The following is a 54,650-nucleotide window of genomic DNA, read 5'->3' on the forward strand; positions in this document are numbered from 1 at the left end:
CAGACCGCTGTCGGCGCCAAGTGGCGTGCCGCACCGGGCCTGCGCCTGAGCACCGAGCTGGCCCGCACCAAGTCGAAATACGACTGGCGCAACCCGATCATGGACACGATCGTTACCGTGCCTGACGTCTTCCTGAAGACCAATGTCAACGGCGGCGCCTTCATGCGCTACGGCGGCATCGACATGACCGATCCGAAAAACGTGTACCTGTTCCAGTTGTTCGACCGTTACGGCGACGACAAGGGTGCATCCACCGATTGGCGCGCCGACGCGACCTATACGCCTGACGGCAACGGCATCTTCCAGGAGTTCAGTGCCGGCGTACGCTTCAACAAGCGTAGCGCCGAATCGATCAAGTCGATCGAAGGCAGCATGGGTGCGCCGGATGCTTTCAATGCCGCGACGCGCGTTTCGGCTGCGACCCTGCCTGGCATGAGCTGCACCAACCGCGAGCTGTCGGAAGATTACGGCACGCCATACTGGTACACACCATGCGCCAGCTTCCTGCTGAATAACACCAGCGAGGTTCGCAAGGCAGTTACCGGCTCCACCGCCGCCAAGGCGCTGGACCAGGGTTCCTTCTTCTCCGTCAACGAGAAGAACTACGCCTTCTACGGCAAGGCGCGCCTGGGTTGGGAGTGGGGCAGCGTGCCGGTCGACGGCGTGGTTGGCGTGCGTGTCTCCAAGACCGATTCGGACCTGCTGGGCTACAGCATGGTGAATGGCGTTCCAGTCGCTACGCCGAAGGAAAGTTCGGGCACCGATACCCTGCCTAGCGCCAGTTTCAAGGCGACGCTGCGCAAGGACCTGATCGCGCGCCTGGCATACGCCAAGACGCTCAGCCGTCCTGACTTCGCCCAGTTGAACCCGGGGACAGCCTATGTGAACTCGAACGGCAACACCGTGCAGGCTTCTGCGTCGGGCGGCAATCCGGACCTGAAGCCGGTCACCGGCCAGAACGTCGATGCGGCGCTGGAGTGGTATTTCGCGCCGGCGGCAATGGTCAGCGGCACCGTGTTCCGCCATAACTTTGACGGCTATATCGTCAGCCGCGCCCAGCCCGAGGTGTACCAGGGTGTGACCTACCAGACGAGCCGTCCTTTCAATACCGACAAGGGACACCTGCAGGGCGTGGAGCTGTCCTACCAGCAGTTCTACGACAAACTGCCTGGCTGGCTGAGTGGTTTCGGCACCCAGTTGAACTACACTTATATGGAAGGCGGCGTGACGTCGTCGTCCATCGGGCCGGGCGACCTGCCTTTCCCCGGCATGTCCAAGAACTCGTATAACATTGTTCTGCTGTATGAGAAGAATGGCATCTCCGGCCGCCTGGCCTATAACTGGCGCTCGAAGTTCACGCAGATTTATGGCGACGGGTCGGCAATCCAGGGGGCTGCGCCGAGCCGCAACCTGGTCGCAGGTGCCACCAGCAGCCTGGATGGTTCCCTCAGCTACAAGTTCACCCCGAACCTGTCTGTGACGCTGACCGGCACCAACCTGCTGAACTTCAAATACAAGGACTACTGGACCGACGCGAACGTGTATCCACGCGATATCCGCCGCTACGACCGTACCGTTGGCCTGATGTTGAACTGGAAGAACTGATTTACCATGCAAAACCAAAAGATGTCGGTGCTCGAAAAGGCGGGCTTCGGGGCAGGGGATGCGGCACTCAATGTCGTGATCTCGTCCATGATGCTGATTATTACTTTCTTCTACACCGACATCTACGGCTTGCGAACGCAAGACCTGGCGCTGTTGTTCGTGCTGGTGAAGATTGTCGGCGCGGTGGCCGACCTGACGATGGGGCAGATCACCGACCGTTTCACCAGCCGCTTCGGCCGCTATCGCCCCTACCTGCTGTGGCTTGCGGTTCCTTACGGCGTAAGTATTCTCTTCGTGTTCTCCACGCCGGACTGGAGCTACGACGCCAAGCTGGTGTGGGCTTACTCCACCTACATCATCATGACCGTGATGACGGCGGGTGTTGGCATTCCGTATATTTCCCTGCCAAGTGCGCTGACCAGCGATCCGAAGGAAAGCCTGTCGGCCAACGGCTACCGCCTGTTCTTTGCCAAGATTGGCGCTTTCCTGGTGACCATCGTGGTGCCGCTGCTGTCGGAGCGCTGGGGCGAGGGTAATGCCGCCCACGGCTACCAGATGGCGATGGCGGTGATGGCGGTGCTGGGCGTGGCGCTGTTCCTGTTCTGCTTCTTCACCACCACCGAGCGCGTGCACCATGTGGTGGTGCGACAGTCGCTGGGCGAGCAGTTGAAGGTGCTGATGAAGAACGACCAGTGGCTGATCCTGTGCGGCGTGTGCGTGACCGGCACCATCGGCTATGTGGTGCGAGGTTCGGTGGCGATCTATTACGCCAAGTACTATCTGGGCCTCAATACGGCGCAGGTATCGGCCTTCCTGTCCACCGGCGTGGTGGCCGCCATCCTGTCGATGATCGCATCGACTTGGATCACGAAGGTCTACTGCAAGGTCAAGCTGTTCCGCTGGACGCAGTTGATCGTGGCGGGCATCAGCCTGGCGATTTACCTCCTCGTCAAGCCGGGCGATGTGATGCTGGCCTTCATACTGTTCTTCGCACTGTCGTTCATCGTCGACCTGCATGCGCCGGTATTCTGGTCCGCTATCGGCGAGACGATCGACTACGGCCAGGTCAAGACCGGCAAGCGCGTTTCCGGGTTTGCTTTCGGCGGCATTTCGGTCTGCCAGAAGGCGGGCATGGCGATCGCCGGCGGCCTGGTTGGCATCCTGCTCACCTATTTCCATTACGTGCCTAATCAGGCGCAATCCGAATTCGCACTGAACGGCATCGCCCTGATGCTTTCGGTGATTCCTGGCTTCTTCCACCTGCTCATGGGGCTGTTGATGTTCGCCTATCGCATCAGCGATGAGTATTACGGCACCGTGAAAGAGAGCATGAAGTCCAACGGCTATGTAAGCGCTTGAACATGCAAAAACTGTCTCCCTTGATCGAGCAACGCGCCGATCCCTATATCGTTCGCCACAGCGACGGCTATTACTACTTCACCGCCTCGGTGCCGCAATACGACCGCATCGAACTGCGTCGCGCCGCCACCATAGAAGGCTTGCGCGATGCGCAGACCGTGGACGTATGGCACAAGCCGGACACCGGCGCCTACAGTGAATTGATCTGGGCGCCGGAACTGCACTACAACCAGGGCGCCTGGTACGTCTATTTTGCCGCCGCACCGAGCCGCGAGATCAAGTACAAGCTGTTCCAGCACCGCATGTACGCGATCCGCAACCAGAACGCCAATCCGCTGGAAGGGGAGTGGGAGTTCATGGGGCAGGTCGATTCCGGCATCGACACCTTCTGCCTGGATGCGACCACCTTCACCCACAAGGGCAAGCTATATTACCTGTGGGCGCAGAAGGACAATGAAATTGAAGGCAATTCCAATCTCTACATCGCAGAGATGGAAACGCCGTGGCAGATCAAGGGCAAGCCGGTGATGCTGACCAAGCCGGAGTTCGACTGGGAGATCCGCGGCTTCTGGGTCAACGAAGGCCCGTCCGTCCTGCAGCGCAACGGCAAGGTGTTCATCAGCTATTCCGCCAGCGCCACCGACGAGAATTACGCCATGGGCCTGCTGTGGGCCGATGCCGATGCGGACCTGCTGGACCCTGCCGCCTGGACCAAGTCGAAGGAGCCGGTACTGCAGACCTGCTTCGAGCACGGCATCTACGGCCCTGGCCATAACAGTTTTACGGTGGACGCGGACGGAAATGTGTTGCTGGTGTACCATGCCCGCACGTACACGGAAATCGTCGGCGACCCGTTGTGGAACCCGGACCGCCATACTTTCGTCAAACCGCTGCGCTGGGATGCGCAGGGCATGCCCGTCTTCGGACGGCCCTCAGTTATCGAGTAAGCACACATGATCCAGAGCGCGCCATTCGGCCACGCACCGGACGGCACGCCGCTGTCCCTGTTCACCCTGACCAATGCCCAAGGCATGGAGGTCAGGATCACCAATTACGGCGGGATCGTCACCCATATCCGGGCCCCGGATCGTGACGGCCGCTTGGCCAATGTCACGCTGGGCTTCGACACGGCGGTTGAGTATTTCGGCCGTTCGCCTTATTTCGGCGCGCTGATCGGACGCTGCGGCAATCGCATCGCGCAAGGCCGCTTCACGCTGGACGGCGCCGAGCACCAGTTGGCCGTCAACGATGGCGCCAACCACCTGCATGGCGGCGCGCAAGGTTTCGACAAGGTGGTCTGGGATGCCGCCGTGGAAGGCGAGGCCCTGGTGCTGCGCTACCGCAGCCCGGACGGGGAGCAGGGCTATCCCGGCAATCTTGACGTGCAGGCAAGCTACACGCTCAGCGACGATGGCGCGCTGACTGTGGACTTCCGCGCCACCACGGACCGCGCAACGCCGGTCAACCTGACCCACCACGCCTACTTCAACCTGGCCGGCAGCGGCACCATCAACGATCACGAAATGTGGATCGATGCACCGCATTACACGCCGGTCGACGACGGTTTGATACCGACCGGCGAACTGGCCGCCGTGGCGGGAACACCGTTCGATTTCCGCGAGCCGCGCGCCATCGGCGATGCGGTCTACGACCATAACTTTGCGCTGGCGCCGGCCGACGGCATGCGCTGCGCGGTACGGGTGCGCGAACCGCGCTCCGGGCGGCAGTTGGAAGTGCTCACTCACGAGCCGGGCATCCAGTTCTACAGCGGGAATTTCCTAGACGGCTCGCTGGGTTTCCCGCATCGCGGCGGCTTTTGCCTGGAGCCGCAACACTTCCCGGACGCGCCCAATAAACCGCATTTCCCCAGCGTGATCCTGCGCCCGGGAGAGGTCTATCGGAACACCCTGGCCTTCCGTTTTTCTCGATACTGATTTTGATATTGATAGGAACAAATAAGTCATTAGAAATATATTGCTCTGAGCCGTAACATTTCCTCCATCAATAAGCGGAGGAATCCATGTCAGAGACAAAGAAAACGATAAAACTGCGCTCGGCCGAATGGTTCGGGACGCAGGACAAAAACGGCTTCATGTACCGGAGCTGGATGAAGAACCAGGGTATTCCTGATCACGAATTCCGCGGCAAGCCAATCATCGGCATCTGCAATACCTGGTCCGAACTGACCCCGTGCAACGCACACTTCCGCCAGCTCGCGGAACACGTCAAGAAGGGCATCCTGGAAGCGGGCGGCTACCCGGTCGAATTCCCTGTGTTCTCCAACGGCGAATCCAACCTGCGCCCAACCGCCATGCTGACCCGTAACCTGGCCAGCATGGACGTGGAAGAATCCATCCGCGGTAATCCGATGGATGCTGTGGTACTGCTGGTGGGCTGCGACAAGACCACCCCGGCGCTGCTGATGGGCGCCGCCTCGGTCGACCTGCCGACCATCGTCGTGACCGGCGGCCCGATGCTGAACGGTAAACTGAACGGCAAGGACATCGGTTCTGGCACCGCCGTCTGGCAACTGCACGAGCAGGTCAAGGCCGGCGAAATCACCATGCACCAGTTCATGTCGGCCGAAGCGGGCATGTCCCGTTCCGCCGGCACCTGCAACACCATGGGTACCGCATCCACCATGGCCTGCATGGCCGAATCGCTCGGCACCTCGCTGCCGCACAACGCTGCGATTCCTGCCGTCGACGCGCGCCGCTACGTGCTGGCGCATATGTCCGGCATCCGCATCGTGGAAATGGTGTGGGAAGACCTGCGCCTGTCCAAGATCCTCAAGCGCGAAAACTTCGAGAACGCGATCCGCGTCAACGCCGCTATCGGCGGTTCGACCAACGCCGTGATCCACCTGAAAGCCATCGCCGGCCGCATCGGCGTGCCGCTGGAGCTGGAAGACTGGACCAAGGTTGGCAAAGGCATGCCGACCATCGTCGACCTGATGCCTTCCGGCCGCTACCTGATGGAAGAGTTCTACTACGCCGGCGGCCTGCCGGGCGTGATCCGCCGCATGGGAGAAGCAAACCTGCTGCCGCATCCGGATGCGCTGACCGTCAACGGCAAGACCATCGGCGAGAACTGCTCCGAAGCGCCGATCTACAACGATGAAGTGATTCGCAAGATCGACAACCCGCTAATCGCCGATGGCGGCATCTGCATCCTGCGCGGCAACCTGGCTCCGCGGGGAGCAGTGCTGAAGCCTTCCGCCGCCTCGCCGCACCTGATGCAGCATCGCGGCAAGGCCGTGGTGTTCGAGAACTTCGACCACTACAAGGAGCGCATCATCGATCCGGACCTGGACGTCGACGAGAACTCGATCCTGGTGATGAAGAACTGCGGCCCGAAAGGCTATCCGGGCATGGCGGAAGTCGGCAATATGGGCCTGCCGCCAAAGCTGCTGGCCAAGGGCATCAAGGACATGGTCCGCATTTCCGACGCACGCATGAGTGGTACCGCCTACGGCACTGTGGTGCTGCACGTGGCGCCGGAAGCAATGGCTGGCGGTCCGCTCGGCGCCGTGAAGGATGGTGACTGGATCGAGCTTGATTGCGCCAACAACAAGCTGCAGCTCGAGATCAGCGACGAGGAAATGAAGGCACGCCTCGCCGAGCGCGCCGCGCAGCAGGAGCCGCCGAAGTCCGGCTACCAGCAGTTGTATATCGACCACGTGTTGCAAGCCGACGAAGGCTGCGACTTCGACTTCCTGGTTGGCTGCCGCGGTTCGGCCGTGCCGCGCCATTCGCACTAAGGAGAACCCATGCTGCTCGTACAATTCACCAATGAAGCCGGCTCGCGCCGCGTAGCCGCGCTGGATGGCGACGTGCTGCGCGTGCTGGACGGCGTGTCCACCACCTATGAACTGGCGCAGCGCGCCATCTGCAGCGGCAAAGGCCTGGCCGCCGTTGCGCAAGCTGCCATCGGCACCAGTACCGAAAGCTACGAAGCCGTGGCGTCCGCCGGCCGCATCCTCCCGCCGCTGGACCACGCCGACCCGGCGCATTGTTATGTGACCGGTACCGGCCTGACCCACCTGGGCAGCGCCGATGCGCGCGACGCCATGCACCGCAAGATCGGCGGCGACGTCGAGTCGCTGAGCGATTCCATGAAGATGTTCCGCCTCGGCGTGGAAGGCGGCAAGCCAGCCGAAGGCCAGTGCGGCGTGCAGCCTGAATGGTTCTACAAGGGAGACGGTTCGATCGTTGCCGCCACCGGCCAGGCGCTGACCATGCCCGAGTTCTCGCTGGACGGCGGCGAAGAGCCTGAAATCGCCGGCCTGTACGTGATCGGCGAAGACGGCCAGCCTTACCGCCTCGGTTTCGCCATCGGCAACGAGTTCTCGGACCACGTGACCGAGCGCCAGAACTACCTCTACCTGGCACACTCCAAGCTTCGCAACTGCGGCCTGGGCCCGGCCCTGCGCGTGGGCGATCTGCCGCAGCATATCGACGGCGCCTCGCGCATTGTCGGCAAGGACGGCGCGGTGCGCTGGCAGAAAGCCTTCGTCAGCGGCGAACAGAATATGTCGCACACGATTGCCAACCTGGAATACCACCACTTCAAGTATGGCCTGTTCTGCCGCCCTGGCGACGTGCATATCCACTTCTTCGGCACCGCAACCCTGAGTTTTGCCGACGGCGTCTCCGTGCAGCCTGGTGAGACCTTTGAAGTCGAAGCGCCCGCCTTTGGCCCGGCCCTGCGCAATCCGCTGCGCGTCCAGGAATCCCGCTACAAGAAAGTGAACCAACTATGACCATCACCGGTGAAGCACTCATTGGCGGCGTTGCCGTGCGCGGGGAGGGCGCCGCACAGCGCGCCTTCAACCCTGGCCTGGAGCAGCAGTTCGGCGAAGAGTTCAACGCAGTCAGCGTGGAGCAGGTGAATGACGCCTGCCGCCTGGCCGGCGCTGCTTTCGATACCTTCCGCGCCACCAGCGATGCCGCGCGCGCGGAACTGCTGGACGCGATTGCCCGCAACATCCTCGACCTCGGCGCAGAGCTGATCGAGCGCGCCATGGCCGAAACCGGCCTGCCGCAAGCCCGCCTGGAAGGCGAGCGCGCCCGCACCTGCAACCAGCTCAAGATGTTCGCCGCGCTGTTGCGCGAAGGCTCGTGGTGCGATCCGCGCATCGACGTGGCCCTGCCGACCCGTACGCCGCCGCGCGCCGACCTGCGCTACCGCCTGATCGGCGTCGGCCCGGTTGCCGTCTTCGGCGCTTCCAACTTCCCGCTGGCGTTCTCTGTCGCCGGCGGCGATACCGCTTCCGCGCTGGCCGCGGGCTGCCCGGTAGTGGTGAAAGCGCACTCCGCCCACCCTGGCACTTCCGAACTGGTGGCGCGCGCCGTGGTGGCCGCCGTGGCCCAATGCGGCCTGCCGGCGGGCGTGTTCGCCCTGCTGACCGGCAGCGGCAGCCACATCGGCCAGACGCTGGTAGCGCATCCTGCGATCCAGGCGGTCGGTTTCACCGGCTCCCGCAGCGGCGGCACCGCACTGATGGCCACTGCCGCAGCGCGCAAGCAGCCGATCCCCGTGTACGCCGAAATGAGCAGCATCAACCCGGTCTTCCTGTTGCCGGAAGCACTGGCGGGCCGCCCGGACAGCATCGCTGCCGGCTTTGCGGCATCGCTGACGCTGGGCGTCGGCCAGTTCTGCACCAATCCCGGCCTGGTGCTGGGCATTGAAGGCCCGGGCCTGGAGCGCTTCTGCGCCAGCGCCGCGCAGGCACTGGGCGGCGTTGCACCTGCGACCATGCTGAGCGCAGGCATTGCCGGCGCCTACCAGCGTGGCGTACAGGCCTTGGCCTCGCATGCCGACGTGGCAACCGTTACCGCTACCCCCCACGGCGGCTGCAAGGGCGGCGCTGCGCTGTTCCGCACCACCGCGCAAGCCTTCCTGTCGCAGCACGCGCTGTCGGACGAAGTGTTCGGCCCGGCTTCGCTGGTGATCGCCTGCCGCGACATCGACGAGATGATCGCCGTGGCGGAACACCTGGAAGGCCAACTGACCGCTACCCTGCAAATGGCGGACGGCGACGCCGCAACTGCGCGCAAGCTGCTGCCGGTGCTGGAGCGCAAGGCCGGCCGTATCCTGGCCAATGGCTATCCGACCGGAGTCGAAGTCACCAGCGCCATGGTGCACGGCGGCCCATTCCCATCCACCTCGGATGGCCGCAGCACCTCGGTCGGCACGGCGGCAATCTACCGCTTCCTGCGCGCCGTGTGCTACCAGGACTTGCCGGCCTCGCTGCTGCCGCCGGTGCTGCAGGATAAAAATCCGGGCAATACCTGGCGGCGCCGCGACGGCGTCCTCGGCCAGCACTAAAAAAACAGCAATAAAAATATGGAGACACCATGACACAAGCAGCAAACTACCCGAGCCTCCAGGGCAAGCGGGTATTTGTCACCGGCGGCGGCACCGGCATCGGCGCCAGCATCGTCGCGGCCTTTGCAAAACAGGGCGCCCGCGTGGCGTTCGTCGATATTGCGAAAGAGGCCAGCGAAGCATTGTGCGGCGCTGTTGCCGCCAGCGGCGCCGAGCGCCCTCAGTTCCGCGCCTGCGACATCACCGACATCGCGGTGCTGCAGCGCACGATGAAAGAGTTTGCGGCGGAACTGGGCGATTTCGACGTGCTGGTGAACAATGCGGCGAACGACCAGCGTCATAGTGTCGAAGATGTGACCCCGGAATACTGGGACCAGCGCATCGCCATCAACCAGCGCCCGCTGTTCTTCACCTGCCAGGCAGTCCTGCCGGGCATGAAGGCCAAGGGCGGCGGCTCCATCATCAACATCGGTTCGATCTCCTGGATCGCCAAGGGCGCCGGTTATCCCGTGTACGCGACCGCCAAGGCCGCAACCCACGGGCTGACCCGCGGCATGGCGCGCGACCTGGGCAAGCACAATGTGCGCGTCAACACGGTCACGCCAGGCTGGGTCATGACCCAGCGCCAGGTGGACCTGTGGGTCGACGCTGCGGCGGAAGAAGAGATCGCCCGCAGCCAGTGCCTGCCGGGCAAGCTGCTGCCGGAACACATCGCTGCCATGTGCCTGTTCCTGGGCGCCGATGACAGCGCCATGTGCACGGCGCAGGATTTTATCGTTGACGCAGGCTGGGTTTAAAAGGAGATTGCCATGATCAAGCTCGCCCTTCCGGCGTTGCTGGTGGCAGTCCAGTCGTGGTCCTTCGCGCACGACATCGCCAGCCCTGACAAGCAGGTCAAGGTGCAGTTCGAACTATCGCCGCGCGGCGAGCCGACCTATGCGGTCGCCCGCGCCGGCCAGCCGGTGCTGCTGACTTCCCGCCTTGGCCTCCAGTTGCAATCGGCCGACCTGACACGCAGCCTGCGCCTGGCTTCCGCCGGCGCAGCGCAGCGCATTTCCGAAGATTACACGCTCGCCACCGGCAAGCGCCGCAGCAACCATTACGAAGCCAACGAGCGCCGCTTCTCCCTGCGCGACAAGCAGGGACGCAAGCTCGACATCGTGTTCCGCGTTTCCAACGACGGCGTGGCCTTCCGCTACGAGACTGCCGGCGGCACTGTGCGCCGCGAGGCCACCAGCTTTGCCTTCGCGCCCGCAGCCCGCGCCTGGCTGCAACCGATGTCGGTCGCGCAGACCGGCTGGGCCAACACCAATCCTTCCTACGAAGAGTACTACCAGGCCGACATCCCGGTCGGCACCGCGTCGCCGCTGCCGTCGGGCTGGGTCTTCCCGGCGCTGTTCCGCAGCGGCGACAACTGGGTCGCGCTGACCGAGGCCGGCATGGACGGCAGCTGGCACGCCTCGCGCCTGCAGGACAAGGCGCCCGGCGGCGAATACCGCATTGGCGGCCCGAGCGCTCCGGAAGTGTTTCCCGGTGGCGCCCTGATGGGCAGCGGCGCGGCCTCGCCATGGCGCGTGCTGGCCCTGGGACCATTGGCTACGGTCATGCAGTCGACGCTGGGCACCGACCTGGCTGCGCCTGCGATCCCGTTCGATGCCGCGCTGGTGCAGCCGGGCCACGCCTCGTGGAGCTGGGCCATCCTGAAAGACGACGCCACCGTGTTTGATGTGCAGAAAAAGTTCATCGACTATGCGGTGCAGATGAAGTGGGATTACACCCTGGTCGACGCCGACTGGGACCGCAAGATCGGCTACGACAGGATGCGCGAGCTGGCCCAGTACGCGGCAGGGAAGGGTGTCGGCCTGCTGGCCTGGTACAACTCTTCGGGCAGCTGGAACAAGACCGAGTATTCGCCCAAGGGCAAGCTGCTGACCCGCGAAGCGCGCCGCGCCGAATTCGCGCGCTTGCGCGAAATGGGCATCAAGGGCGTGAAGATTGACTTCTTCGGCGGCGATGGCCAGTCCTTCATCGCCTACTATGTCGACATCCTGAAGGACGCGGCGGAAGCCGGCCTGCTGGTGAACTTCCACGGCGCCACGCTGCCGCGCGGCTGGAGCCGTACCTACCCCAACCTGATGACGGCGGAAGCGGTGCGCGGTTTCGAGTTCTCCACCTTTGAGCAGGACGGCCAGGACAAGGTGGTCAAGCACGCAGCCATGCTGCCTTTCGCGCGCAACCTGTTCGACCCGATGGACTTCACTCCCATGGCTTTCGGCGACATCCCCAAGATCAAGCGCGCCACGCGCAACGGTTTCGAGCTGGCGGAAGCGGTGTTGTTCACGTCCGGCATCCAGCATTTCGCCGAAACCCCGGACGGCATGGCAACAGCGCCGGCCTATATACAGGACCTGCTGCGCGAGTTGCCGCGCAGCTGGGACGACGTGCGCTTCGTCGACGGCGTGCCGGCGCGCTATGTGGTGCTGGCGCGGCGCGCCGGCGACACCTGGTATGTGGCGGGTTTCAATGCGCAGGACAGCGCGCAGGAAGTTTCGGTGGAACTCGGCGCGCAAGGCACGCTGATCACCGATGGCGCCGGCGAGCGCGAATTCAGCCAGCGGGCGGTTGCCGCCGGCAAGCAGAAGATCACGATGCAGCCACACGGCGGCTTCGTTGCGGTATTCAAACAATAAACTAGGAGATGCTATGAAGAAGACGATGATCGCGTTGGCCTTGCTCACCGCAGGCCTGGCGCAAGCTGCCACCACCGTAAAGATCGACACCGCCAAACCCGGTCCGGTCATCAACAAGGACGTCTACGGCCAGTTCGCCGAACACCTTGGCACCGGCATCTACGGCGGAATGTGGGTCGGCCCGCAATCGAAGATCCCGAATACGCGCGGCTGGCGCAACGACGTGATCGGTGCGCTGAAGAAGCTGCACGTGCCGCTGGTGCGCTGGCCAGGCGGCTGCTTCGCCGATGAATACCACTGGCGCGAAGGCATTGGCCCGCGTAACAAGCGTCCGGTCAAGATCAACACCACCTGGGGCGGCGTGGACGAGAACAACGCGGTCGGCACTCATGAATTCTTCGACTTGGTCGAGCAGCTGGGCGCGGATGCCTACGTGAACGGCAACCTGGGCACCGGCTCGCCGCAGGAAATGGCGGAATGGCTGGAGTACATGACCTCCGATAACAAGTCGACCCTGCCGGAATTGCGCCGCAAGAATGGCCGCGACAAGCCGTTCAAGGTAGCCTACTTCGCCGTTGGTAACGAAGCCTGGGGCTGCGGCGGCAATATGAAGCCGGAGTACTACACCAACCTGTATCGCCAGAGCGTCACCTTCCTCAAGACCCCGGCCGGCGCGCGTCCGAAAATGGTCGCCAGCGGCGGCAACGACAACGACACCAGCTGGACCGAAGAACTGAGCAAGTCCGCCAAGAATATGACGGACGGCATCAGCTTCCACTACTACACCATCCCGACCGGCAAGTGGGAAGTGAAGGGCGCGGCCACCGGTTTCCCGGACAATGAATGGTTCTCGACCCTGCATGCCACCTTGCGCATGGAAGACCACATCCGCAACAACGTGAAGGTGCTGGACAAGAACGATCCGGAGAAGAAGCTGGGCTTCTATGTCGACGAATGGGGTACCTGGTATGACGTGGAGAAGGGCACCAACGCCGGCTTCCTGTACCAGCAGAACACCCTGCGTGATGCAGTGGTGGCCGCGCTGAACTTCAACATCTTCCACGACCATGCCGACCGCGTGCGCATGACCAATATCGCGCAGATGGTCAACGTGCTGCAGGCCATGGTACTGACCGACAACGAGAAAATGCTGCTGACGCCGACTTACCACGCGTACGAAATGTACGTGCCGTTCCAGGGCGCGACCACCCTGCCGCTGTCGCTGGAAGGCAACCGCAAGTACAGCTCCGGCGACAAGAGCATCCCGCAGGTCAGCGCTTCCGCCGCACGCGGCAAGGATGGCAAGATCTACGTGGCGCTGGTGAACACCAATCCCGGCGAGGCTGAAGAAGTGAACATCGATGGCGTGGGTGCAGGCAAGGCCAGCGCTCGCGTGCTGACCGCCAACGCCATGGATGCGCACAACACCTTCGCCAAGCCGGACGCCGTGAAGCCGGCGCCGATCGCCGTGCAGTCCAGCGGCGGCAAGCTGACCGTGAAGATGCCGGCCAAGTCGGTCGTCGTTGTGGCCGTCGGAGACTAAGATGGAAAACATCTCCGTGCAACGCCGGGCGTTTCTGCGCTCGGCGGCGGCCGGTGTCGCCCTGGCGGGCCTGGGCGGCTGCGGTGGCGGCGGCGGTGGCTCGTCCACCGCCGTGGCCCCGGCGTCGGCGCCACCCGCGGCGTCGCCAGTGCCGCCAACTACGCCATCGGTGACGACGGTCGCCTTCGCCAACGTATCGGTGCATGACCCTTCGGTGATCAAGTCGGGCGACGCCTATTACGTATTCGGTTCCCACCTGGCGGCGGCAAAAACCACCGACTGGATGAACTGGACGAAGATTGCCGATGGCGTCAACGCCGGCAATCCGCTGTTCAACAACGTTACCGTGGCGCTGACGGAAGCGCTGACCTGGGCTCAGTCCGACACGCTGTGGGCGCCGGACGTGGCCAAACTGGATGACGGCAAGTTCTACATGTACTACTGCGCCTGCAAGGGCGACTCTCCGCGCTCCGCACTCGGCGTGGCGGTGGCGGACAAGGTGGACGGTCCTTACGTCAACAAGCAACTGCTGCTGAAGTCCGGCATGTGGGGCGAGGTCAGTCCCGACGGCACCATCTACGACGCCACGAAGCATCCCAACGTGGTGGACCCCAACGTCTTCCGCGACAGCAGCGGCAAGCTGTGGATGGTGTACGGCTCCTACTCCGGCGGCATCTTCATCATGGAGATGGACCCGGCGACCGGGCTGCAGAAGCCCGGCCAGGGCTACGGCAAGCACCTGATGGGCGGCAATCACGCGCGCATCGAGGGCGCGTACATCCTGTACAGCCCGGACAGCAAGTACTACTACCTGTTCGTATCGTTTGGCGGGCTGGATGCAAATGGCGGCTACAACATCCGCGTTGCCCGTTCGCTGAACCCGGATGGCCCGTATGTGGATGCAGCGGGCACCGACATGGCGACCGTCAAGGCCAACCCGGCGTTGCCGCTGTTTGACGACGCCAGCATCGCACCGCACGGGCAGAAGCTGATGGGCAGCCACCAGTTTGCGCTGGCGGCGGGCGAGAGCGGCACGGCGCTCGGCTACGTATCGCCGGGCCACAACTCGGCGTACTACGATGCGGCGGCCGGCAAGTACTTCCTGGTGTTCCATACCCGCTTCCCGGGTCAGGGCGAGGTGCATGAGGTACGCGTGCACGAAATGTTCATCAACGCCGACGGCTGGCCGGTGGTGGCGCCATTCCGCTATGTTCCGCTGTCGAAGAATGCCACCACGCTGTCGGCAGACGTTACTGCGGCCGATGCGGCAGGCACGTACAAGGTGATCAACCATGGCAAGGACATTTCGGCAACCATCAAGCCATCGCAGGTCGTGACCCTGGCCGCCGGCGGCGCCGTCAGCGGCGCGCTGGCAGGCACCTGGACGCACCAGGGCGCAAACAAGGTCGACATCGTGCTGGCCGACGGTACAGTCTACAATGGGATCTTGTCGCGGCAGTGGAATATCAACGCCGGCGCCTTTGAGGTGACCTTTACGGTGCAGTCGAAGGCAGGCGTATCGCTGTGGGGCGCGAGAACGGGAACTTGAGATGACGATGAAATGGATGTTTGGCGCGGCCCTCGTGCTGGCGCAGGCGGCGATGGCTGCGCAGGTGAGCGTGCATGATCCGGTGATGGCGAAGCAGGGCGATACCTATTACCTGTACTCGACCGGGCCTGGAATTACCTTCTACAGCTCGAAGGACATGCTGAACTGGCAGCCGGAAGGCCGCATCTTCGCGAGCCATCCACCAGCCGCCGCCAAGGCAGCGCCGGGCTTCGACGACCACGTCTGGGCGCCGGACATCCAGCATCACAATGGCAAATACCTGCTGTACTACTCCGTTTCGGCATTCGGCAAGAACACCTCCGCCATCGGCGTGACGGTGAACAAGACGCTCGACCCGCGCTCCCCAGACTACAAGTGGGAGGACCAGGGCATCGTCGTGCAATCGGTGCCGGGGCGCGACATCTGGAACGCGATCGATTCCAATGTCATCGAAGACGACAAGGGGACAGGCTGGATGGCCTTCGGCTCGTTCTGGGGCGGCATCAAGCTGGTCAAGCTGAATGAAGCCTGGACGCGCCCGGCCGAACCGCAGGTCTGGAGCACCATCGCCGCCCGCGAGCGTCCGGCTTTCGTGAAGGATGACAGCGGCGGCCCGGCGGAGATCGAGGCGCCCTTCATCTTCCGCAAGAACGGCTGGTACTACCTGTTCGTCTCCTGGGGACTGTGCTGCCAGAAAGAGAAGAGCACTTACCACGTTGTCGTCGGCCGTTCGCGCACGGTCACCGGCCCTTATCTCGACAAGGATGGCAAGGACATGCTGCTTGGCGGCGGATCGCTGGTCGTGCAGGGTAACGCGGACTGGAAGGCCCTCGGCCATAACAGCGCCTACACTTTCGACGGCATGGATGTGATGGTGCTTCACGCCTACGAAACGAAAGACAAATACCTGCAAAAGCTGAAGGTGATGGAAATGCGCTGGGATCGCGCAGGCTGGCCTGTGGTCGACACCGCAGACCTGGACCATTACCAGAGCGTCCAGAAATGATCGCGCCAAAGTTGGCCCGGGCATTGCAGCGCGGCTTTGCTGTGCTGCTCGCGGCTGGCGCAAGTGCAGCGGCATTGGTGCCGGGTGCTGCGAGCGCCGCCGAACTATTCCCCCTGCAGCACGTCCGCCTCCTGCCAAGCCCCTTCCTGCAGGCCCAGGAAACCAACCGGCGCTACCTGCTGGCGCTCGACGCAGACCGGCTGCTGGCGCCGTTCCGCCGCGAGGCCGGCCTGCCGCTGCCAAAACCATCCTACGGCAACTGGGAATCCAGCGGCCTCGATGGCCACATGGGCGGGCATTACCTCTCTGCGCTGTCCCTGATGTGGGCTGCCACCGGCGACGGCACCGTGCGCGAACGCCTCGACTACTTCGTGCAGGAGCTGAAGAAAGCACAAGCGCCGGACGGCTACCTGGGCGGCATTCCCGGCGGCCGCGCGGCCTGGAACGATATCGCCAACGGAAAGCTCCATGCCGACAACTTTTCGGTCAACGGCAAATGGGTGCCCTGGTATAACCTGCACAAGATCGCCGCCGGCCTGCGCGACGCCTGGCGTTATGCCGGCAACGAAGATGCGCGGCGGATGCTGGTCAGGTTTGCCGACTGGACGGTCGCGATGACCAGCTCCCTGAGCGACGAGCAGATGCAGTCGATGCTGCGCGCGGAGCATGGCGGCATGAACGAGGTGCTGGCGGACGTCTACCAGTTGACCGGCGACCAGCGCTATCTCGCTGCCGCCAGGCGCTTCTCGCACCAGGCCATCCTGCAGCCGCTGGCGGAGGGCCGCGATGAGCTGACCGGCCTGCATGCCAATACGCAGATCCCGAAAGTGATCGGCTTCGAACGCATTGCCGAACTGACCGGCGAGCAGCAATGGCACAACGCCGCCAGCTTCTTCTGGCGGACCGTGCACGACCACCGTACCGTCGCCATCGGCGGCAACAGCGTCAAGGAGCACTTCCACGACGATAAGGACTTTTCCTCGATGAGCAGCGAGGTGGAAGGGCCGGAAACCTGCAACACCTACAATATGCTCAAGCTCACCGAGCTGCTGTACCAGCGAGACCCGAGCGCGGCGTATGGCGACTATTACGAGCGTGCGCTGTACAACCATATCCTGTCCTCCCAGCGCCCGGAGAGCGGCGGCTTTGTGTACTTCACGCCGATGCGCCCCAACCACTACCGCGTCTATTCGGAAGTGGACAAAGGCATGTGGTGCTGCGTCGGCTCCGGCATCGAGAGCCACGCCAAGTACGGTGAATTCATCTACGCCCGCGACGGTGATGCCTTGCTGGTCAACCTGTTCATCCCCTCACGGCTCGAATGGCGCGAGAAAGGCGTCGTGCTGACACAGTCCAACAGTTTCCCGGACCAGGCCAGCACCCGGCTGTCCGTCGACAGCGGCGGCAAGTTCACCATGAAGATCCGCTATCCAGGATGGGTGGCGAGAGGGGCGCTGGCCGTGCGCGTCAACGGCAAGGCGGTGACGGTGCATGGCGCACCTGGCGGCTACGTGGAACTGGCCCGAGTGTGGCGAAAAGGCGACACTGTCGACGTGCGGCTACCGATGCGCACAACGCTTGAGCAGATGCCCGACAAGTCGAACTATTACGCCGTGCTGCATGGCCCGATCGTGCTGGCGGCGAAAACCTCGCCGTTCCCCGGCGAGCAATTGAATTTCATAGCCGACGACTCGCGCATGGGCCATATTGCGCAAGGCCAGGTCTGCCCGCAGGAGGCGGCGCCGGTATTCGTCAGCGACCGCAAGGATTTCCTCGACAAGTTCAAGCCGGTGCCGGGTCAGCCCCTGACTTTCACTGCGCCGAGGTTGGTGCAAGGGCAGGGGGCGAGTGCGCTGCGCTTCATTCCGTTCTTCCGCCTGCACGATTCGCGCTACATGATCTATTGGCAGGAAACCACGCCGGCCGGCCTGGCGGCGATGCGCACGAAAGCAGCGGCCGCCGAGGCTGAGCGGCTAGCGCTCGACGCACGGACTGTCGACCAGGTGGCGCCCGGCGAACAGCAACCGGAATCGGATCACTCCTTCAAAGGCGAAGGGGCGGACGCGGGCCTGAATGGCACGCGGCATTGGCGCCATGCCAGCGGGTGGTTCAGCTACGAGCTGAAAGACCTTGAAGGCACGGGCCGTGTGCTGCGCCTGACCTTTGCATCCGGCGACGCTGGCCGCAAGTTCGACGTGCTGCTGAACGGCCGGCTGCTGCAGCAGGTCATCATCGAGCGTAAGGGCGATGCATTCTATTCCCTTGACCTGCCGGTTCCGGCCGGCGCCGCGCGCGATGGAAAGCTGGAAGTGAAGTTTGCCGCCCATCCCGGCTCGATGGCTGGCGGCCTGTATGGCCTGCGCCTGCTGAGATAATAAAATTGATATGGATCCTGCGAAAAAATGAATTAGATCGGCATGACGGATTCTCCTAATATTGATCTACTATAATTTTGGAGACCGGCATGAAAGTCACCCGCAGGACTATCCTTGGCGGCGCGTTCGCCCTCGCCTTTGCTGCTTCGGGCAGCGTGTTCGCAGCCAAGCCTCTGGTAATGGGCTTTTCCCAGGTTGGCGCCGAAAGTGAATGGCGCACGGCCAATACAGCCTCCATCAAGGATGCCGCCAAACAGGCCGGCATCACCCTCAAGTTCGCCGACGCCCAGCAGAAGCAGGAAAACCAGGTCAAGGCGATCCGGTCCTTCATCGCCCAGCGCGTGGACGTGATCGCGTTCTCACCGGTCGTGGAAACCGGCTGGGAAACCGTTTTGCGTGAAGCCAAGGCTGCCAAGATCCCGGTCATCCTGACCGACCGCGCGGTAAAAGTGGCGGACAAGTCGCTGTACGTCACCCTGATCGGCTCCGACTTCGTGGAAGAAGGCCGCCGCGCCGGCAAATGGCTGGTGGACTATGCGGCCAAGCAGAGCAAGCCGGTGCTGAATGTGGTGGAGCTGCAGGGCACCGTGGGTTCGGCGCCGGCGCTGGACCGCAAGGCCGGCTTTGAAGAAGCCATCAAGGGCAACGCCAAGCTGAAGGTGATCCGCACCCAGACCGGCGAATTCACCCGCGCCAAGGGCAAGGAGGTGATGGAAGCCTTCCTGAAAGCCCACGGCAAGGACATCAACGTGCTGTACGCGCACAACGACGATATGGCGATCGGCGCCATCCAGGCCATTGAAGAAGCGGGCCTGAAACCGGGCAAGGACATCATCATCGTTTCCATCGACGGTGTGAAGGGCGCTTTCCAGGCCATGATCGCCGGTAAGCTGAACGTGTCGGTCGAATGCAGCCCGCTGCTTGGCCCGCAACTGATGAAGGCGGCGCAGGATGTGGTCGCCGGCAAGCCTGTGGCGCCGCGCATCGTGACCGAGGAACGCGTGTTCCCGGCGGAAGTGGCAGCAAAAGAACTCCCTAACCGGAAATACTGAGATGGCTACCGCAGCGGCGACGCCGGTGCTGGAGCTGTCCGGCATCCATAAGGCGTTCCCGGGCGTGAAGGCGCTGAGCGAGGCGGGGCTGCGGCTCTACCCTGGCGAAGTGCACACGCTGATGGGGCAGAACGGGGCGGGCAAGTCGACCCTGATCAAGGTGCTCACCGGCGTGCATGCACCGGACCAGGGCAGCATCACGCTTGAAGGCCGTGCGATCCATCCGCGCTCGACGCTGGAGGCGCAGGAGCTGGGCATTTCCACGGTGTACCAAGAGGTGAACCTGTGTCCGAACCTGTCGGTGGCCGAGAACATCTTCATCGGCCGTTATCCGCGCAAGTGGGGCACGGTGGACTGGAAGGGAATGCGGACGCGCGCGGCTACCTTGCTGCGTGAGCTGGAGATCGATATCGATGTGACGGCGCCTTTGTCGCGCTATCCCTTGGCGATCCAGCAGATGGTGGCGATCTCGCGTGCCTTGAACATTTCCTCGCGCGTGCTGGTGCTGGACGAGCCTACTTCCAGCCTCGACGAGGCGGAGGTGCAGTTGCTGTTCCGCGTGCTGCGCCGGCTGCGCGAGCAGGGCATGGCGATCCTGTTCGTGACCCACTTCCTGGACCAGACTTACGCGATTTCCGACCGCATCACCGTGATGCGCAATGGCGAACGCGAAGGAGAGTATGCCGCGGCCGACCTGTCGCGGCTGGCCCTGGTGAACAAGATGATCGGCAAACCGGCCGACGCCGCCGATCCGGCTGCCAGCGCCGGCCCGGTGGCGGAACGTGGTGACGTAGTGCAGCAACCTGCTGCGGCGCGCGTTGTCCTCGAGACGCGCGGCCTGGGCCGCAAAGGCGTGCTGCAGCCGATGGACATGCAGGTGCGCGAAGGCGAAGTGCTTGGCCTGGCAGGCTTGCTGGGCGCCGGGCGTACCGAGCTGGCGCGCCTGCTGTTCGGCGCCGACCGCGCCGACAAAGGCGATATCGCCATCGGCGACAAGGTCTACGGCACCTTCGCCAACCCGCGCCAGGCGATTGCCGCCGGCATTGGCTTCTGCTCGGAAGACCGCAAGCTGGAAGGCGCGATCCTGTCGCTCTCCGTGCGCGAAAACCTGGTGCTTGCGATGCAGGCCCGCCAGGGCATGCTGCGCGCCATCCCGATGCAACGCCAGCGCGAACTGGCGGAAGAATATGTCAAGGCGCTCGGCATCAAGACTGCCAGCATCGAAACGCCGATCGGCGCACTATCCGGCGGAAACCAGCAGAAGGTGCTGCTGGCGCGCTGGCTGGCCACCGATCCGCGCTTGATGATCCTGGACGAACCAACGCGCGGCATCGATGTGCGCGCCAAGCAGGAAATCATGGATTACGTAACAACGCTGTGCAAGCGCGGCATGTCGCTGCTGTTTATCTCGTCCGAGCTGCCGGAAGTACTGCGCTGCAGCGACCGCATGATTGTCATGCGCGACCGCGCAGCATGCGGCGAATACCAGCGCGGCGAGCTCGATGAAACCACCGTGCTGCATGCCATTGCAGGGGAGGCAGCATGACGCAGAATACCGCCCACCTGGCTGCTGCGCCGGCCTCGCGCGCAGCGAACGCCGGCCCGGGCATGGCTGCGCGCCTGTTGGCCCACCCGCTGGCACGTCCGCTCGGCGCATTGGCCGTGCTGCTGCTGATTAACCTGTTCGCCGTGCCCGGCTTCTTCCACCTGGAAGTGAAGGATGGCCACCTGTACGGCGCCATGGTTGACATCCTGAACCGCGCCGCGCCATTGATGCTGGCGGCTACCGGCATGACCATTGTGATCGCCATGCGCGGCATCGACATTTCGGTCGGCGCCGTGGTAGCGCTGGCCGCTGCCGTCGCCTGCACCGTGGCCGCCGCCGAGCAGCCGCTGTGGCTGGCCTTTGCCGCAGCACTGGGCGCCGCGCTGTTATGCGGCGTCTGGAACGGCCTGCTGGTAGCCAGCCTTGGCCTGCAGCCGATCGTCGCCACCCTGGTGCTGATGGTCGCCGGACGCGGCCTCGCGCAGCTGGTTACCGACGGCCAGATCATCACCGTCTACCGCGAAGATTTCTTCGTGCTGGGCAGCGGCTACCTGCTTGGCCTGCCGGTGGCGCTGTATCTTGCGCTGGCAGTGGTCGCAGCCGTCGCGCTGGCGATGCGCAAGACCGCGCTCGGCCTGTTCACGCAAGCGGTCGGCGTCAACCCGGTTGCGGCGCGGCTGGCCGGCATCCGCGCCGGGGCGCTGATTTTCGCCAGCTACGCCTTCTGCGCGGTATGCGCCGGACTGGCGGGGCTGATCATCAGCTCCAACATCAAGAGCGCCGACGCCAATAATGCCGGCTTGCTGCTGGAACTGGACGCCATCCTGGCCGTCACCCTGGGCGGCACCTCGCTGGCCGGCGGCAAGTTCAACCTGGTCGGCAGCGTGATCGGCGCCCTGATCATCCAGACCCTTACCTACACCGTGTATTCGCTCGGCGTGCCGCCGGAAGTCAACCTCGTCGTCAAGTCGCTGGTGGTGTTCGCGGTATGCCTGTCGCAAAGGAGCAAGGCATGACCCGCGCCCCGTACTTTACTTCCCTCGTTACTGTCGGCCTGTTGCTTGCATTGCTGGTGGCAGGGGGCATCGCCTATCCCGGCTTCCTGTCGCTGCAGGTGATGCTCAACCTCCTGATCGACAATGCCTTCCTGCTGGTGATCGCCGTCGGCATGAGCTTTGTCATTCTGTCCGGCGGCATCGACCTGTCGGTAGGCTCGGTGCTGGCGCTCAGTACCATGGTCGCCGCATGGCTGCTGCATGCGGCGCACTGGCCGCCCGCGGCCGTGATGGTTGCCGTGCTGCTGATGGGCGTCGTGTTCGGCGCCGGCATGGGCGCCCTGATCCACTTTTTCCGCCTGCAGCCTTTCATTGTCACCTTGGGCGGCATGTTCCTGGCACGCGGCCTGTGCTACCTGATCAGCGTGAATTCGATCCCGATCGAGGACCCGGCCTTCGTCGCCATCTCGCAGGCGCAGGTCGGGGTCTTTGACGGCTTTATCTCGCCGGGCGTGGTGATTGCGCTGGTCCTGTTGGCGGTGGCCATGGTGGTGGCGCATATGACGCCGTTCGGCCGCGCCGTGTATGCAGTCGGCGGCAACGAGCAATCGGCCCACATGATGGGACTCCCGGTGGGCGCCACCAAGGTCGCCGTGTACGCCATCAGTGGCGGCTGCGCGGCGCTGGCCGGCCTGCTATTCGCCTTCTACATGCTGTCGGGCTACGGCCTGCACGCGCAGGGCACCGAACTCGATGCGATCGCCGCCGTGGTGATCGGCGGCACGCTGCTGACTGGCGGCTACGGTTACGTGGCCGGCGCCCTGACCGGCGTGCTGGTGCTGGGCGCCATCCAGACCCTGATCGTGTTCGACGGCACGCTCAGCTCGTGGTGGACCAAGATCGTCATCGGCGTGCTGTTGTTCGCGTTCTGCGCGCTGCAACGCCTGCTGGCCTGGAAACAGAAAAACTAAAAGGAGACTTCATGTTCAAGAAATCGGCCGTCGCATCGGCATTGGCGACGATGTGTACCCTGGCGCAGGCAGCCAATCCGCTTGTATCGAATATCTTCACTGCCGACCCGGCGGCACTGGTCGACGGCAACCGCGTCTACCTCTACGTTGGCCGCGACGAAGCGGCGCCGGAAGGCAAGGACTACCTGATGCGCGAATGGCGCGTGCTGTCCTCCTGCGACATGAAGAACTGGACCGACATGGGGTCGCCGCTGAACGTGAAGACCTTCAAATGGGCCAAGGCCGACGCCTGGGCTGCCGACGTCACCAAGCGCAATGGCAAGTACTACTTTTACGCCCCGGTCGAACACGATGCGAGCAAGCCGGGCAAAGCGATCGGCGTGGCGGTGTCGGACAAGCCGACCGGCCCCTTCGTCGATGCGCGCGGCAGTGCCCTGATCACCAACGACATGACCAGGGAAACCGATATTCCCTGGGACGATATCGACCCGGCGGTCTTCATCGACAAGGACGGCCAGGCCTACCTGTACTGGGGCAATCGCGTGCTGAAATACGCCAAGCTGAAGCCGAATATGATCGAACTCGATGGCCCGATCCATACCGTCGGCATCGACAATTTCACCGAAGCGGCGTACCTGCACCGCCACGACAAGACCTACTACCTGACCTATTCGCGCAACTTCCCGGAGGAGACTGCCTACGCCACGGGGCCTAGCGCCACCGGCCCATGGACTTTCCGCGGCAAGATCATGGACATGAACAAGGTGGTGAAGACCATTCACCAGGCGGTGATCGATTTCAACGGCAAGTCCTACATCTTCTACCACAACGACAAGCTGCCGACAGGCGGCGAATACCGCCGTTCCGTGGCGGTGGAAGAACTGCACTACAACCCTGACGGCACCATTGCCTTCATCCCGCAAACGGCTGAAGGTCCGGCCGCCAACCCTGCGCCGGGCTGCAAATGAGGCGCGACTTATTGGTCGATAACGGCGGTGGTATCATGCCTCGCATGACTACCCCGAATCCGAACTGGTTCCTGAAGGCGAGGTTGAAAACTCGTCAACTGCTGCTGATGATCGCGCTGGATGAACACCGCAACATCCACCGCGCTGCGGAAGAACTGCACATGACGCAGCCCGCCGCTTCCAAGCAACTCAAGGACCTTGAGGACATGCTGGACGTGAAGCTGTTCGAGCGCCTGCCGCGCGGCATGGAGCCGACGCTGTACGGCGAAACCATGATCCGCCACGCCCGCATGGCCCTCACCAGCCTGGCCCTGGCGCATGACGATATCGTGACGCTGAAAGCCGGCTTGTCCGGCCAGGTGGAAGTCGGCGTCATCATGACGCCGGCGATGAACCTGCTGCCCAACGCCATCACCCGCGTGAAAAAGGAAGCGCCGCTGCTGCGTATCGGCGTGCAGGTGGAAGCCAGTAACGTGCTGATGGAACTGCTCCAGCGCGGCACGCTGGATTTCATGATCGGACGCATCCTGGAAAAGGAAAGCACGGCGGGCCTGGTGTACGAAGAGCTGACCGAGGAGCCGGCATGCGCCGTTGTGCGCACCGGCCATCCACTGCTGGAGCGCGAGAAGCTGCAATTGAAGGATATCGCCAACCGCCCGTGGATCCTGCCGCCGCAAGGCAGCATCCTGCGCCACCGCTGCGACATGATGTTCCGCCGCGCCGGCCTGGAACCGCCGGTCGACGTGGTCGACACCACTTCCCAGCTCCTGATTACCGCACTGCTGCAGAAGACCGATGCCATCCACGTGATGCCGGTGGAGGTGGCGCGTTATTACGCAGAGCTGAACGTACTGTCGATTCTGCCGCTGGAACTGCCGTTCCGCATGGACGCATTCGGCATCATCACCAAGGCCGACCACCTGATGTCGCCGGGCGCCAACCTGTTGTTGCAGGCTGTGCGCAGCGCGGCGAAAGAGTTGTACTGACTTAGCCGAAGGCGTTGGCCGGCAATCCCGGCACGTCGATGCGGGCGCTGAACAGGGCGCCCGCCAGCGGTTCCTGCGCCAACTGTTCCGCCGACAGGCCTTCCCGCGCCGTGGTGATGTACAGCGTGCGCAGGTCTTCGCCGCCGAATGCCAGCGACGCAGGATGCGATGTCGGCAGTTGCACTTCCGCCAGCAGTTCGCCTTCCGGGCTGAAACGGCAAACGCGTTTGCCGCCCCAGGTGGAAATCCAGATGCATCCTTCGCTATCCGCCTGCATGCCGTCCGGCGAACCGCCGTCGGTATAGCGGCGCCAGGTTTCGCGTGGTCCAAGGCTGCCATCGGCTGCCAGCGGGTAGCGGTAGGTCACGTCGAGGAAGCTGTCCGAGTGATACAGCGCGCTGCCATCAGGCGCGAAGGTCGGGCCGTTGCAGATGTGGTAGCCCTCGTCGGCCACGCGCAGGCTCTGGTCCGGATCAAGGCGGAACAGCTTGCCCACCTTTTGCCGGTAATCGGTATTGTGCATGGAGCCCAGCCACAAGCGGCCGCTCGGATCGATCTTGGCGTCGTTCAGGCGCTGGCCAGCGGCGCCATCGACTACGCGCACGACCGTCTCGACGCGCAGTTCCGGCTCCAGCCACAGTCGCACTACGCTGTCGCGCAGGCCGGCCATGAAGCCATCGCCGTCGCGGCGCGGCACCAGCCAGCAGATATAGTCAGGCAGCAGCCAGCTGCGGTGCTCGTGGACGCCGGCATCCCACGCATGCAGGATGCAACGCTTGAGATCCACAAACAGCAGGCGATCCTGCCCTGGCAAATAGAGTGGTCCTTCGCCCAGCTCAGCGGCAAGGGGCAGGACGCATTGGGCGGTATAGGATTTCATTCCTGCATTCTATGCGGCGAAGCGCAGGACGCGTGATTCATTTTTTCAGGCCAGCTATAACTAATTTGGCATGGGGTGACGATTGGAGAGAATCAGATGCGTTTTCGCGCACTACAATGAAATACCCAACCAAAGTGTTTAGCCCGCCACTGGCGGGCTCTTTTTTTGCGGCAGCGGAGCGGCAGCGCAAGCCAGCACGGTCAGCGTCAGCAGTCCAATCGCGGCCAGCACCAGCCAGGGCAATGCAGGCGTGTGCACGGCGCGGCTCCAGTCCAGCAGCCAGCCGCCTGCCGTGTAGCCGAACAGGCCTCCCAGCGCAAGCCCGAAACGGCTCAAGCCCATATAGCTTGCCCGCGCGGAGGGCAGCGCGTAGCGTGATACCAGCGACTCGCGCGCCGGTTCGGCCACCAGCGAACCGGTATAGAACACGGCGATACAAACGAACATCGGCAGCAACGCAGCTGCCACCGACATGGCCAGCACCGCGCCGCACATGATGCCGATGCCGGCCAGCAGACGCGCTTCCAGCGTCAGGTAGCGCTCGCCCAGGCGCGCCATCGGGTACAGCAGCATCAGCGCCAGCAGGGCATCCACCGCATACATCCAGGCCACGGTGCGCGGTGTGCCGGAAAGCTCGGTCAGGGTAACCGGCACCAGCATCATCAGCTGCACCGTCATGATGTAATAGCCGCTCAGCGTCAGCACCAGCATGATGAAAGGCTTGTCGCGCAAAGGAATGCGCATGGCTTTGACCGCCGAAGTGCCGGGAGTGGCGACGCGGTAGGCTGGCAGCAGCCAGGCGTTCGCCAGCGCCGCCAGCACGAAAGCCGCACAGCCGCCCAGGCCCACCCACCGGAAATCGACGCCGAGCAGCATGGTGCCGAGCAGGGCGCCAGTCACGGCGGCCACGCTTTCCTGCATCATGAGGACGGAGTAGAAGCGGGGCCGTTCGGCAGCACGGGTCAGTTTGACGACCAGGGCGCCGCGCGCCGGGTCGAACAGGGCACCGCCCAGGCCGGACAGCACGCAGGAGAGCACCAGCATGGCGGGATTGACGGCATAGGCCATCGTTGCGAATCCCAGCGCCCGCAGCAGCATGCCGCCGACAATCATCGGCTTGGCGCCGAAACGGTCGGACAGCGAACCGCCGAACAGCGCCATGCCTTGCTGCGCCATCTGGCGCACGCCGAGGGCGAGGCCGACCGAGGCCGCGGCCCAGCCAAGCTGGCCAACAAAGTGCAGTGCCACCACGGGAAATACAAGATAGAAGCCGGATACCACGAGCATGTGGTCTGTCATAAGGAAACGCTTGCCCAATTTCCTTGCCCGTGCCGCTGCCGCCATGCATGCCTCCGTGAGTGATGCTGACAGTTTAGATAGCGTTAAGACATAATAGAAGCAGTTATCTCATGATATTTCATATTCAAATTTGTTATGGCACTCAACTTTGATGACCTGGCCCTGCTGGTGGAAATCGTGGAGTCGGGCAGCTTCTCGCAGGCGGCGGCGCGGCGCCGCTGGTCGCAGCCGCAAGTGAGCCAGCGCGTTGCAGCGCTGGAAGAGCAATTGGGCGTGCAGCTGTTTACCCGCCATCGCCGCGGCGCCACGCCCACCCCGGCGTGCCAGACCTTCCTGCCTGCGGCGCAGCAGGCGCTTGATGCCATTGCAGCCGGCAAGCTGGCGGTGCAGGGCGCGCCGGCATTGCCGCAAGTGGTGCTGGATTGCGTGCCTTCGCTGGCCTCGCTGATGTTCGGTCCCTTGCTGCTCAAGCTGGCCGATGCGCCCCTGGAAATCCGCTGCACCACCGATCATTCGCCCGTCATCATGGAAAAGCTGCTGACCGGCCGGGCGCACCTTGGCTTCGTGTTGAAGTGCCCAGCCATCGCAGGCATCCAGCTGGAACGCTTGTATAGTTCGCCGATTGTCGCGGTGGTCCGGCGCGGCCATCCGCTAACGCGGCGCAAAGCATTGAAACTGGCCGATGTGGCCAATGCGCGCCTGGCGCCGCAATTCTGGGGCGAGGCTTGCGACGAACTGATACGCATGCTGCGCGCCCATCGCCGCAACGACAGCGCGATCCATGCCATCCAGCCGGCCAGCGCAGCAATCGAACTGGCTCTGGAACATGGCTTTCTTACTTTCATGCCGGAGATGGCTGCCGCGCGCCAGCTCAAGCTGGGCAGCTTGGTGAAACTGGAGATTGGCGATTTGCCCCGCTGGGAGTGGGAGACGATGGTGGCCTGGCGCAGCGGCAAGCGGCCCGATGCCGCCAAGCTGCGCGTGCTGCAGGCGGTGCGTGAATTAAGCTAGTGGACCGAAGGGCCGCAATTGCGGCGCTGCCCAGGGTAGGCCAGCACGCGCAGGATCACGCTGCGCGGCACATGCATGGTTTGCATGTAGATCCAGGCGTTGGCCGCGCCCATCTGGGCGAGCAGTTCGATGCCCTTGTCCACCTGTACTGCCATCTGCTGGTCATAGCGCGTATCGCTCATGATGCTCGCCTGTGCGGGATTATTATCGGGTCATTATCGACCAACGGTGTCAAGCGATCAAGCGCTGGTTTTCGAGGAAGCCGAGCAGCGCCTGGTTGACGTCGGCCGCGTGGGTGATCGGCGCCATATGGCCGCCGGCGGTCAGCGTGAACTGCGCTTGCGGCAGTGCGGCAGCCAGGGTTTCGGCCACGCGGCGGGTGGAGGCTGGGCCTTTGGCGCCGGCCATCACCAGTGCCGGCAGGTCCAGTTGCGCCATGTCGGGCACGCGGGCCGGTTCGCCGAGCAGGGCGACGAAGTCCAGCTTGACCTTGGCGATGCCATTGGTGAAGCGGTGGCGCTGCACTTCCGGCAGGGAGTCGAAGGCGCCGGCGCGGTTCCAGTAATCAATGAAGGTGCGGGTGGCGTCTTCTGCGCTTTCCGCAGCGTTGATTTTTGCCACCACGGCCTCGATTTCCTGGCGTCCGGCATCGCTGGCTGGCAGCAGGTGGAAGGCGACCGGTTCGAACACGGACAGCGACAGGACGCGGTCGCGCATCTGGCGCGCCAGGCGCAGGGCGGTGGCGCCGCCGTAGGAGTGGCCAACCAGGTGGAATTGATCGCCGGCATCAAGATGGGAAGCCAGGGCGGCCGCCACGGCATCGGCTTCATGCGCCAGGGTGTAGCCGGCGGCAGCAGCTTCGGTCGGGAAGGCGGACTTGCCATAACCCAACAGATCGATTGCGATAAAACGGTAATTGGCTTCTTGCTCGGCCATCAGGGTGGTCCACTGGCTGCGCGAACTAAGCGAACTGTGCAGAAGTACAACGGCGGGGCGGGTGTCTGGCGTAGTGTGCATCTTCTTCTCTGAAACCGATATCCAAAAGACAAGCCCGCTATTATACCGCGCCGCAACATTCACCCGCCGGCTTCAAGCGTTGGATGTCGAAATTCCTTACAGAAATCGAGCAATTCCGCAACGCACGGCCCGGTTCCCCCTGACACATAAGCGTGGCATAGAAACTGCTTTGTTACTTTCAGTGACGATGGAGGCCAACGTGATCATGGAACGCTCAGCCTTGCCCGCGCTTCTACTGACGTTATTGCTCGGGTTGCTTATGCAAGGGATGCTTGCAGGGGTGCACTTTGCCACCGCCCGTTCCGAATGGGTGTACCGCGCCCTCTACCTGGTGGCACTGCTGCTGAACCTGCTGGCGGTGCGCCGCCTCAATCCCGCCAACTTGTCGGCGGCGGTATTGCCCTTGGCGCCCATTGTGATGGCGGTGGCAATCACTTACTTCTCCGTCAGCGATCCCGAAGCCCCTGCCCAGATTACCTTGCTGCTGCTGCCGATCGTGCATGGCGCAGCGGCAGGCTGCATGCTGTTGCTGCCGCTGGACGAGGAGAACGGCCAGCGCTAAGGCTGGCCTTATTTTGCGCTGGCGACCTTGTCTCGAAGCTCGAGGACTTGCCGCGCCATGCGCAAGGTCTGAACATCGATTTTCGGCGAGACGTGAACCGGCGCTTTATTCACCCACTGGCTGCGCGTCTGTTCGGATGGCGGCAGGACGAAATGCTCCTTTTCCAGCATGGGCCGGGCGCCGTTCGGCACGTTCTCACAAGGCCGGTCGGTCAGCATGACGACGCCCTGGTTGTCGACGCAGCGGAAGAAATTGTCCTCGGCGGTTGCCGGTAGCGCCATGGCGCACAAGGCGCAAGAGATCAGTAATTGCCGCATGGCCCACCTCCTTTCGCTTGGTGAGGCCAGTATGCGGCGGGCCCTGCTTATGGTCTGTGCGGCGTCTCACCGTGGGCTCGCAGCACTGCGTCCCAGGCCGGAACAGCCGCGCGCCAGAAGGCGTCGATATTGCCGGCCTTCACGTCGAGCCCGAGGAATCGCGCGGCAGGCAGCAATGCGCTGCCGAGCAGGCTTTCGGCCGGCGCACCGGTATCGAAGGCTTGCGCGCCGGTCTGCTTGGACAGCTTCTCGCCGTCGGCAGTAACCACTAGTGGCAAATGCAGGTAACGCGGCTGCGGCAAGCCAAGCAGCTGTTGCAGGAAAATCTGGCGCGGCGTCGAGTCAAGCAGGTCGGACCCGCGCACGATGTCGGTGATGCCTTGCGCGCCATCGTCCACCACGACGGCAAGTTGATAGGCCCAGAAGCCGTCGGCGCGTCGTACCACGAAGTCGCCCACTTCAGCCGTGATGTCCTGGCTGATGTCGCCGGCGAATCGGTCGTGGAAGTGGATCACGCAGTGTGGTTCCTGCGGCGTGCGCAGGCGAAGCGCGCGCGCCGTGCGGCCGGGTGCCAGTCCGTTGCGGCAAGTGCCGGGATAGACCAGGTTGGGGTTGCCGGCTTGGCCCTGGCGCAGTTGGGAATCCGCGATTTCCTTGCGCGAGCAGCCACACGGATAGATGTTGTCGCCCAACTGGCGCAGCGCCGCTTCGTATAGACCCTCGCGTTGGGTTTGCCAGGTGACTTCGCCATCCCATTGCATGCCGCAGCGTTGCAGCGAAGCGAGGATGTGCTGGTCGGCGCCTTCCACGTTGCGGTCGCGGTCAACGTCTTCCACGCGCACCAGCCATTGGCCGCCGTGGACCCTGGCGTCGAGATAACTGGCCATGGCCGCCACCAGGGAACCAAGGTGCAGCGGTCCGGTCGGGGAGGGCGCAAAGCGGCCGATGTAAGGCTTTTGTTTCATACGGGCCGTAGCATACCACCCCGCATGCTGCGCTGCAGCTTGGCGCATGCGGCAAATCCGCTAGAATGCCCGCGCGGCCATCAGCCGCGCCCAATGGACAATCCACAAGACAAAGACATGACTAAATCCATCACCTTCGTAGCGTCCACCCTCGCGGCCAGCATTGCGCTGGCGCTGGCTCCGGCCCACGCAGCAGGCGTCAAAGGCGGCAAGGCAATGCAGCCGATTGTGCAAGAGGCGCCGCTGCGCGCCCATTTGGCGTTCCTTTCCAGCGACCTGCTGGAAGGCCGCGGCACCGGCCAGCGCGGCGGCGACCTGACCGTCGCTTACCTGGAAAACCAGGCCCTGGCCGTGGGCCTGAAGCCGGTTGACGGCGTCACCTACCGCCAGCTGGTGAAGATCGCCGGCGTGAAGACCGATGCGGCGGCTTCCAACCTGCGACTGGAAGTGAATGGCGTGGCGCTGCCTGCCAGCTTCGGCAAGGATTGGGTCTATGCTCCGGGCGATGCGAAGGCTGCGCACAGCTTCAATGCCGACCTGGTGTTCGTCGGCTACGGCATCACCGCTTCGGAGGAGGGCTGGGACGACTACAAGGGCCAGGACGTGAAGGGCAAGGTCATCGTCATGATGGTCAACGACCCGATGCCAACGGCCGAAGCGCCGAACCGCTTCGGCGGCAAGGCCCTGACTTACTACGGCCGCTGGACCTATAAATTCGAAGAAGCCAAGCGCAAGGGCGCGATCGGCGCGCTGCTGATCCACACCGATGCTTCGGCTTCGTATGGCTACAGCGTGGTGAAAAACAGCTGGGACGGCGTGGAACGTTTCCAGCTTGCGCAAGGCACGCCGGGCACCGAGTTGCAAGGCTGGATAACCAACGATACTGCGCTGGCGTTGTTCAAGGCTGCAGGCCTGGACCTGGACCAGTTGCGTGCGGCCGCTGAACGCAAGGATTTCCAGCCGGTGGCGCTGAAGGCCAGGCTGGTGGGAGACATGAAGGCTGAAGTGCGCAATGTCGAACAGTTCAACGTGGCGGGCGTGGTGCCGGGCACCGATCCGAAACTGAAGGATGAAGTGGTGATCTACTCGGCTCATTGGGACCACCTGGGCAAGCAGGGCACGAGCGGTGACACCATCTACAACGGTGCAGTCGACAATGCCTCCGGCAGTGCGGCCTTGCTGGCGATGGCGCAGGAGGCGGTGAAGTCGCCTGCCAAGCGTAGCCAGATGTTCCTGTGGGTGGCGGCGGAAGAGCAGGGCTTGCTCGGTAGCGCAGCGTATGCTGAATCGCCACTGTGGCCGTTGGCGAAAACGGCTGCAAACCTGAACCTCGATTCCCTGAACTGGATCGGCACCACGCGCGATATCGGCACTGCCGGCAGCGAGCGCACGGACTTGGGCAAGATGGCGGAAACCGCCGCCAAGGGCATGAAGATGGTGATCGCGAAAGAGAAGCCGGACCTGGCGGGCGGTTACTTCCGTTCCGACCACTTCAGTTTTGCCAAGGCGGGCGTGCCGGCATTCTCCATCACCTCGGGCAGCGATTACCTGGGCGACAAGGAGAAGGCGGAGCAGATGCGTGCAGCGTACCGCAAGAGCTATCACCAGGTCAGCGACGAATATGACCCTAACTGGTCAATGGCTGGCATGACGCAGATGGCGCAGTTCACCCTGAACCTGGGGCGTATCGTAGCCGATGCGCCGAAGATGCCGGAGTGGAAAGCTGGCGACGCTTTCGGCAAAGCGCGCGCCAAATAGATGTAGCGCCGCTCAAACAGGCTTCTTATCGATCACCTCGCCTGACAGACATCCTCAGGTGAGGTCTCGATTAAATGTATCCGCAGCCAATACCAGACATTTTCAACGCCATCCAAGTAAGCATTTTTTCAAGCGATGACAAAGATTTCCGAATCACGCGGACGCATTGTGGAGACGTGGAAGGATGGACTTCCAATTCTTTGGACATACGTTCCAGAACTGCCGGCAGAGGAGACGCGGCGTGCCATCCCCTGGCTGACCGTTATACGTTGGGAATATGAAGGAGCCGCAAATAACGGTATGCCGCAGGTGGACGAGAACCAACGAATGCTGATGCTTGAGGCGGCACTTGGGCGTATCGAGCGCGCGGATTTTTGTGTTGAATGCTACCGCCGGGTTGGCGCTGGCTTGAGGGAATTTGTGTACTACATTGCGGACCGTGACAAATTCCTTGACGCACTCAATGCCCACGTTGCAGGAGAACCGCGTTTCCCAATTAAGATCAAATTCTACAAAGACGAAACATGGTCTGAACTACGAGACCTGATCAATGACTTCAGTGCAGCCAGCGCTGCGAGCTAAGTATCAATAAGCGGGAAAACTCTGACGCGCCCGCCGGCGCCACCCCAAGGGCCGCACTGGGAATTGCTGCCGCATCGCTGGACGTCGGTCGACTAATCGAAGCGTTAAAGGTGTGTTCTGCGGGCGCTTACGGCCCGCTGATTTCTCTATTTCTCCTTCTCTTTCTCCCCCTTTTCTTTATCGTGATGCCATTTGATGGCGAAGAACATGCCCGTGCCGAACACGAGAACCTTGAACGTAACTAAGACAACTGGAATCCATTCCATCTTTTTTGCGTATTTGCGAATGCTGATCAGAGAGGAGAGAGTGCCAGCGATTGCTGCACGACCTGAGGCATACTACCCAAAAGCAATTTCCATACATTGAGACAAAATGTCCCAGTTGAAATCCATGCAAGATGAAAATTCGCCGATCTGGATGCCGCGCTTGGCTGTGCATGGCGGGCCGCGTTTTTTACAGATCGCGGATGCGTTGCAGGCAGCGGTAGAAGGCGGTTCGCTGAAACCGGGAGACCGCCTGCCTCCGCAGCGCCAATTGGCAGCACAGCTGGACGTCGACCTGACGACGATCACGCGCGCATACGACGAAGCCAGGCGCCGCCACTTGTTGGAGGGCCGCGGCGCTCGAGGCACCTATGTCGCGGCGCCGAAAGTTGAATTGGACTCCATCCTCGACCTGAGCATGAATACCCCGCCGCCGCCGGATGGCGTGGACTTTGACGACATGTTGAAACAGGGTTTGTCGCAAGTATTGATGAGGGCAGATAGTGAATTGCTGATGACTTACCACTTGGCCGGGGGAAGCAACTCCGACCGCAAGGCTGGAGCCAAGTGGCTCGAACCGATGTTTGGACATCCGGATTCCCGACAGCTAGTTGTCTGCCCGGGGGCGCAAGCGGCGATCGCCGCATTGATCCTTGCGCTGACGGAGCCTGGCGACGTTATCCTGGCAGAGCCAATGAGTTATCCCGGCTTGCGTGCCGCCGCGGCCCAATTCGGCCGGCGCATCATTGCGGTGGAAGCGGACAAGCACGGGATGGTGCCTGCGATGCTTGAGGAAGCATGCCGCATGCACAGGCCTGGTCTGGTCTACCTCAATCCGACTTTACAGAATCCGACCGCCGTCACTATTCCGGAACGCCGGCGCAATGAGCTCGCCGGCATTGCGAAGCGCTGCAATGTGCGCATCGTCGAGGACGATCCCTACTGGCTCCTTGCCGATAGCCCGCCACCGCCTATTGCCACGTTTGCACCGGAACAGGTGTACTACATCTCAACCCTGTCGAAATGCCTGACTCCCGGCTTGCGTGTCGCCTTCGTGCTAATACGCGACCCGCACGAACTCGAACGTTTCCTGGTCGCGCTTAGATCATTTGCGCTGATGGTCGCTCCTCTGACGGCCGCACTGGCCACTCAGTGGATACTTTCCGGTTCGGCTGACGGATTGCTGGAAGGCGTGCGCAAGGAGGCGTGCCTGCGCCACCGGATGGCTCGGGATCTCCTGGCGGGGCGGTACAGCGGCGCAGGGGATGGCCTGCATGTGTGGTTCGAGTTGCCGGCGTATTGGAGCCCCTCACAACTTGTGCGTGCAGCCGAGATCGAGGGCGTTGCAGTCACGCCGGCAGAGGCATTTGCAAACGGCAGCGGATCGGTGAACGCAATTCGGATCTCTTTGGGTAGCATCAAGGATCGCGGGCGCTTGCAGGCGGGTCTTCAAAAGCTGTCGCACCTGCTTGCGCGGCGGCCCGAAGTCTTACGCGCCGGCTGACAGCCGCCGCGTTGCCGCACTGCGGCGTTCTTCGTTCTTCAGGGTCTCGCGCATGGTCTGCTTGACGAAATCCAGATGGTGGTGGGCAGCGTGTTCCGCCATATCCATCCTTCGTTCCCGTACCGCTTCCCAGATCGCGCGGTGCTGCACCTGAAGCTGCGCCCACAGTTCCGGGCGAGCCGTCAGGTATTCCAGGTTGCTCTGCACGTGGCCTTCCATCACCTTGTGCAGGCTGGAGCTCAAATGCCCGATCAGCACATTGTGCGAGGCCTCTGCAATCGCCTGGTGGAATTCCACGTCGGTCTTGATGCATTGCTCGAGGTCCTGCGTCGCCAATGCTCGCTCCAGCGCTTCATGACATGCGCGGATGCGTTCGAAATCCTCTTCCGTTCCGCGCTCCGCCGCCAGTTGCGCGGCCTGGCCTTCCAGCATGTAGCGGAATTCGAGCATGTCGCCGTGGATATCCGGATGGTCTTTCAGCATCTGCTGCCACGGGTCGGTGAATGCCGCTTGCATCGAGTCGGTCACGAAAGTTCCGCCGCCGTGCCGCGTGATCAGCAGCCCCTTGGCCACCAGCGATTGCAGGGCGCCGCGCAGGGAGGGACGCGACACGCCCAGCTCCACTGCCAGTTCGCGCTCGGACGGCAGGCGGTCGCCAGGCTTCAGCGAACCTTCGAGGATACGGGTTTCCAGTTCAGTGGCGACGACATCGGACAGGCGTGGGGCGGATGGCATGGCGGCTCGCAGCTTAATGGTCAGACGGCCGGATGCTACCACAATTGACCTTTTGTCGCGCCGTGCTCTATATTGCAATGCATGATTGATTTCCTGATACTCCTGTCCGCAGCTGCGGCGACGCCTGACAGTATTGGCTACCCCAGCGCCGCAGCAGCATTGGAGACCCTGAAAGCACGCAGCGACGTGGCGATCACGGAGGAGGGCGGCTGGACTGTCGCAGACGATAAAGCGAGCCATACGTTGTGGTCCTTCACCCGGGCCGGGCATCCTGCCCATCCTGCGGCAGTCCGGCGCACGGTGGTTGTGGAAAACGGCCAGGCATCGATCAGGATGAATGCACTATGCCAGGCAAAGCGCGAAGCCTGTGACAGCATGCTGGAAGAATTCCGCCGCATGAACGCGGCGCTTCAGCAGTCCCTGGCGCCACCAAAGGCTGTGAGTGCGACGCCAGCATGGCAACCGACAGCCTCCCAGAAAACCCGCGTCGAGGCGCTGAGCAAGGCCTACTTTACGGAGAAGGATGCGGCGCGCTATGCCGAGGCATGGGCGCGCCTTGGCGCCGGCTTGCGGCAGCAGTGGACGTTTGAGGAATGGCGCGATGCCATGGCGGCGAGCGCTGCACGGGCAGGCAGTGTGCAACAGCGTGACCTGAAGAAAGTTACGATCTATCGCAGCTCGCAAAGCGGCGCGCCTGGCACCTATGCAGCGGTGGATTTCACGGGCCGTTTCACCAATGCCGAGACCTACTGCGGCTACCTGGTCTGGAGCGAGCAGGCGGACGGCAGTTTCCTCCTGATGCGGGAGGAAGAGAACTATATTTACAACGAAACCGCGGCGCGGCTGACGGCCGAACAACGCTTGAAAATGAAGGGAGTGTTTCGCTGCGCGGAGTAATAGCGGCCCATTACCTGGCCGCTTGCGCACGCAGGGCTTCCAGCGTGCGCGGGAGGCTGCGCTTGCTCATCATCTCGACGATCCAGCCGAAGCCGTATGGCACCGGTCCCGGGTCGGCATAGACATGATATTCAACCAGCGTCTTGCCGCTTTCGCCGGGGATCGGCGTGAATAGCCAGTAGCCGGCGGTGTCGGCAATGGTGTCTGCGGGCGCAAGGCCGGTTGGCACCAGCTGCCATGCGAGTTTGCATTGGGTGGCGTCGGGCTGCTGTTGCTGCTCCAGTCGCAGGCGGTACTTCTTTTGCTGTCCCAGTGGCAGGTCGAGTGTCATGTCGACCAGGACGTAGCCGTCTCCTTCGCCAGCCGGCAGCGCGCTCTTTGTATTGGGCATGTAAGAGGAATAGGCGGCGTAGTCCTGAACCATCGCGCACAGGCGCGGGACGGGAGCTGCGACCAGCGTCCAGGCAGTGAAGGCTTTGCCGGGCAGGCCGTGACTTGGAGCCTCAGCCACATGGACAATATTGCCCGACAGGGCGGACACCGCAGGTGCCTGGGGGGCTGCGCCTGTAGCCGCCATCGTGGGCAGGGCGACAGCCAGGGCCAGCCAAGGCGCGCGATGCAGGCGCTTTGCGACGGGGCGGACGGCGGGGTTCATCGCTTGAGCGCCATCGTGATGACGGTACCGGTCAGGTCGATGCCCCTGATCGAGATGCTGCCGAAGCTCGGCCCGCTGCCCGCGGCGCCATGCACGCGGATGTTGTTGAAATTGATTTCTCCGATCGTGGTCGGAAGGTTCAGCGACAAAGAGCCGTCGGGATTGACGGTGGTCGCCGCACGGTTCGGCGCGTACACCACGTTATTCACGCTGACCTCGGAGTCAATCATGCCAAGCACCGGATTCACCAGCTTGGCCAGGTCTCCGCTCACTTCCACGCCATGACGTTTCAACTGATCGCGCACCTGGCGCACCAGGTCTTCATCAAGCCCTTGAGCTGTCACGGCGTCGAGTTCACTTTCCGCCAGAGCCGCAAACGAACCTTCGCGGGGCACGATTGCAGCCGGGGCGCTGATGGTGATGGGGGCGGTAGCCAGCGTTTCGGCGGCATAAGCCTCCAGTGGAGCAAAAATCGCCCCGATCAGCGCCGCCGCCATGCGCACGCGGCGCTGCTTGCGCAGGATGTCCTGCACATGCTGGTGCGTGACCAGCTCCCACTCGGCGAAAATTTCGCCGAGCCGCTGGCCGGTTTGCCGCTGATGTTCGATCGCGCTTTGAAGCTGCTCTTCGGTGACCAGCTTGTGCTTGACCAGCAATTGGCCAAACAGTTGCGCAGGATGCTCCGGTTTATACCATGCCATGTTTTTCTCCGTGATTGGCCAGGTCGGAAGGCGTCATGCCGAACCAGCGCTTGCACGCCCTGTAGAACGCACTCGGTTCGGAAAAGCCCAGTTGGAAGCTGAGCATCTTCAGCGACAGTTCGCCAGCTTCAAGCGATTGCCGCGCCAGCGCGCGCCGGGTGTCGTCGACCACATTGGAAAAGCTGGTGCCTTCCTCGGCCAGGCGCCGTTGCAAGGTACGCTCGCTCATGGCCAGCAAGCCGGCCACGGCGTCGCGATGCGGCGGTCCTTTCGGCAGCAGTGAGGCGAGGATCTCTTGCACACGGGCTGTGAATGCAGGCGGCTGCGCTTCGGCCAGTTGGGCCAGGATCGGCTTGGGGCCGGGCAGCGGCATGCCGCCGTTGGGCAGTGCCGCCACCATGTCCGCGTCGGAAAACTCCATCACATTGTGAGGCCGGTTGAAATACACCGGGCAGCCGAAGGTATTTTCGAAGAATGCCGAATTGGCCGGTTCCGGGAAGGCGTATTCCACCTTCACCGGCACGGCGTCGTCGCGGCCGGAGGCACAGCGCAGGGTGCGCAGCAGCACGCACCAGACGAAGTCGTAGCGCTGGCGCGGCACCACGCGCTGCAGGCCGGGCAGCAGGATACCGACGCGCGTATGGCCGTGACAGCGCTCGATCGTGCTTTGCACGGTCGGCGACAACAGCATGATGTGCCCCATCACGCCCAGCCAGCCCAGGCGATGCGGGGTAGAGACCTTCAGGCCGATCAGCGGATCGCCCGAATGTTCAACCACCAGCTCCCACAGGTGGCTGAGTTTGTCCGACAGCGTCAGCGCGTCGCAGGCCAGGCCGTCGCCTTCATTCAGGCCGGCTTGCTCGAACAGCGCTTCCGCTTCAACGCCGGAATGGGAAAGGCGCGACTTCACACCGCGCACCAGGTGAAGAGCCGAGGAATAGCTCATGGCCTGTTCTCCCGGTCAGGGCGACACCGCACTACGAAGGCGCATGCCGATGCGCTGCTGCAGTTCCTGCAGCTTGGGATCCATCACGGCACGCGTATCGGCGGCAACCCCTTCGCCCAGCTTCTTCTGCAGCTCGGGCACCATGCCTTCGAACTTTTTCTTCACCGGCGATTCGAGGATGGTGATGATCTGGCGCAGTTCGTCTTCCGTGAAGCGTTCGGCCAGCATCGGGGCCACCGTGGTGCCGACCAGTTTCTGCGCGCTGGCCTGCGCCAGCGGCTTGTTCTCGTCCATGAACTGGCGGGCATCGGCCACGATCTCCTTCAGCGCGGCATCGCGCTTTTCCGGTGATACGCGGCCCTGCAGCACGGCGCGGGCCTGCTGCACCGCATCGCCTACCGGCGCCTGCAGCATCGACTCCCCGATGGTCTCGGGGTGCCAGAGCTGCAGCACGCGGTTCACCAGCTCCTGTTTCGCGGCCGGTACCGGCGCCGCGTGCACCGTGCCCCCGATGGCCAGGGCGGCGATCATTGTCGCGAGTTTTTTCATCTCAAACGCTCCTAGAAATGTTCAACAAGACTGAATCCGGCGTACCGGACCTTGATATCGCCAGCCACGTCCTGGCCGGCATATGGGTTGTAAATGATGTTGAGGAATTTGCTGCTGTTCATGTTGTCCGACGATTCGGCCGGCGCATTGAACTTGCCCGTCATGTAGGAGGCGGCCAGGTTCAGCTCATATTTCTTGCTGAGACGCCAGTTCAGGCCCACGCTATACAGCTTGGTATCCGGCAGCGGCGCGATCAGGTCGATCTTGTTGGCCGGGACCGAGGTCTTGCGCGGTTCGTAGCCCAGGCGCAGCGCCACGCCTTCGAACGGGAACAACTGCAGGCCGTAGCCCATATTCAGCACGCTCTTGTAGCCGCGCGGGATCTTCAGCTTGGTCGAATCCGGAACGCCGTACAGGCGCGCCACTTCCAGCAGCTTGATGCTCTGGTCGAATTCGAACACCAGCTGGTTCCAGTCGCTCCAGCGCGCGTAGCTGGCGTCTACGTTCAGCTGCACGTAGCGCACCGGTTTGAATTTGACGCCGACCTGCAGGTGCGCAGGGAAGGGGATGCTGGCCGACATGTAGCCGTGCTGGACTTCCGGGATCGACTGCGGCAGGCCGAGGATGGCGCCTGCCACGGGCCCGAACAGGCTGGAATTGAGGCCTTTGACGAAATTGCGCAGCATCGGCTCGGTCTCGAAGGTGTAATGCCCGGTATAGCGGGTCTTCGAGCCGCCCTGGTAGACCGCGCCCAGCGCGAACCACGGCTGCGGCTCCCACAGCACGCCCAGGTTCAGCGTCGGGTCGACCGGCGAGGTCATTTCCAGCCGCATCGCCGCAGCTTTCTTGAACGGGTTGACCATGCCGGCCTTGCCGCCGCCGCACAGGCCGAAGCCGAAGGTGTCGATGATGTTGCCGCCTTCTTCCGGGCACCAGCCTTCCTGCAGCTTGCCGAAGATGCCCAGCAACTGGTTGGGGAAGCGCATATGCGTATCGACTACGAAGGCCGAGTGCGCGATCGGCACGGCGGCGCCGAATCGCAGCGTGTCCGAATACTTGTAGCCGACGGCTGGCGAGGCCCACACCAGCCTTTGCAACTGGATCTGGCGCCCGTCGAAGCGGCCCGGGTCTTCCGGATCCTTGGTGCGGTCAAGGCTGATCGCCTGCGCCATGTAGGAATTGGTGGCGAAAGTCCACGGCGAGCCCGGATTATTCCATGCGAAGCCGAAGGTCGGCACCACCACCCCGGGCAAGCGCCAGCCCGGCATGCCGTAAGTCGGCACATACATCGCTTGCCGCATCGGCCCGGTGTGGGTGCCGCTGAGCGGATCGTCCCTCCAGCCGCCGATATCGAAGCCGGCCGGCGCCGAGAAGCCGGCGCGGGCGCGGATCGAGGCGCCGAACGCCGTGTGCTGCATGCTGTCGCCCTGCAGGCGCGCCAGTCCTGCAGGGTTGAAGTGCACCGAGTCGATGCCGGGCGGGTCTGCCGTCACGGCGTTCCCGAGCGACATGGCCACCACGCTGGTGGTCAGGTTTTCCACCAGCGCGGCATGCGCGGGCAGAACGTGGGCAAGCGCGGCGGCACATGCCGCCAGGCGGAGCGGGGCTCGCATTGCTGCCTCGTCAGAATGCCAGCGGCAGGTTCAGGCCCACCGAGAAGTTAGGCGAGTCGCTGGTCAGGCCGATGCCAACCGACATATTGACGGTGTTCTTCGGCGACATGCGGTAGCCCATGCCGAAGTTCAGGATGGCCGAGGTTTGCGTATTGGTGCGCACGTTCAGGCCGTCGGCAAAACGCAACTTCGCGCCCTGCGAGATCGCGCCCTGGAAGGACATCGTTGTAGAAATGCCATACGACAGGGCATAGGCGAAGCCCATGCCGAAGCCGAACTGTGTGCCCGGCGCCACACGCGTCAGCACGCGAGTGCCGTTGGCCTGGTGCAGGCCGGTAGCCTGGCTGCTGGCGGTCAGCGACAGGGAGCCGAACAGCGCCACCGGATCGACGATGCGGTTGACGTTCATGCCCAGCGACAGCGAAGCGACACCGCTGCCGGTTGCTTCGCCGCTGCCGGCGATGATCTTGAACGGGCTGCGCCCGGTGGGCAGGCGCAGGTTGCTGGTGGCGGTGAAGTTGGCGCGGTCGCGCCGTGCTTCCCACGGCTGGTAGCGGGCGCCGATGGCGATGTCGCCCAGCGAGAATGAGGTGTTGTTGCCGTTGCGCGACTCGGCGAACTTGCCGATCACGGGCAGGGTCACGTTGGCGGTCAGGTTGTCCCACACGCCGTAGTCGACCGACAAGGTGTTGGTGACCACGTGGGCCGATACGTTCTCGATTTCGAACAGGGTCAGGCCGTCGGCCGCGATGTCGGTGACGATTTTTTCCTGGCCGATGTAGGTGTAGTTCAGGTCATAGGTGTATTGCGATTTGCCTTTGCGGATCAGGGAATACTGCTTATCGACTGCGGTAAGGGTTTCCTTCAGCAGGGCGCTCTGGTCGCCTTCGCCTTCCTTCTTCGCCAGCGCGTCGCGTGCGGCGGCGGTGGTGTTGGCTGCCGTGCTTTCCTGCGCGCCGGCGGTCGAATGCACCAGCAGGGCGGTGGCAAGCATGAATGGCAGGTACTGATATTTCATTCGCGTTTCCTTATTGACGGTGCATCCAGGTGCGGGCCGGGCCGGAGTTGACGGCACGTTCCAGCAGTTGCGTGGTGTTGTTGAAGGGATCGAGCTGGCCATGGTTGGTGACGCGGTCCATGTCGACCACGCCCAGTTCCTGGTCATTCAGCGCCAGTTGTGCCGGCGCTTTCTGTCCGGCCGGCGCGGACAGGATGAATAGGGTGTTCTTGTCCCACAGCGTGGCAAATTCCTCTACCGAGAAGGCCAGGTTGCCGGCGGAGGGATCGGCGATGAAGACCACGCCATTGCGAATGCCGCGCAAGACCACGAAGTGCTTGGCGCCGGCATAGTCGATCGGCACGATGGCCGGTTCTTCCAGCGTCAGCAGGTCTTTTACTTCGGCCTTGTAGCCGGCGGCGGGCACGTTGAGCGAAGCGGCGTAGCGCTTCATGTCCAGCAGCGAGAAGCCGCGGCGCTCGATGATCTTTTCCTTCTCGCCTTTTTCCAGCATGCCTTCCATGGCTTGCTGCTCGGTGACGTCGAGGCCGAGGTGGAACTTGAGGATGGTGACCAGGGCCGCCGAACCGCAGCTGTAGTCATAGGCCTGGCGCACGATGTGGCGGTACTTGAGTTCGGAGAACGGCTCCATGCTCACGGCCTGCGAATAGCTGCCGCCGCCCAGCATTGTTTGCGGCATCTCGTACTGGCCTTTGGGACGCTCCTGCACCTCGTGGCGGGAGAGGGCGGCGGAGCCGCCAATCAGGGCTGCCAGGACCCCCATCAACAGCATCAGCATGGCAGCTCCCGATCGTTGGGGTAAGCGCTGCCCTTGCGCGTCGCGCGCGCGTCGAATCCTGCTCCCATGGCGTCTCCAATGTAATCTGGACGAACGTTCGTCCTTGCTCTTTTGTTATTTATTTACGCACGTTTCGTGGCTTGCACGATGCATAAAAATTAGATGCACACCTCTACTTCGCACCCGAAAACTTATGCTAAAGCGAGCAACATGCGCACAACAGCGCTCTTCCTCTGTGTGGCTCCCCAGGACAATTGTTTGGCCTGTGCGGTCAGTGGGAAACGCTAGACCCTGTGCGGCGGCGCCACCTATCATAAATTTAATTAATATTCGAACAATATTAAGACGGCGCTTCGCCAACCCGGGCTTACCAGGTTCGGGACCGGCAAGGAGGCGCAACAGGTGCAGCAAGCAAACCAAATTATTCTTATTCGAACGGAGATCAACCTTATGAAACGCATTACCACCGCTGTAGCAATCGCCCTGTCCACCCTGGCCCTGTCCGCATCCGCAATGACCCCGATCAAAGACGCAGAACTGAGCGCAGTTACCGGCCAGGACGGCGTGTCGATCGGCGCCAACCTGAACGTCAAAGTCGAATCCTTCGTCTACACCGACACCGACGCTCTGGATGCCAACGGCCTGGGCGGCGGTTCGGTGAGCTTCAACGGCATCAAGGTCAATGGCCTGATCGCTGCAACCATCGACATCCTGTCGCGTAACTCCTTCCTGCAGGCTGCCGGCGCTGCCGGCGTGACCAACCCAGGCACCTTCTACAACCCGGCAACCGGCGGCGACGTGGTGCAGATCGCGATCCCGGCCGACGTGCAAGTGGCAGCAGGCAAACTGCTGAACATCTCCGTTGACGCAATCAAGATGGGCGGCAGCAATGCTTCCTACGGTTCGATGGCCATGAACCAGCTCGACCTGCGCGGCACCCAAGTGTGGATCTGGGCACACTGATCGCAATAGCGGCCGTGGGAGCGGCCGCTTTGCGAAGTTCCTGATGATGGAATCCCGTCTCTTTGCGGCCGCCCTCGCGGCCGCCTTTTTCTGCGCACCGGCTTCTGCGCAACTGCGGCCCATGAGCGACGACGACCTGTCGCGCGCGCGCGGGCAGGGCTTGCTGGCAGTGAGCAACAGCACGCTTGGCGGCTTCGATTTCACGCGCATCGCGCTGGACGCGGACGTGGAAATGAATGCGAGCTTGCGTAACATTCGCCTTGGCGATTACCGCTTTCCTTCGCGTGAGGGGACGGGCGCCGATATCGACATGCCGGCCCTGCAGTTCGGGCAGAACGGCAGCAAGGTTTCGATCACCAATCCGTATTTCGAAGTCGTGTACCGCAACACGGGCGATGCCAATGCGCCACGCGAAGTAGTGGGCATGCGCATGGGCTTCGACAGCATCAAGGGCGACGTGGGCCTGAAGGTGAACAGCCTTTCCGGTTCGCTGCTGGTCAGCGGCGTGGACGCGAACGGCCAGCCGGCCGCCATCGATTCGCATGCCGATGCCGGCGGCGGCAAGCGCTGGGATGGCGCCAGCTCCCTGGTCGGCGTGCGCGCGGGCGACGCTTCGGGGCCGAGCCGCGATTTCTGGATTTCCGTGCTGAAGTCGGGCGTGCAGTTCCAGGCGCCGAGCGGCACCACGCAGATGCCTGATACCGCGCAGTCGGGCGTCTGGCTCAATTGGCGCGACAAGCTGGTGTCGCTCACCAACCTGCCCGCAGCGCAAGTCCCGGGGCCCGTGGCCCCTGCAGTGACGCTGGCTGCGCCAACCGTGTCGGTGGGGCGCTGATGCAGCGTGCACGCCGCTCCTCGCTGACTGCACTCCCCGCAGCCGCTGCCAGGGCCGCGCTTGTATGCTGGGCGCTGGCGCCTGCGCTGGTGCTGGCTGACGGCCTGCGCCCGCTGAACGACAGCGCGCTGTCGGACGTGCGGGGGCGCGATGGCGTCAGCTTCGACCTGAACGGCTTTTCCATGAATGGCGACATGCGCGTGACCTATACGCGTCCGGACGGCGCCAGCATCTGGGCCGGCAACCCCAGCGCATCGCGCAGCGACAGTGCGACGCCGTTCTCCGATCCCTACCGCTTCGACATCGTGCGCAGCACCAATGGCCTGGCCGACGTCGCGCAGTTCTCCTTGCCGCAAAATGCCAACGGCGAACAGAAATGGCAGCTTGCCTTCGACTTTGGCGTGAATGCCGACGGCATCGACCGCGATGGCGGTTCCATCGTGGCAAGCGACCTGGCCTTGTATGGCGGCGGCTGGCAATTCTCCACGCCACGCACGCAGGACGGCCTTGCCCTTGGCGTAGCGATGCGCATGGACATCGGACAGTGGGCAATGCGCCCGAACGGCCGCGCCAATACGTTGGGCCAGATGGCGCTGGATAACATCCGCATCGGCGCCACCGACGAAAACGGCAACTTCACCGGCCAGCCCTGGATGATTGCCGACGTTGCGCGCCAGCCCGCGCTGGTCAATGCCCTGGCCGACGAGAACGGCCCGCGCCTGCACATCGGCATCGGCGCGCCGGATGCGCAGTACGGCACCGGCCAGGCAGCCAGCGGGGGCATTGAAATCGGCAAGATCAGCTTCACCTCGCCCAGCGGCAACGTGGACCTGGGTTCTTCCCGCATCGGCAATATCCAGATCAACTACCTCGATATCAAATTCCGCCAATGACGAGACTTGCCCCGCTATTGCTGCTGGTCCCGGCCTTGCTGCAGGCCGCACCCTCCCGTCCGCTCGACGACAGCGAGCTTTCCGGCGTCAGCGCCCGCGACGGCATCAGCTTTGCCGCCCATGTGGTAGTGAACGATCCGACCCTGGTTGGCGCCGTGACCGACAGCCGCCTGTCGCTGGGCTTCCACGATGGCGGCCAGCCGCGCTACATCGTGCTGCGCAATGTGCGCGGCACGGTCGACATGTTTGCCATCGGCCTGAACGTACAAGCCCGCCCCGACGGCAGCGGCGATTACATCGCCATCACGCTGCCGTCGCAAATGCGCTACACAAACTTCGGCTTCGAATCAATGAGCGTGCAGAACGACCCCAACGCCGCCGTCACCGGCAACCTTGGCAGCGTCAATATCAACGGCAACCTGCAGATGCAGGGCGAGTTCCGCATGTGGGCGCATTAATCGCGGCGCTCGGTCGCGAACAGCAGCAGCGCCAGCAAGGGAAACAGCAGCCCCGCCACCAGCACGCCGTTCCAGCCGTAGCGGGCCCAGGTCCAGCCGCCAAGCCACGAGCCGAAGGCGCCGCCGGCGAAGAATATCGAGATATACAGGCCATTCAGGCGGCTGCGCATTTCCGCGCCCAGTGCGAAGATGGCGCGCTGGCCGACGACCAGGTTGCCCGAGGCGCCCATGTCGAGCACGATCCCGCACAATACCAGCAGCACCAGCGTGAACTCTCGGCCGCCATGCAGCAGGAGCGGCGCGCCAAAAGCTGCCGCAGCGGCCAGCAGCGCCATCAGGGTGGTCGAGCGGCTCTTGCCCTGGTCGGCGCGCCGGCCGGCGATCGGCGAGGCGATCGCACCTGCCACGCCAAGCAGCGCAAAGATTGCGATGCCGGTTTGCGAAAGGTTGAAGGCGGGGCTGGCCAGCACCAGCGGCACCGTGGTCCAGAACAGGCTGAAGGCGGCGAACATGCAGGCCTGGTAGGCCGCGCGCCGGCGCAGTACAGGCGTGGTGCGCAGCAGCGTCCACATGGAGGCTAGCAATCCGCCATAGCGGTAGCCGCCCTCCGGCCGGCGCTGCGGCAAGCGTAGTTGCAGCACCACGGCCAGCACCGCGATGGCAGCAGTGGAGATGAAGAAGATTGCATGCCAGCCCAGCGCGTCGGTCACCAGACTTGATACCGGCCGCGCCAGCATGATCCCCAGCAGCAGCCCGCTCATTACCGTGCCCACCGTCTGGCCACGATGTTCCGGGGCTGACAGGTGGGCGGCAAACGGCACCAGCACCTGCGCCGCGGCCGAACAAAGTCCGATCAGGAAGGCCGCCGCGAGGAAGGTCGCGGCATTGCCGGCCATCGCTGCGCCGAGCAGCGCCAGCGAGGCTGCGCCCAGCAGCGTCACGGTCAGGCGGCGGTTTTCCAGCAGGTCGCCCAGGGGAACGATGAAAGCCAGGCCCAGACAGTAGCCGATCTGCGTCAGCGTGACGATCAGGCCCGCGGCACCGGGTTCGATGCCGGTGGCGCGGCTGATCGGGCCGACCAGCGGCTGCGCGTAGTACAGGTTGGCGACGATCAGGCCGCTGGCGACAGCCAGCAGCAGGATCATGGCAGGGGTGATGTGATGCTCTTGTTTCATGGCGCAGGAGGATAGCACCGAAACACAAAGCCTGCTGGTGGGTTAATATTTCCAAATGAAAGCCATTTCCGTCATTACGCTAGCCCTGCTGACTGCTGCTTCGGCACGTGCCGAAAAAGTCATCATGCTGGTGGACACCGGCACAGAAATGCCGATGGCGGATATCCGTGGCGGCGAAGTCGTTGGCGGCATCCACAAGGACCTGGCCGAAGCGCTGGCGCTAAAAATGGGCCGCACGGCGGTGACCCTGGCGATGCCGCGCAAGCGCATCTCGATGGCGCTCGAATCAGGGCAGGGCGACGTGCTGTGCATGTACCTGCCCGAATGGCTGCAGGGGCGCTTCGGCTGGACGCAAGCCTTCATGCCGCAAACTGAAACAGTCATTACCTCGCGGACTGTGGCGCAGCCGCAAAGCCTGCTTGAACTGTGGGGCCAGCCGATCGGCACGGTACTTGGTTTCCAGTATCCCGAAATGGAAAAGGCGATGGGGTCCGGCTTCGTGCGCGCCGACGCGCACTCCAACCTGGCCAACCTGCGCAAGCTGGCAGCCGGCCGCCTGCGCCACGTCGCCACCATCAAATCGTTCTACGATTACCAGCTGCACAGGGGCGAGAAGGTCAACGTCCATGAACCGCTGGCAGTGCGCAGCTACTATACGCGCTGCGCCGTGTCTGAAAAGGGCCGCGTGGCCCTGGCAGAAGTCGACGCCGCCATCACCCAGCTGGTGCGCGAAGGCGCCATCAACAAAATCCTGTCCAACTACCAATAGCACAATGATCAAGAGACTCGCACTAGCCACCACGCTGGCCTTTGCCACCGCACATGCCGCAACGCCTCTCAGCAGCGACGCCACGGCCGCCGCGCGCCATGCCCGCCAGGCTTACGGGGAAAAAGTGATCGACAGCCTGGCCAATATGGTCAGCTTCAATACCGTGGCAGACGACAAGGTACCGTTCGAGAAGAACCCCCAGCACATCGGCTTCAAGCGCTTCATCAAGGAAGAAGCCCGGCACCTTGGACTCGATTTCGCCGACCATGGCTACATCATGGTGATCGGCCTGGGCGAAGGCAAGGAGCGGGTTGGCGTGATCACCCACGGCGATGTGCAGCCGGTCGACCCGAGCAAGTGGAAGCAGTCGCCATTCAAGCTTGATCGCACCAGCGAACCAGGCTTGCTGCTGGGACGCGGCACCGAGGATGACAAAGGCCCGATCGCCACCGCCATGTATGCGATGAAGGCGATCAAGGACCGCAATGTGCCCTTGAAAAAACGCATCGAACTGTATATCTACATGGCCGAGGAGTCGGACTGGGCGCAGCTGGAAGCCTTCCTCAAGACCCATACGCCGCCGCAGACCAACATCACCATCGACGCCGAATATCCAGCGGTGACGGCCGAAAAGGGTTGGGGCGCCGTGCGCGTGACCTTGCCGGACATGGCGCCGGCGCCGGGCAGCGGGGCGCTGGTGACAAGCTTTACCGGCGGTTTCTTCGACAGCCAGATCCCGGAAGATGCGCGCGCCGTGATCGACAATGCCGATGCGGCGCTGGAGACGGCGATCCGCACCCGCGCCGCGCAGCAGAAAGGCATGCGCTACCAGTACGCGTGGCAGGGAACGCGACTGACCGTCACCGCCAAGGGCCTGGCCGCGCATTCTTCCAAGCCGGAGGACGGCGTGAACGCCATCGCCATGCTGGCCGATGCGCTGGACGTGCAGCACTGGGGCGCCAGCCAGGCCGGCATGATGGTCGATTTCGTCAACGACATGATCGGCACCGGCCTGCAAGGTGAGAAGTTCGGCAAGATTGCCTACAGCGATGACTTCATGGGGCCGATGACGGTAGCTCCGACCACGTTGAAGGCAAGCGACAAGGGGCTGGTCCTGGGCATCAACCTGCGCCGCCCGCGCGGAAAAACAACAGCCCAGCTGACGGCGGAAATCAATGAGGCCTTTGACGCCTGGAAGGCGGAAAACCAGCCGCGCGCGACCCTGGCCGCGCAGATCGGCGAGCCTTGGGTGCAGGACAAGGCGCCGCAGTTGCCAACCCTGATGAAGGTGTTCTCGCACTACACCGGCATCAAGGATCCCCAGCCGATCGCCATTGGCGGCGGCACCAACTCGCGCCTGTTCCCGCGTGCAGTGAGCTTCGGCCCGACCATGCCGGGCAAAGTCTATACCGGCCACTCGGAGCATGAGTTCATAACGGAAAAGCAATTACTTCTCAACCTGGAAATGTACACCGCAGTCCTGGTCGAGCTGGCGAAGTAAATGTCGACATTGTTGGCGAAACGAGTATTGCTTTACGGCAGCAAATGACCTTACCATGGGCAACAAGGCTTTCGCACCGGAAGCCTTCAGCCCATGCCTGGCTGCGCTACAGGCATCCCATGAAAAGATGCCATGTTCCGCAAGCTTGTCTTCCTGACTGCATTGTCATTTTCCCTGTCGGCACACACCATGGATATGAGTATCCCGCCGGCGAATTCCGCCGCGCCCGCGGATGCCATCCAGGTCAACGACGTGCCGCGCCGCGGCACGCTGTACCGCGTGCATCACGAAGGCAAAACCTCTTACCTGTTCGGCACCATCCACGTGGGCAAGCAGGACTTCTTCCCTTTAGAGCCTGAAGTCACCGAAGCGCTGGCCAAGTCCAGTTCGCTGGTGCTCGAGCTCGACGTGCGCGCCAGCGGCCCTTATTATCGCGCGCTGGAACGGCATGGCCAGTACCCGGCCGGGCAAACCATTCGCGACCACTTGTCGCCCGCCGCCCTGGCCAGGCTGCAGGTCGCGCTGGACAAGGTCAAGCTGCCGCTGTCCAGCGTCGAGCATTACCGCCCATGGGTGGTGGCGAATATCCTGGTAGGACAGGAAATCGAAAAGGGCGGCTTCAACCGCGGCCTGGGCGTGGAAGGCTATTTGCTGAGCAACGCCACGCGGCAAAAGAAGCCATTGCAGGAACTGGAAACCGCCGATTACCAGCTTGGCCTGTTCGGCTCACTGAGCGATGCGCAGCAGGAAGCCTACCTGCTGGAGAACATCGCCGATATCGACAGCGGGGCAGCGCTGCGCAAATCGGCAGGCCTGGTGGACGCATGGGGCGCGGCCGATGCTTCACGCATCGCGGCGCTGACGCGGGAGTTGACCACGGGCGACACGGTGTCCGCCCGCTTCATGGACCGCACCTTGCTGGGCAAGCGCAATCCGGAAATGGCAGCCAATATTGAAGCGATCATGCGCAAAGGCGACGCCTTCATCGGCATCGGCCTGTTGCACCTGGTTGGCGACAAAGGCGTGCCGGCCTTGCTGCGCCAGCACGGCTACCAGGTCGAAAAGGTCTACTAATATTTCGGGCTGGTGCTCAGCGAACCGTTCGCATAGCGGACGTTGTCGCCCACGCGATAGCTGGGCATGCTGTCCACATTCACGGTCTCGATGGAGCCGTCGGCCTTTTTCACGGTGACGCGGTAACCACTGCCGCTGCCGGCCGCCGCTGCGCCAACCGCACCGCCTGCCGACATCGAACCTGCCGGGTCGATCGACTGCACCACGCCATCCCAGTTGCCGGCAAGCGGGCTTCCTTCCGAAGCGCTGGCCGTCGAGGTGCTGGTGTCCTGATCCATGCTGGCGGTTTTCCTGCTGCTGTCATGGGCGCAGCCCGCCAGGGCCAGGCTCACCAGCATGATTACGGAAAGTTTCATACATCCTCCATAAGAAGCCCACGTAAGGTCTGCGCGCCGGGGAAGTGTACGCCGTTCCGTCAACGGCCGACGCACGTCAAGCGGCGGGGCGCTTGCGCAAGCTCCACAAGGCCCACATCAGCGTCGCGGCGATGATGGCAGCCGACATGTCGACCAGCCAGTCATCCACCGAGCCGTGGCGGTAGGGGAAGAAGGATTGAACGAATTCATCGATGGCGCCCATGACGGCGATGCCGAACACCGCCTTCAGCGCGCGCTGCGGCGGCTCGCCCTTGCAGCCGGTGAACAGCATGAAAGCCAGTACCGAATAGCCGAAGCTGTGCAGCACCACGCCGCTGGCATATTCCGCCGCTTCGGCACGGGCGCCGGGAATCGATCCGATGATGCAGTTAAGTACGAAGAGGGTGATGGCGCCCCAGAAGCGCAAGCGTGCGTGGGCGTCGCTGAGGAACAGCAAGGTCAGGAATTTTTGCATGGGTGGGAAGATACCACGGAAGCGGTTGCGCCGGCACAAGGCCGGCGCACCTTCTGGCGCCACGCATATCGATTGCGTGTGCAGCAGATGTGTCCATTATAGGGATTGGCTGTGACAGCACCATGACATAAATCAATCTTCGTTCAAACTTTGAAGAAAGCCACAGCGTCGAGCAGGATGTCGGCCTGGCCCGCCAGTTCTTCCGCAGTGGCCGCAAGCTGTTCGGCGGCAGCGGCATTGCGCTGGGTGGTTTCGCTGAGCTGGTTGATCGCTTCGCTGATCTGGCTGGCGCCGCTGCTTTGTTCGCGCGAAGCCGCGTTGATCTCTTGCACCAGCTCGGAAGTCTTGCGGATGCCGGGCACGATTTCCTTCAGCAGCTTGCCGGCGAGGTTGGCCACGGCCACGCTGTCCTGCGCCACGCCGCTGATCTCCTGCGCAGCGGCCTGGCTGCGCTCGGCCAGCTTGCGCACTTCCGCCGCCACCACGGCGAAGCCTCGTCCATGTTCGCCCGCGCGGGCGGCCTCGATGGCGGCATTCAGCGCCAGCAGGTTGGTCTGGTAGGCGATATCGTCGATGATTGCGATTTCCCTGGTGATCTGCTGCATCGCCGTCGCGGTGCGCGCCACGGCGTCGCCGCCTTCATCCGCGTAGCCGGCCACGCGTGCCGCCATCTCGTCCGTCACGCGCGAGTTCTCATGGTTCTGGAAAATCGACGCGCTCATTTCTTCGATTGAAGCGCTGGTCTGTTCCACGCTGGCTGCCTGCTCGGTGGAACTGGTGCTCAGGGCTTGCGCAGTGGCGCTGGCCTGTGCTGCCGCGTTGGCCAGCGTATCAGCCGACTGGCGCACGCTGGTCACGGTGGCGTGCAGGCGCTGGGCCATGTCCTGCACCATATAAGCCAGGCTGCGGCGGTCGTCCCGACGCAACTGCATGCGCTGCGTCAGGTCGCCCTGTGCGACTTGCTGCAATACCTGGCATACCTCCGATGGCTCGCCGCCGATCTGGTAAATCAGGTGGTGGCTGATCGCGTAGCCGACCAGGATCGCCAGCGTGGCAATGGCGATGATGCCGCCGGTGAGCAATTGGCGTGTCTTGTTTTGCTCATGCAAACGCTGTTCGATGTGGGCCGACAGCAGGGCGAAGGCGGTATCGTTGGCGCTGAATTGCTGGTCGATGGCGCGCGTGGTGGCGGCGATGTAATCCGGCGCGGCGTAGTCCAGCGTATCGGCCATGACGATGCGGGTACGCGCCAGTTCCGTCACTTCGGCAGCGGCAGCGGCGGCGGCGGTGACCGGAATGTCCAGCTTCTGCTTCAGCACAGGATTGGCGGCATAAGCCTTGCCCATGGTGCGCTGCATGCCAGCGCTGGAATGGCGCGCCTTGCTGAGCAGGCTGTACATGATGGCGCGGCCTTCGATGTCGATCTTGCGGGTGGCCAGGAAGCCGGCGCCGCGGGCACGCATCTGACCCAGGTCTTCGGCCACGCGCGGCAGGTCGAAATACGTGGCGCGCATCAGGTAGTAGGAGTCGGCGTCGGGATCGAGCGAGAGGCCGGACTGGTCAGCCAGCTGTTCGATGAAGAGCAGGATGAATTCGCACAGGGCGGTATGGCGCTGGTAGCTCTCCACCGTGGCCAGGCTGCGCGTGCTGACATCGCGCGCCAGGGCGCTCCACTCGTCGCGGATGCGGGCGAACATTTTGCGGTCCTGGCCATCGCCCTCGGCCAGCATGGACGACATGCCAAGCAGCAGGCGGTTGACTTCGGCCTCTTTGGCGCTGCGTTCACTGGCGAGCTGGCCGGCACCGACGAAGGCTGCCGACAGGCCACGGTGCTGCTGGATGCTTTGCAGCAGGTCGAGCGCCTGGGCGCCCGGTTTGAGACCGGTCTGCTCGACGGCGGAAAAGTGGAGGCTGCGGCTGTTTTCCGATAAGAACAAATAGAACGGTGGCGCGACCAGCAACACGGCAATGATGCCCAGCACTACAAAGCGTTGCCATAGTTTCATCCTATCCAGCAGGGTGGCCACCGCATTCTCCCAGGATTGCCAGGTCTGATCAGTGTAGCCGGGAATCGCTGGGCCCGATACCGCGGCAAGCCGTGCCGACTCTCGCTGCTATAATTCCACGCGGAAAACTTGCAGTTTATTTAACTCTGGAATCGTCAGCGCAGAATCCATCCATTCGCGAGACTTGAAAATGAAGAAAAGTACTATAGTCGTTGGGCTCCTGCTGGCAGCAGGCCTGGCACAAAGCGCCTTTGCCGCTGCCAAGGCGCCGCTGCTCAAGCGCAGCGCCGTCATGCAATGTGCAGACCGCAAGATTGAATTGAAGGGCGATTGCTTCAAGCAAGATGAGATCGCCGGCTTGTCCTGCACCAGGCAGCGCCTGAGCAAAGTCTGAATATGAAATCCCTGTTGAAGGCATCGCTTTCGATGATCGCGTTTTGCTGCATGGCGCAGGCAAAAGCAGCAGATGTTTATTCTCCTTACGGCTTGCATTGCCCGGCCGTCTCCACGCCATCTGATGAAGATATCAGCAAGGTTACAGGAAGTCTCGACCAGCGCTACCGTGCAGCCTGGGGGAAAGAGCGGAAGCCTGGCCAGCCGATTCCTACCAAGGCTATCGATCCCAGGTTAATGGAAGAGATCGCAGCAATCTCGGCGTGCGGCGCACTCATGGATCAACCCTCCTGCTCACAGTATTACGACCCTGAGTTTGGCGGGAAGGTTAGTGTCTTGATGGACCTGAGCGCTAAAGCTCCGGTCCGCAGGCAATTTGACGAAGCAATTGCGGCGCTGCCATCTGTCGAGGCGAGGAAGGCAGCCCTGCACTGCATCAAACTAGTTGGAAGGAAATAAGTTCGCATGAAGCCTGCATTTTTAACGGCACTGAGCCTTCTTTTGTCTTGCGCGGCGGCACCAGCGATCGCGGGTGAGGCTTACGCGCCGTTTGGCCTGCGTTGTGTCGCCGCAGCGACGAACGCAGACTCTACAAAAGTTGCGGAAAGCCTCAGCCTGCGCTTTTCGAAAGTCTGGGGAAAAGACTGGCTGACGAAGCCAACGCCGCCCGGCCAGATTGATCCGAAGGTCATGGAAGAAGTTGTCGCCATTTCGGCATGCGCAGCAA

The 54,650-nt window shown here is 63.1% G+C and carries 53 protein-coding genes (2 of these 53 only partly in view); 35 read left to right on the plus strand and 18 right to left on the minus strand.

What is annotated here, in order from left to right; genetic code table 11:
* From ACN9MW_RS09040 to ACN9MW_RS09130, 19 genes are all read left to right on the plus strand, one after another.
* A protein-coding gene (locus ACN9MW_RS09040; RefSeq protein ID WP_426170022.1) for a TonB-dependent receptor crosses the window boundary here: on the plus strand, window positions 1-1,605 show its 3' portion. It extends 1,047 nt beyond the left edge of the window; the window shows 1,605 of its 2,652 coding nt (coding positions 1,048-2,652); its start codon lies off the left edge, out of view; its stop codon occupies window positions 1,603-1,605.
* A 6-nt stretch (window positions 1,606-1,611) separates the two neighbouring features.
* Window positions 1,612-2,964: an MFS transporter gene (locus tag ACN9MW_RS09045; protein WP_426170024.1), complete on the plus strand. Its 1,353-nt coding sequence runs from the start codon at window positions 1,612-1,614 to the stop codon at window positions 2,962-2,964.
* Window positions 2,965-2,966: 2 nt separating this feature from the next.
* Window positions 2,967-3,911, plus strand: coding sequence for a glycoside hydrolase family 43 protein (locus ACN9MW_RS09050; RefSeq protein WP_426170027.1), 945 nt, complete (start codon window positions 2,967-2,969; stop codon window positions 3,909-3,911).
* Window positions 3,912-3,917: 6 nt separating this feature from the next.
* A complete protein-coding gene (locus tag ACN9MW_RS09055; protein WP_426170029.1) occupies window positions 3,918-4,898 on the plus strand; it encodes an aldose epimerase family protein in 981 nt (326 codons plus the stop codon).
* 86 nt (window positions 4,899-4,984) lie between these two features.
* Window positions 4,985-6,724 carry an IlvD/Edd family dehydratase gene (locus tag ACN9MW_RS09060; protein ID WP_426170032.1) on the plus strand — a complete coding sequence of 580 codons (1,740 nt, stop codon included), beginning with the start codon at window positions 4,985-4,987 and terminating at the stop codon, window positions 6,722-6,724.
* Window positions 6,725-6,733: 9 nt separating this feature from the next.
* Complete coding sequence (araD1, locus tag ACN9MW_RS09065) at window positions 6,734-7,726, plus strand: AraD1 family protein (protein WP_426170034.1); 993 nt, start codon at window positions 6,734-6,736, stop codon at window positions 7,724-7,726.
* The gene (locus tag ACN9MW_RS09070) at window positions 7,723-9,294 is read left to right on the plus strand and encodes an aldehyde dehydrogenase (NADP(+)) (RefSeq protein ID WP_426170036.1); all 1,572 of its coding nucleotides are present in this window, start codon (window positions 7,723-7,725) and stop codon (window positions 9,292-9,294) included. The genes araD1 and ACN9MW_RS09070 overlap by 4 nt, the downstream gene beginning before the upstream one ends.
* A gap of 29 nt (window positions 9,295-9,323) precedes the next feature.
* The gene (locus tag ACN9MW_RS09075; protein ID WP_426170038.1) at window positions 9,324-10,091 is read left to right on the plus strand and encodes an SDR family NAD(P)-dependent oxidoreductase; all 768 of its coding nucleotides are present in this window, start codon (window positions 9,324-9,326) and stop codon (window positions 10,089-10,091) included.
* A 12-nt stretch (window positions 10,092-10,103) separates the two neighbouring features.
* Window positions 10,104-11,984, plus strand: a complete 1,881-nt coding sequence (locus ACN9MW_RS09080) for a glycoside hydrolase family 97 catalytic domain-containing protein (RefSeq protein ID WP_426170041.1) — start codon at window positions 10,104-10,106, stop codon at window positions 11,982-11,984.
* 13 nt (window positions 11,985-11,997) lie between these two features.
* Window positions 11,998-13,527, plus strand: coding sequence for an alpha-N-arabinofuranosidase (locus tag ACN9MW_RS09085; RefSeq protein WP_426170043.1), 1,530 nt, complete (start codon window positions 11,998-12,000; stop codon window positions 13,525-13,527).
* A 1-nt stretch (window position 13,528) separates the two neighbouring features.
* Window positions 13,529-15,076 carry a glycoside hydrolase family 43 protein gene (locus ACN9MW_RS09090; protein WP_426170045.1) on the plus strand — a complete coding sequence of 516 codons (1,548 nt, stop codon included), beginning with the start codon at window positions 13,529-13,531 and terminating at the stop codon, window positions 15,074-15,076.
* A 7-nt stretch (window positions 15,077-15,083) separates the two neighbouring features.
* A complete protein-coding gene (locus ACN9MW_RS09095) occupies window positions 15,084-16,082 on the plus strand; it encodes an arabinan endo-1,5-alpha-L-arabinosidase (RefSeq protein WP_426170048.1) in 999 nt (332 codons plus the stop codon).
* Entirely contained in the window at window positions 16,079-18,457 is a 2,379-nt protein-coding gene (locus ACN9MW_RS09100) for a beta-L-arabinofuranosidase domain-containing protein (protein WP_426170050.1), read from the plus strand. The genes ACN9MW_RS09095 and ACN9MW_RS09100 overlap by 4 nt, the downstream gene beginning before the upstream one ends.
* Before the next feature lie 89 nt (window positions 18,458-18,546).
* A complete protein-coding gene (locus ACN9MW_RS09105; RefSeq protein ID WP_426170053.1) occupies window positions 18,547-19,509 on the plus strand; it encodes an ABC transporter substrate-binding protein in 963 nt (320 codons plus the stop codon).
* 1 nt (window position 19,510) lies between these two features.
* Entirely contained in the window at window positions 19,511-21,055 is a 1,545-nt protein-coding gene (locus ACN9MW_RS09110) for a sugar ABC transporter ATP-binding protein (protein ID WP_426170056.1), read from the plus strand.
* Between the two features lie 62 nt (window positions 21,056-21,117).
* Complete coding sequence (locus ACN9MW_RS09115; protein ID WP_426172158.1) at window positions 21,118-22,071, plus strand: ABC transporter permease; 954 nt, start codon at window positions 21,118-21,120, stop codon at window positions 22,069-22,071.
* The gene (gene yjfF, locus ACN9MW_RS09120; RefSeq protein ID WP_426170059.1) at window positions 22,068-23,021 is read left to right on the plus strand and encodes a galactofuranose ABC transporter, permease protein YjfF; all 954 of its coding nucleotides are present in this window, start codon (window positions 22,068-22,070) and stop codon (window positions 23,019-23,021) included. The genes ACN9MW_RS09115 and yjfF overlap by 4 nt, the downstream gene beginning before the upstream one ends.
* An 11-nt stretch (window positions 23,022-23,032) precedes the next feature.
* Complete coding sequence (locus ACN9MW_RS09125) at window positions 23,033-23,989, plus strand: glycoside hydrolase family 43 protein (RefSeq protein ID WP_426170062.1); 957 nt, start codon at window positions 23,033-23,035, stop codon at window positions 23,987-23,989.
* 44 nt (window positions 23,990-24,033) lie between these two features.
* Window positions 24,034-24,975, plus strand: coding sequence for a LysR family transcriptional regulator (locus ACN9MW_RS09130; RefSeq protein ID WP_426172160.1), 942 nt, complete (start codon window positions 24,034-24,036; stop codon window positions 24,973-24,975).
* Between the two features lies 1 nt (window position 24,976).
* On the opposite strand, the gene ACN9MW_RS09135 is transcribed toward ACN9MW_RS09130, so the two are convergent.
* Together ACN9MW_RS09135 and ACN9MW_RS09140 are read right to left on the minus strand one after the other, a co-directional pair.
* On the minus strand, window positions 24,977-25,855 hold the full coding sequence (locus ACN9MW_RS09135; protein ID WP_426170065.1) for an SMP-30/gluconolactonase/LRE family protein: 879 nt from the start codon (window positions 25,853-25,855) through the stop codon (window positions 24,977-24,979).
* A 138-nt stretch (window positions 25,856-25,993) separates the two neighbouring features.
* Window positions 25,994-27,154, minus strand: coding sequence for an MFS transporter (locus ACN9MW_RS09140; protein WP_426170067.1), 1,161 nt, complete (start codon window positions 27,152-27,154; stop codon window positions 25,994-25,996).
* Between the two features lie 135 nt (window positions 27,155-27,289).
* Between ACN9MW_RS09140 and ACN9MW_RS09145 the strand changes: the two genes are divergently transcribed.
* Window positions 27,290-28,165, plus strand: a complete 876-nt coding sequence (locus ACN9MW_RS09145) for a LysR family transcriptional regulator (protein ID WP_426170069.1) — start codon at window positions 27,290-27,292, stop codon at window positions 28,163-28,165.
* Here the strand turns inward: ACN9MW_RS09145 and ACN9MW_RS09150 are convergent.
* Together ACN9MW_RS09150 and ACN9MW_RS09155 are read right to left on the minus strand one after the other, a co-directional pair.
* Entirely contained in the window at window positions 28,162-28,347 is a 186-nt protein-coding gene (locus tag ACN9MW_RS09150; RefSeq protein WP_426170071.1) for a hypothetical protein, read from the minus strand. The genes ACN9MW_RS09145 and ACN9MW_RS09150 overlap by 4 nt on opposite strands.
* Before the next feature lie 49 nt (window positions 28,348-28,396).
* Window positions 28,397-29,182: an alpha/beta fold hydrolase gene (locus ACN9MW_RS09155; protein WP_426170073.1), complete on the minus strand. Its 786-nt coding sequence runs from the start codon at window positions 29,180-29,182 to the stop codon at window positions 28,397-28,399.
* Window positions 29,183-29,441: 259 nt separating this feature from the next.
* On the opposite strand from ACN9MW_RS09155, the gene ACN9MW_RS09160 reads away from it, so the two are divergent.
* Entirely contained in the window at window positions 29,442-29,744 is a 303-nt protein-coding gene (locus ACN9MW_RS09160; protein WP_426170075.1) for a hypothetical protein, read from the plus strand.
* Between the two features lie 8 nt (window positions 29,745-29,752).
* On the opposite strand, the gene ACN9MW_RS09165 is transcribed toward ACN9MW_RS09160, so the two are convergent.
* Together ACN9MW_RS09165 and gluQRS are read right to left on the minus strand one after the other, a co-directional pair.
* The gene (locus tag ACN9MW_RS09165) at window positions 29,753-30,061 is read right to left on the minus strand and encodes a DUF4124 domain-containing protein (protein WP_426170077.1); all 309 of its coding nucleotides are present in this window, start codon (window positions 30,059-30,061) and stop codon (window positions 29,753-29,755) included.
* 47 nt (window positions 30,062-30,108) lie between these two features.
* Window positions 30,109-31,026, minus strand: a complete 918-nt coding sequence (gene gluQRS, locus ACN9MW_RS09170; protein WP_426170079.1) for a tRNA glutamyl-Q(34) synthetase GluQRS — start codon at window positions 31,024-31,026, stop codon at window positions 30,109-30,111.
* A 117-nt stretch (window positions 31,027-31,143) separates the two neighbouring features.
* Here gluQRS and ACN9MW_RS09175 point away from each other — a divergent pair, with 117 nt between their 5' ends.
* The 3 genes from ACN9MW_RS09175 (at window position 31,144) to ACN9MW_RS09185 (ending at window position 35,133) form a co-directional block, all read left to right on the plus strand.
* Window positions 31,144-32,784, plus strand: coding sequence for a M28 family peptidase (locus ACN9MW_RS09175; protein ID WP_426170081.1), 1,641 nt, complete (start codon window positions 31,144-31,146; stop codon window positions 32,782-32,784).
* Between the two features lie 135 nt (window positions 32,785-32,919).
* Window positions 32,920-33,366 carry a DUF695 domain-containing protein gene (locus ACN9MW_RS09180; protein ID WP_426170083.1) on the plus strand — a complete coding sequence of 149 codons (447 nt, stop codon included), beginning with the start codon at window positions 32,920-32,922 and terminating at the stop codon, window positions 33,364-33,366.
* Window positions 33,367-33,756: 390 nt separating this feature from the next.
* On the plus strand, window positions 33,757-35,133 hold the full coding sequence (locus ACN9MW_RS09185; protein ID WP_426172162.1) for a PLP-dependent aminotransferase family protein: 1,377 nt from the start codon (window positions 33,757-33,759) through the stop codon (window positions 35,131-35,133).
* Here the strand turns inward: ACN9MW_RS09185 and ACN9MW_RS09190 are convergent.
* Entirely contained in the window at window positions 35,119-35,868 is a 750-nt protein-coding gene (locus ACN9MW_RS09190) for an FCD domain-containing protein (RefSeq protein WP_426170085.1), read from the minus strand. The two genes, ACN9MW_RS09185 and ACN9MW_RS09190, sit on opposite strands and share 15 nt — an antisense overlap.
* Window positions 35,869-35,949: 81 nt before the next feature.
* Between ACN9MW_RS09190 and ACN9MW_RS09195 the strand changes: the two genes are divergently transcribed.
* A complete protein-coding gene (locus tag ACN9MW_RS09195; protein ID WP_426170088.1) occupies window positions 35,950-36,765 on the plus strand; it encodes a DUF4019 domain-containing protein in 816 nt (271 codons plus the stop codon).
* Between the two features lie 10 nt (window positions 36,766-36,775).
* Here ACN9MW_RS09195 and ACN9MW_RS09200 read toward each other — a convergent pair whose 3' ends face one another.
* From ACN9MW_RS09200 to ACN9MW_RS09230, 7 genes are read right to left on the minus strand one after another with little or no spacing between them, the layout of a single operon-like run.
* Window positions 36,776-37,420 carry a hypothetical protein gene (locus ACN9MW_RS09200; protein ID WP_426170090.1) on the minus strand — a complete coding sequence of 215 codons (645 nt, stop codon included), beginning with the start codon at window positions 37,418-37,420 and terminating at the stop codon, window positions 36,776-36,778.
* Entirely contained in the window at window positions 37,417-38,121 is a 705-nt protein-coding gene (locus ACN9MW_RS09205; RefSeq protein ID WP_426170092.1) for a hypothetical protein, read from the minus strand. Before ACN9MW_RS09205 ends, ACN9MW_RS09200 begins: the two co-directional genes overlap by 4 nt.
* Complete coding sequence (locus ACN9MW_RS09210) at window positions 38,108-39,067, minus strand: AraC family transcriptional regulator ligand-binding domain-containing protein (protein WP_426170094.1); 960 nt, start codon at window positions 39,065-39,067, stop codon at window positions 38,108-38,110. The genes ACN9MW_RS09205 and ACN9MW_RS09210 overlap by 14 nt, the downstream gene beginning before the upstream one ends.
* Before the next feature lie 15 nt (window positions 39,068-39,082).
* A complete protein-coding gene (locus tag ACN9MW_RS09215) occupies window positions 39,083-39,616 on the minus strand; it encodes a DUF2059 domain-containing protein (protein WP_426170096.1) in 534 nt (177 codons plus the stop codon).
* Window positions 39,617-39,627: 11 nt separating this feature from the next.
* Entirely contained in the window at window positions 39,628-41,229 is a 1,602-nt protein-coding gene (locus tag ACN9MW_RS09220; protein WP_426170098.1) for an OmpP1/FadL family transporter, read from the minus strand.
* 10 nt (window positions 41,230-41,239) lie between these two features.
* Window positions 41,240-42,247, minus strand: a complete 1,008-nt coding sequence (locus tag ACN9MW_RS09225) for a transporter (RefSeq protein ID WP_426170100.1) — start codon at window positions 42,245-42,247, stop codon at window positions 41,240-41,242.
* A 10-nt stretch (window positions 42,248-42,257) separates the two neighbouring features.
* Complete coding sequence (locus ACN9MW_RS09230; RefSeq protein ID WP_426170103.1) at window positions 42,258-43,025, minus strand: C39 family peptidase; 768 nt, start codon at window positions 43,023-43,025, stop codon at window positions 42,258-42,260.
* Between the two features lie 450 nt (window positions 43,026-43,475).
* Here ACN9MW_RS09230 and ACN9MW_RS09235 point away from each other — a divergent pair, with 450 nt between their 5' ends.
* From ACN9MW_RS09235 to ACN9MW_RS09250, 4 genes are read left to right on the plus strand one after another with little or no spacing between them, the layout of a single operon-like run.
* The gene (locus tag ACN9MW_RS09235) at window positions 43,476-43,988 is read left to right on the plus strand and encodes a DUF6160 family protein (RefSeq protein WP_090443139.1); all 513 of its coding nucleotides are present in this window, start codon (window positions 43,476-43,478) and stop codon (window positions 43,986-43,988) included.
* Between the two features lie 43 nt (window positions 43,989-44,031).
* The gene (locus tag ACN9MW_RS09240; protein ID WP_426170106.1) at window positions 44,032-44,823 is read left to right on the plus strand and encodes a hypothetical protein; all 792 of its coding nucleotides are present in this window, start codon (window positions 44,032-44,034) and stop codon (window positions 44,821-44,823) included.
* Window positions 44,823-45,716 (plus strand): hypothetical protein, encoded by an 894-nt coding sequence (locus ACN9MW_RS09245; RefSeq protein WP_426170109.1) that lies wholly within the window; start codon window positions 44,823-44,825, stop codon window positions 45,714-45,716. The genes ACN9MW_RS09240 and ACN9MW_RS09245 overlap by 1 nt, the downstream gene beginning before the upstream one ends.
* Window positions 45,713-46,174 carry a hypothetical protein gene (locus ACN9MW_RS09250; protein WP_426170111.1) on the plus strand — a complete coding sequence of 154 codons (462 nt, stop codon included), beginning with the start codon at window positions 45,713-45,715 and terminating at the stop codon, window positions 46,172-46,174. Before ACN9MW_RS09245 ends, ACN9MW_RS09250 begins: the two co-directional genes overlap by 4 nt.
* Here the strand turns inward: ACN9MW_RS09250 and ACN9MW_RS09255 are convergent.
* A complete protein-coding gene (locus ACN9MW_RS09255) occupies window positions 46,171-47,349 on the minus strand; it encodes an MFS transporter (RefSeq protein WP_426170113.1) in 1,179 nt (392 codons plus the stop codon). The genes ACN9MW_RS09250 and ACN9MW_RS09255 overlap by 4 nt on opposite strands.
* Window positions 47,350-47,404: 55 nt before the next feature.
* On the opposite strand from ACN9MW_RS09255, the gene ACN9MW_RS09260 reads away from it, so the two are divergent.
* The 3 genes from ACN9MW_RS09260 to ACN9MW_RS09270 all read left to right on the plus strand — a co-directional run bounded on the left by ACN9MW_RS09260 (window position 47,405) and on the right by ACN9MW_RS09270 (window position 50,693).
* Window positions 47,405-48,118 (plus strand): substrate-binding periplasmic protein, encoded by a 714-nt coding sequence (locus ACN9MW_RS09260; RefSeq protein WP_426170116.1) that lies wholly within the window; start codon window positions 47,405-47,407, stop codon window positions 48,116-48,118.
* A 4-nt stretch (window positions 48,119-48,122) separates the two neighbouring features.
* Window positions 48,123-49,619, plus strand: a complete 1,497-nt coding sequence (locus ACN9MW_RS09265) for a dipeptidase (RefSeq protein WP_426170119.1) — start codon at window positions 48,123-48,125, stop codon at window positions 49,617-49,619.
* 132 nt (window positions 49,620-49,751) lie between these two features.
* A complete protein-coding gene (locus tag ACN9MW_RS09270; protein WP_426170122.1) occupies window positions 49,752-50,693 on the plus strand; it encodes a TraB/GumN family protein in 942 nt (313 codons plus the stop codon).
* Here the strand turns inward: ACN9MW_RS09270 and ACN9MW_RS09275 are convergent.
* The 3 genes from ACN9MW_RS09275 to ACN9MW_RS09285 all read right to left on the minus strand — a co-directional run bounded on the left by ACN9MW_RS09275 (window position 50,690) and on the right by ACN9MW_RS09285 (window position 53,530).
* Complete coding sequence (locus ACN9MW_RS09275; RefSeq protein ID WP_426170124.1) at window positions 50,690-51,049, minus strand: hypothetical protein; 360 nt, start codon at window positions 51,047-51,049, stop codon at window positions 50,690-50,692. The two genes, ACN9MW_RS09270 and ACN9MW_RS09275, sit on opposite strands and share 4 nt — an antisense overlap.
* A 76-nt stretch (window positions 51,050-51,125) precedes the next feature.
* On the minus strand, window positions 51,126-51,524 hold the full coding sequence (locus ACN9MW_RS09280) for a VanZ family protein (protein ID WP_426170126.1): 399 nt from the start codon (window positions 51,522-51,524) through the stop codon (window positions 51,126-51,128).
* Between the two features lie 143 nt (window positions 51,525-51,667).
* A complete protein-coding gene (locus ACN9MW_RS09285; RefSeq protein WP_426170129.1) occupies window positions 51,668-53,530 on the minus strand; it encodes a methyl-accepting chemotaxis protein in 1,863 nt (620 codons plus the stop codon).
* 190 nt (window positions 53,531-53,720) lie between these two features.
* Here ACN9MW_RS09285 and ACN9MW_RS09290 point away from each other — a divergent pair, with 190 nt between their 5' ends.
* The 3 genes in view from ACN9MW_RS09290 to ACN9MW_RS09300 are tightly spaced (at most 6 nt apart) and all read left to right on the plus strand, a layout consistent with a single transcriptional unit that may run on beyond the window.
* A complete protein-coding gene (locus ACN9MW_RS09290; RefSeq protein WP_426170131.1) occupies window positions 53,721-53,924 on the plus strand; it encodes a hypothetical protein in 204 nt (67 codons plus the stop codon).
* 2 nt (window positions 53,925-53,926) lie between these two features.
* Window positions 53,927-54,382, plus strand: coding sequence for a hypothetical protein (locus tag ACN9MW_RS09295; protein ID WP_426170133.1), 456 nt, complete (start codon window positions 53,927-53,929; stop codon window positions 54,380-54,382).
* Between the two features lie 6 nt (window positions 54,383-54,388).
* Window positions 54,389-54,650, plus strand: partial view of a hypothetical protein gene (locus tag ACN9MW_RS09300; RefSeq protein ID WP_426170135.1) — the 5' portion only. 176 nt of this gene lie beyond the right edge of the window; 262 of the gene's 438 nt are visible here — the first part of the coding sequence; the start codon lies at window positions 54,389-54,391; the stop codon falls past the right edge of the window.

Origin of the sequence: Pseudoduganella sp. R-34, assembly GCF_049904655.1 — a bacterium.
Classification (GTDB): Bacteria; Pseudomonadota; Gammaproteobacteria; order Burkholderiales; family Burkholderiaceae_D; genus Rugamonas.

Excerpts from the sequence above, each read along its gene's own strand:
- ACN9MW_RS09045 (WP_426170024.1), top strand. The coding sequence starts at position 1,612 with ATGCAAAACCAAAAGATGTCGGTGCTCGAAAAGGCGGGCTTCGGGGCA.
- ACN9MW_RS09050 (WP_426170027.1), top strand. The coding sequence starts at position 2,967 with ATGCAAAAACTGTCTCCCTTGATCGAGCAACGCGCCGATCCCTATATC.
- ACN9MW_RS09055 (WP_426170029.1), top strand. The coding sequence starts at position 3,918 with ATGATCCAGAGCGCGCCATTCGGCCACGCACCGGACGGCACGCCGCTG.
- ACN9MW_RS09060 (WP_426170032.1), top strand. The coding sequence starts at position 4,985 with ATGTCAGAGACAAAGAAAACGATAAAACTGCGCTCGGCCGAATGGTTC.
- araD1 (WP_426170034.1), top strand. The coding sequence starts at position 6,734 with ATGCTGCTCGTACAATTCACCAATGAAGCCGGCTCGCGCCGCGTAGCC.
- ACN9MW_RS09070 (WP_426170036.1), top strand. The coding sequence starts at position 7,723 with ATGACCATCACCGGTGAAGCACTCATTGGCGGCGTTGCCGTGCGCGGG.
- ACN9MW_RS09075 (WP_426170038.1), top strand. The coding sequence starts at position 9,324 with ATGACACAAGCAGCAAACTACCCGAGCCTCCAGGGCAAGCGGGTATTT.
- ACN9MW_RS09080 (WP_426170041.1), top strand. The coding sequence starts at position 10,104 with ATGATCAAGCTCGCCCTTCCGGCGTTGCTGGTGGCAGTCCAGTCGTGG.
- ACN9MW_RS09085 (WP_426170043.1), top strand. The coding sequence starts at position 11,998 with ATGAAGAAGACGATGATCGCGTTGGCCTTGCTCACCGCAGGCCTGGCG.
- ACN9MW_RS09090 (WP_426170045.1), top strand. The coding sequence starts at position 13,529 with ATGGAAAACATCTCCGTGCAACGCCGGGCGTTTCTGCGCTCGGCGGCG.
- ACN9MW_RS09095 (WP_426170048.1), top strand. The coding sequence starts at position 15,084 with ATGAAATGGATGTTTGGCGCGGCCCTCGTGCTGGCGCAGGCGGCGATG.
- ACN9MW_RS09100 (WP_426170050.1), top strand. The coding sequence starts at position 16,079 with ATGATCGCGCCAAAGTTGGCCCGGGCATTGCAGCGCGGCTTTGCTGTG.
- ACN9MW_RS09105 (WP_426170053.1), top strand. The coding sequence starts at position 18,547 with ATGAAAGTCACCCGCAGGACTATCCTTGGCGGCGCGTTCGCCCTCGCC.
- ACN9MW_RS09110 (WP_426170056.1), top strand. The coding sequence starts at position 19,511 with ATGGCTACCGCAGCGGCGACGCCGGTGCTGGAGCTGTCCGGCATCCAT.
- ACN9MW_RS09115 (WP_426172158.1), top strand. The coding sequence starts at position 21,118 with ATGGCTGCGCGCCTGTTGGCCCACCCGCTGGCACGTCCGCTCGGCGCA.
- yjfF (WP_426170059.1), top strand. The coding sequence starts at position 22,068 with ATGACCCGCGCCCCGTACTTTACTTCCCTCGTTACTGTCGGCCTGTTG.
- ACN9MW_RS09125 (WP_426170062.1), top strand. The coding sequence starts at position 23,033 with ATGTTCAAGAAATCGGCCGTCGCATCGGCATTGGCGACGATGTGTACC.
- ACN9MW_RS09130 (WP_426172160.1), top strand. The coding sequence starts at position 24,034 with ATGACTACCCCGAATCCGAACTGGTTCCTGAAGGCGAGGTTGAAAACT.
- ACN9MW_RS09135 (WP_426170065.1), bottom strand. The coding sequence starts at position 25,855 with ATGAAATCCTATACCGCCCAATGCGTCCTGCCCCTTGCCGCTGAGCTG.
- ACN9MW_RS09140 (WP_426170067.1), bottom strand. The coding sequence starts at position 27,154 with ATGACAGACCACATGCTCGTGGTATCCGGCTTCTATCTTGTATTTCCC.
- ACN9MW_RS09145 (WP_426170069.1), top strand. The coding sequence starts at position 27,290 with ATGGCACTCAACTTTGATGACCTGGCCCTGCTGGTGGAAATCGTGGAG.
- ACN9MW_RS09150 (WP_426170071.1), bottom strand. The coding sequence starts at position 28,347 with ATGAGCGATACGCGCTATGACCAGCAGATGGCAGTACAGGTGGACAAG.
- ACN9MW_RS09155 (WP_426170073.1), bottom strand. The coding sequence starts at position 29,182 with ATGCACACTACGCCAGACACCCGCCCCGCCGTTGTACTTCTGCACAGT.
- ACN9MW_RS09160 (WP_426170075.1), top strand. The coding sequence starts at position 29,442 with ATGCAAGGGATGCTTGCAGGGGTGCACTTTGCCACCGCCCGTTCCGAA.
- ACN9MW_RS09165 (WP_426170077.1), bottom strand. The coding sequence starts at position 30,061 with ATGCGGCAATTACTGATCTCTTGCGCCTTGTGCGCCATGGCGCTACCG.
- gluQRS (WP_426170079.1), bottom strand. The coding sequence starts at position 31,026 with ATGAAACAAAAGCCTTACATCGGCCGCTTTGCGCCCTCCCCGACCGGA.
- ACN9MW_RS09175 (WP_426170081.1), top strand. The coding sequence starts at position 31,144 with ATGACTAAATCCATCACCTTCGTAGCGTCCACCCTCGCGGCCAGCATT.
- ACN9MW_RS09180 (WP_426170083.1), top strand. The coding sequence starts at position 32,920 with ATGACAAAGATTTCCGAATCACGCGGACGCATTGTGGAGACGTGGAAG.
- ACN9MW_RS09185 (WP_426172162.1), top strand. The coding sequence starts at position 33,757 with ATGCAAGATGAAAATTCGCCGATCTGGATGCCGCGCTTGGCTGTGCAT.
- ACN9MW_RS09190 (WP_426170085.1), bottom strand. The coding sequence starts at position 35,868 with ATGCCATCCGCCCCACGCCTGTCCGATGTCGTCGCCACTGAACTGGAA.
- ACN9MW_RS09195 (WP_426170088.1), top strand. The coding sequence starts at position 35,950 with ATGATTGATTTCCTGATACTCCTGTCCGCAGCTGCGGCGACGCCTGAC.
- ACN9MW_RS09200 (WP_426170090.1), bottom strand. The coding sequence starts at position 37,420 with ATGAACCCCGCCGTCCGCCCCGTCGCAAAGCGCCTGCATCGCGCGCCT.
- ACN9MW_RS09205 (WP_426170092.1), bottom strand. The coding sequence starts at position 38,121 with ATGGCATGGTATAAACCGGAGCATCCTGCGCAACTGTTTGGCCAATTG.
- ACN9MW_RS09210 (WP_426170094.1), bottom strand. The coding sequence starts at position 39,067 with ATGAGCTATTCCTCGGCTCTTCACCTGGTGCGCGGTGTGAAGTCGCGC.
- ACN9MW_RS09215 (WP_426170096.1), bottom strand. The coding sequence starts at position 39,616 with ATGAAAAAACTCGCGACAATGATCGCCGCCCTGGCCATCGGGGGCACG.
- ACN9MW_RS09220 (WP_426170098.1), bottom strand. The coding sequence starts at position 41,229 with ATGCGAGCCCCGCTCCGCCTGGCGGCATGTGCCGCCGCGCTTGCCCAC.
- ACN9MW_RS09225 (WP_426170100.1), bottom strand. The coding sequence starts at position 42,247 with ATGAAATATCAGTACCTGCCATTCATGCTTGCCACCGCCCTGCTGGTG.
- ACN9MW_RS09230 (WP_426170103.1), bottom strand. The coding sequence starts at position 43,025 with ATGCTGATGCTGTTGATGGGGGTCCTGGCAGCCCTGATTGGCGGCTCC.
- ACN9MW_RS09235 (WP_090443139.1), top strand. The coding sequence starts at position 43,476 with ATGAAACGCATTACCACCGCTGTAGCAATCGCCCTGTCCACCCTGGCC.
- ACN9MW_RS09240 (WP_426170106.1), top strand. The coding sequence starts at position 44,032 with ATGATGGAATCCCGTCTCTTTGCGGCCGCCCTCGCGGCCGCCTTTTTC.
- ACN9MW_RS09245 (WP_426170109.1), top strand. The coding sequence starts at position 44,823 with ATGCAGCGTGCACGCCGCTCCTCGCTGACTGCACTCCCCGCAGCCGCT.
- ACN9MW_RS09250 (WP_426170111.1), top strand. The coding sequence starts at position 45,713 with ATGACGAGACTTGCCCCGCTATTGCTGCTGGTCCCGGCCTTGCTGCAG.
- ACN9MW_RS09255 (WP_426170113.1), bottom strand. The coding sequence starts at position 47,349 with ATGAAACAAGAGCATCACATCACCCCTGCCATGATCCTGCTGCTGGCT.
- ACN9MW_RS09260 (WP_426170116.1), top strand. The coding sequence starts at position 47,405 with ATGAAAGCCATTTCCGTCATTACGCTAGCCCTGCTGACTGCTGCTTCG.
- ACN9MW_RS09265 (WP_426170119.1), top strand. The coding sequence starts at position 48,123 with ATGATCAAGAGACTCGCACTAGCCACCACGCTGGCCTTTGCCACCGCA.
- ACN9MW_RS09270 (WP_426170122.1), top strand. The coding sequence starts at position 49,752 with ATGTTCCGCAAGCTTGTCTTCCTGACTGCATTGTCATTTTCCCTGTCG.
- ACN9MW_RS09275 (WP_426170124.1), bottom strand. The coding sequence starts at position 51,049 with ATGAAACTTTCCGTAATCATGCTGGTGAGCCTGGCCCTGGCGGGCTGC.
- ACN9MW_RS09280 (WP_426170126.1), bottom strand. The coding sequence starts at position 51,524 with ATGCAAAAATTCCTGACCTTGCTGTTCCTCAGCGACGCCCACGCACGC.
- ACN9MW_RS09285 (WP_426170129.1), bottom strand. The coding sequence starts at position 53,530 with ATGAAACTATGGCAACGCTTTGTAGTGCTGGGCATCATTGCCGTGTTG.
- ACN9MW_RS09290 (WP_426170131.1), top strand. The coding sequence starts at position 53,721 with ATGAAGAAAAGTACTATAGTCGTTGGGCTCCTGCTGGCAGCAGGCCTG.
- ACN9MW_RS09295 (WP_426170133.1), top strand. The coding sequence starts at position 53,927 with ATGAAATCCCTGTTGAAGGCATCGCTTTCGATGATCGCGTTTTGCTGC.